Here is a 57,671-nt window from a genome sequence, read left to right as displayed (position 1 = left end):
CAGATCTTTTACCTTAAAAATTAAAAAAACACCCACCTTTTATATTTACTTTTTTTATGAATTTCGGAAAGATATTTAAATTATTCTTAAAAATACCTATCTATTTATTTATCAAAAAGATAGAAAAAGTTCATAAATAATTCAAATTAAATCACAATATATTGATTAATTTTATTTAAATTCGCTTTGTCATTTTATCAGATTGATAAAGGTAATTCTAACATTTCAGAACCGTATTCATTGTATATTATCTTTTTGTAATATACCTAAAAACAAATCTCTTGTTTTTGAAATATTTTATTTTTTATTCCTATATTTGCTTAACATTTTTTTAACTATAACCATTTATAGTTAAAATTTATAAGATTGTACCGGCCATGTTTCTAAGAATAAGGAAACAATAAATATACTTTAATAGCATTTGAACAATTGATATTTTCATATTAAAAAATCATTATCAAATAGCGTTTATAATTGAAGATATATGATTGTTTTATTATTTTTATTTCCTCATAACAGAAAATTGTTATTTATATGAATAACATTAGTGTTTTGCTATGAGATATCATTAACTATTTCTATACCGTAAATGCTATGAAAAACTTGACCAAAATCAGGCTGATGCCCTTTGAAAAGTCGGATATAATTACTACAATCCAAAATCTATCAACAAACGATAGATTATTAAATAATTACCATAAAACAATACATATTGTTAACGATTTAACAAAAACAATTTTTACTATATCATAGCAAAAAGTAATGGTCTTAGCGAAAGACCTTGCATTCTGTTATGAAACTCTTGCTATCATTCAATAATTCAATTAACACGCCATGAAAAAATTAACCATTATTGGACTGACGCCTTTTGAAAAGCCGGACGTTAACCTTATATCCCGATTGCACCAGGCGGGTGCGTTCCCCGTACTAAGTTTAGGAAATGAGCTAATGAAAGCCCAGGAAGCGTTACATCAACTTGACGAGATAGACGTACCATCGTATGGTATTTATTTTTCTAACGACAATTTCACCACTCTGCAGATTCCGGAAAAAGTAAGATTTGCGATCCTTCCGTTCGGAATGTCCACACCATTCAATGTACCTGCTATTTATCAGGTAACCAGTTTGGAAGAGGCCAGACAAGCTGAAGAATCAGGGGCACAAGGAATCATTATCAAAGGAAATGAAGCCGGTGGATTAGTAGGCTATGAATCCACGTTTGTATTATTCCAGCGTGTGATCAAAGAAATCCAGAGGATTCCGGTGTGGATACAGGGAGGAATTGGTCTCCATACTGCCGCCGCATCAAAAGCTTTGGGAGCAACAGGAATTGTTCTGGACAGCCAATTGGCGTTGTTCCCGGAAAGTTCAGTTCCTAAGGATCTGAAAGAAGTATGCTCAAAACTGAATGGTACAGAAACTAAGGTGATTGCTAACCATCGTGTATTGGTAAGACCTAACTCACCTGCTTTACCTGAAAATGCAACCGCTGAAGATCTGAAACAACACTTTACAGGTTTCGACCTTAGTACATGCTATATCCCTATGGGACAAGATATTTCATTAGCAACGGATCTGTATGAAGACTTCAAAACACTGAAAAAACTTATTTTCGGTTTCAAAGAAGCCATCTATGGACACCTGAAACAAGCCAAAGCACTTAAAGTAATTGATAAACACAACTCTTTAGCACAGGAACTGGGCTTGAGTTATCCTATCGCCCAAGGCCCAATGACCCGTGTGAGTGATGTTCCTTCCTTTGCCAACGCAGTAGCAGATGCAGGAGCCTTACCTTTTGTTGCTTTATCCTTATTGAAAGGAGAGTCTGCAAAATCTTTGGTAATGGATACCAAAAAACTGGCTGGTGAAAAAACATGGGGTGTGGGAATTTTAGGATTTGCTCCACAGGAATTAAGAGATGAACAGACATCCTATATATTAGAAGCAAAACCTCCTGTAGTTTTGATAGCCGGAGGAAGACCTGCACAGGCTAAAGTATTTGAAAAAGCAGGAATTAAATCATTTTTACACGTTCCTTCCCCTGCCCTTCTGGATATTTTTCTGAAAGAAGGAGCTAAAAACTTCATTTTTGAAGGACGAGAGTGTGGAGGTCACGTAGGCCCCCTGTCCAGTACAGTTCTTTGGGAAAAACAAATTGAACGTATTTTAAAAGAAGATCATCCTGAAAACATCAGTGTCTTTTTTGCGGGAGGAATTCATAACGCTTTTTCAACGGCATTTGTTTCAATCATGGCTGCACCATTGGCTGCAAGAGGAGTAAAAATCGGGGTATTGATGGGCACAGCGTATCTGTATACCCACGAAGCTGTACAAACCGGAGCTATTCAGGAAGAATTCCAATCTCAGGCAATGCAGGCGAAGGATACCGTTTTACTGGAAACAGCTCCCGGACATGAAACCCGTTGTTTAAATACAGCTTTTGCCCACCATTTCAATACCGAAAAGGCAAAACTTCTTGCTGCCGGAATGGATAAAAAGCAGGTATGGGAACAACTTGAAAAATTGAATGTAGGCCGTTTACGTATTGCGGCTAAAGGTATAGAACGTCAGGGTGATAAATTGGTCAACATTCCTAAAGATGACCAACTGGACTTAGGAATGTATATGATCGGACAGGTAGCCACCATGCAGAATCGTGTGATCTCATTGGCTGCTCTTCATCAAAGTGTTGTAGATAATTACAAACATATTCAGGAGGCGGCATTACCGGAAGAACCCGTTTCTACGGAAAAACCGCTGGACATCGCTATCGTAGGAATGGAATGTATTTTCCCGGGAGCTAAAAACCTTGATGAATACTGGAGAAATATCATTTTAGGAAAAGACAGTGTTACCGAAGTACCGGATGAAAGATGGAATAAAGAACTTTATTATAAGCCGGATTCCAACGAACCGGATGTATCCCATTCCAAATGGGGAGGATTTATTCCTAAAATCGATTTCGATCCATTGGCATTTGGAATTCCGCCACAATCCCTTGCTGCTATTGAACCTACACAGTTGTTAACCTTATTGGTTGCCAAGCGTGCCATGGAAGATGCTGGATATGGAGAAAAACACATCAACAGAGAAAACATTTCTGTCATTATAGGTGCTGAAGGAGGTAATGACCTGGCCAACAGCTATAGTTTCAGAGGATATTATAAGCAGGTTTTCGGAGAACTTCATGAAGAAGTAAAAGAAGCCTTCCCACATACTACTGAAGATTCTTTCCCGGGTATTCTGGCAAATGTAATCGCAGGTAGGATTACGAACAGATTAGACCTTGGTGGAAGAAACTTTACGGTAGATGCAGCATGTGCTTCTTCTTTGGCAGCCATTGATCTGGCATGTCAGGAACTTGTATTAGGAAAATCTGATATGGTTCTTGCCGGAGGAGCAGATTTACACAATGGAATTAACGATTACCTGATGTTCTCGAGCACGCATGCCCTATCCAGAAAAGGAAGATGTGCTACATTTGATGATGACGCAGACGGTATTGCTCTTGGAGAAGGTATCGCTATCCTTGTTTTAAAAAGATACGAAGATGCTGTACGTGATGGTGACCGTATTTATTCAGTAATCAAAGGAGTTGGAGGATCCAGCGACGGAAAAGCCCTTGGATTGACTGCTCCTAGAAAAATAGGTCAGGTAAGAGCTCTGGAACGTGCTTATTCCCAGGCTGGGATCAGTCCTGCTTCTGTAGGCCTTGTAGAAGCGCATGGTACAGGAACGGTAGTAGGTGACAAAACTGAATTAAGTGCACTGACTAATTTATTCAGTCGCTCAGGAGCTTTACCAGGACAGACGCATTTAGGTTCCGTGAAAACACAGATCGGCCATACAAAATGTGCGGCAGGATTAGCAGGATTGATCAAGGCTTCCCTTGCAGTTTATCATGGTGTAAAGCCACCTACCCTTCATCTTCAGCAGCCAAATGCTTATTATAACGCAGAAACCAGTCCGTTTGCATTCCATGCTGAAAGTGGATTATGGGCAGAGAAAAACCGTTATGCAGGAATCAGTGCTTTCGGATTTGGGGGAACGAATTTCCATACCGTTATTGCGAACCATCCTAAACAGGACAATTCAATTGCCATGCAGTCGTGGCCTTCAGAATTGTTTGTCTTCCGCGGAGATACCTATGAAGAAGCGAAAGGACAGTCAAGCCAGGTTAAGGTATTATTAGAAATTAATGATGGTATTCCATTAAAAGATATTGCTTACAGTTTAAGCATCAGCTCAGAAAAACCAATCCAGTTCAGTATTGTCGCAGACACCGCTGAAGACCTGATGATGAAGCTTGAGTTAGTACTGCTAGGGATTGAGACAAAAGATACTTTCACCGTGAATAAAAAAGAAGGTAAAGTAGCATTCACCTTCCCGGGACAGGGCAGCCAGAGAATCAATATGGCTCGTGACTTATTTGTAGTTTTCCCGGCTATGCGTAAGATTATTGATGAATATCCTGAACTTGAAAAAGTAGTTTTCCCCTCTAAAACCTTTAACGAAGCTGATTTAAAACAACAGAAAGAAACCATTAAAGATACCCGTTTAGCACAACCGCTTTTAGGAATTGTAGACCTTGCATTGGCAAAATTCCTAGAATCATTAGGTATTATCCCTGATATGCTGGCAGGCCACAGCTATGGTGAAATTCCGGCTTTATGCTTTGCTGGAGTATTTGGAGAGGATAAACTGGTGGACCTAAGTGTTAAGAGAGCTCAATCTATCTTAGATTCAGTAGAAGGTGGAGATCCGGGTTCAATGTTGGCAGCAAGTGCTACTGCAGAACGTTTACAACCTATTATTGCTAAAGTTGAAGGATGCTATCCTGTGAATTTCAACGCTCCGACTCAATGTGTGATTGCTGGAAGTACGGAAGCTATCAATAAACTGCTGGAAGTGCTTAAACAGGAAGGTATTTCTGCTAAAAAACTGGAAGTTGCCTGTGCATTCCACAGTCCATTACTAGCGAAATCCAAAGGTTTATACGCTGAAGTCTTAAAAGGTGTTCCTTTCCAGGAAATGCAGATTCCTGTTTGGTCTAATACCACTGCAGAAGTATATCCAACGAATCCATCAGAAATAAAAGAAAGACTTACTGATCATCTGGTACAGCCTGTAAGATTTGTAGAACAGCTTCAGGCCATGTACAATGACGGTGCAAGAATATTCATCGAAGTAGGACCGGGAAAAGTACTTACCGGATTAACCAAATCCTGTCTTGAAAAAGATCAGCTCACCCTATATGTTGAAGACAACAGCCGTAATAAATTCAGCCATCTGCTTTGCATGCTGGCACAATATTTAGGAACAGGCAGAAGCTTTAACATTGATAAACTTTTTGACGGCAGAAGTGTTACGATTATTGATCTTAACCAACCTGAGCTTTACAAGAAAAGCCCTGCTATCTGGCGTGTTAACGGGCAAACTGCCCACCCAACTACCGGTAATCTGCCATCTAATGGTGCATTACCACTTATAAACCCAATTCCCATGAACAATTTTACTAATAATCCACAGGCACCCGGAACGGAAGCCCAGTCTACTGCTGAACGCATGTTGCAGGAATATTTGAACAGCATGAAATTAATGATACAGGCACAACGCGATGTGATGCTTTCCTTTATGGGACAGAATCCTCAGGCGTTCCCTGCTCCTGTATACCATTCACCAGCACCGGCTGCTGCACACCAACCTATATCTACGATTCCTGTTCAGCCAGTTCATCAGCAACCTGTAGCTGTAGCTCCTGTAAAACAAGCTCCGTCAAGAGATATTAAATCCCTATTACTACAGGTAGTAAGTGACAAAACAGGATACCCTCAGGAAATGCTGGGTATGGAAATGGACCTGGAAGCGGATTTAAGTATCGACTCTATCAAAAGAGTTGAGATCATCGGAACACTTCGTAACGAATTGGGAACTCTGGGCAACGGAAACACCAGCGAAGACACCGTTATGGAACAGCTGGCAGGCATAAAAACATTAAGCGGATTAGTTTCATGGCTTACTGAATTCTCAGGTGCTGAAACAACTGCTGCGACAGAAAAAAATGGATCTGCGGCCGAATCAGCGCCTTCAAAACCACAGGCTCAGCCGGCATTCTCACTGGAGGACCTTCAAAATGCCATTTTGAATATCGTGAGCGAAAAAACAGGATATCCAAAAGAAATGCTGGGGCTTGATCTTGATCTGGAAGCAGATTTAAGCATAGATTCCATCAAACGTATGGAAATCATCGGTGATCTTAAAACTAAGATCGGATTTGGTCAAAACCTTGAACAGGCTGATGATGTGATGGAAAAACTGGCAGCCATTAAAACCCTTCGTGGCCTGGCAAGCTGGATCAGCGAAATGAATGGGGAAACCAACGAAGCAGCTCCGGAAGCGAAAGAAGAAAATACTACAGAGCCAACTCAAAATGTATTGTCACGTCTTCGTTTTGACATCACTCCTACCGATGCTTCTAAAGTACAAAATACTGAAGTATTGCAGGGAAAACGTTTTGCCATTACACAGGATGACAGCAAACAAACTTCTGCGATCAAAGAAACTCTGGAAAAACATGGAGCTATCGTAGAAATAGTAGATACGGATAAAGATCTTTCAAATATCGACGGATTAATTATGTTAGACCTATTCTCTGCCGTTGATAAACCAAGTATTATCGATCATGTAGATCTGATCAAGAAACTGGATTTTGATAAAGCAAAATGGGTATATCTTATTTCTGATATTCCTGCACATATTCAGGAAATTACAGATGCAAGTATATTACGTCATCATCAGGGATATCCGGGACTTTTCAAAAGTTTAGCCAGAGAATTTGATAATACAACATGCAGACTCATCAGCCTGAGCACCCCTCAGGAAGTAGATCAGATTGCTGAAATTACATTGAAAGAGATCCTTACCAACGATAAACCTGCTGAAGTGATTTATAAAAATGATCAGAGACACCAGGTAGACATCATTCCTTCTCCATTATCCACGAGTTTACATGAGGCCCATATCCAGCTAGATCAAAAATCTGTGGTATTGGTATTGGGAGGCGCACAGGGAATCACTGCTGAATTGGTAAAACATATGTCTCAGGCTTATCCTTGCACCTATATTCTGGTAGGAAGATCGGCAGACCCGAGAAATGAGCTTTCGGCTAAAGACTTTGAGGGGATGAAAACCAAAGAAGAAATTAGAAGTTTCCTGATCAAGTCTGGTCAATTCACTTCTCCTGCAGAAATAGAAAAAGAAACGACGAAGATTTTCAAAAATAATCAGATCCTGCGTACTATCCGTGACATGGAAAACCTTGGAAATACCATCATTTACCAATCACTGGATCTTTGTGACGAAGAAGGTTTAAGCAATCTGATCAGCAGTATTTATGAGAAATACAACCGTCTGGATGGAGTCATCCACGGAGCAGGTCTTTTAGAAGATAAATTATTCAAACAAAAGACGACAAGCTCCTTCGGACGTGTATTTGATACCAAAGTAAAACCGCTTCGTGTATTGGCAGAACAGCTTCGTTCAGACTGTCAGTTTGTAGTATTATTCTCAAGTATTGCTTCCGTATACGGTAACAAAGGTCAGACAGATTATGCCGCAGCCAACAGTGTACTGGATGATTACGCTAATGCTTTAAACAAAAGGTTAAAAGGAAAAGTAATCTCTATCAACTGGGGACCATGGAAAGGTGCCGGAATGGTCTCTTCCACCCTGGAATCTGAGTACGAGCGCAGAGGTATTTCCATGATCCCATTGGATGAAGGAAAAGAAATCTTCCTTAACGAGATTAAATATGGAACGGAAAGCCAGGTGCTGATCATGTCAGGAAATAATTGGTAAAACACTGTATAAACAAAGTATGAAAAAAACAGATGTTGCTGTAATTGGTCTATCCTGTGTCTTTCCCGGGGCACAGGATGCCAACACTTTTTGGCAGAATATTGTCAATAAAGTTGATTCTACCGAACTCGCTCCGGCGGATCGGATAGATCCGGTTCATTTCAGTGATGCCACAAGTCCCGTTGACCGTTTTTACTGTCAGCGTGGAGGGTTTATCCCTGATTATACTTTCGATCCTACCGCATTTGGTATTTTGCCATTAGCCGTTGAAGGAACGGAACCTGATCATCTGCTTACCCTTGATCTGGTACAGAAAGCACTGGAAGATGCAGGTATATTTCAGAAAAACATTTCCCTTGATAAAACGGGAATCATCATTGGTAAAGGAAACTACACAGGCCCAGGTGCGACCCGAGCTATAGAAATTGTAAGAACCGGAGAACAGATTTCTTCATTGTTACAAGAGTTACTGCCTCACGTTTCTTCTTCCGATATTGAAAAGGTAAAGCATGCATTTCAGGAACGTAAAGGTCGTTTTGCAGCAGATACTGCGATGGGATTAATTCCCAATCTTGTTGCTTCACTTGTCGCCAACCGTTTCAATCTGGGAGGTGCTGCATTCACTGTAGATGCCGCTTGTGCCTCTGCTTTAATTGCTGTAGATCATGCAGTGCAGGAACTTCAGAGAGGCCGTTCCGATATCATGATCGCAGGAGGCGTACACACAGGACAGAATGCTGCCTTCTGGAGTATTTTTGCCCAGCTGGGAGCGATGTCACGTCAGCAGCAGATCAAACCTTTCAGTATGGATGCTGATGGTCTGTTAATCGGAGAAGGTTGTGGTTTCGTAGTCTTAAAAAGACTGGAAGATGCCGTTCGCGATCAGGATAAGATCTATGCGGTTATTAAAGGCGTTGGCGTAAGCAGTGATGGTACCGGAACCAGCGTAATGAGCCCGTCCGTAAAAGGTCAGCTGAAAGCGTTGGAACAGGCTTGGATCAATGCTGATTTAGATAAAAATAAAGTGGGATACCTTGAGGCTCACGGCACAGGAACACCGCTTGGAGATAAAACAGAACTTCAGACCTTGGCTCAATTCTTTGGAAAAGAAGAAGCTGCTCCGGCTGCAGGTATCGGATCTGTAAAGTCCAATATCGGACATGCCATGCCAGCTGCCGGAATTGCTGGATTAATTAAAACCTGTCTTGCCTTACATCACGATACTTTACCACCAACCCTATATTGCGAAAATCCGACTTCGGAGATGCAGAATACAAGGTTTGAACCGGTACAGGAAGCCAGAAACTGGTCAAAAACAGGACTACCAAAAGTAGCTGCGGTGAATGCTTTCGGATTCGGAGGAATCAATGCACACGTTGTTTTGGAAGGGTATGATATGCCTAAAAAAGATCAGGTATTGATCTTGGCCAGACCTACTCATGAAGAACTGCTATCTGCATTACAAAATAATGAAACAACTATCGGCGAAGGAGATTTCAGAGTTGCGATATTCGATCCAACTCCTGCCAGAATAGAAAAAGCCATAAAAATTGTTTCCAAAAATATCATCTGGAAAAACAAACAGGATATCTGGTACACTTCTACCCCATTATTAAAAGATGGAGGTAAAGTAGCCTTTGTATTCCCTGGATTAGATGGTCTGGCAAAAGGTGAGGTAGAAACGGTAAGCCGTTATTTCGGATTGTCAGCACCTATCGAAACAGAAGGTGAAGGGCTTCTAACCGATGCTTTAAACATTTTCAACAACTGCAGTATCCTTGATAATTCACTTAAAAAACTGGGAATTATTCCGGATATGAATGCAGGACACAGCTTAGGAGAATGGCTGGCCGGTTACTCTTCGGAATTAGCAGAAGCCAATTCTGTAAAAGCCTTAATTGATGTACTGAATCCTGAAACTTTTGAACTAAAAGATTCCAAGTTCATTGCCATAGGAGCCGGAATTGAGGTGATAAAACCTTTTATTGCTGAAATTTTAAACCTCTATGTTTCCAATGACAACTGCCCTAATCAGGTGATTCTTTGCGGAAGCAATGCAGCTCTGGATGAATTGGTTCCTCTGTTAAAAGCAAAACAGATCTTCCATCAGGTACTGCCGTTCCAGTCTGGATTCCACTCTCCTTTTATCGCTGATAAACTGGATGTGATCCTTGCGGGAATGGAAAAAGCACAGTTCCAGCAGACGAAAATTCCATTGTGGTCTGCTACTACCTTAGAACCTTATCCTGCAGATCAGGCAGCGATCAGAAAACTGAGTGCAGAGCATTTGGTAGAACCTGTTCGTTTCCGTGAACTGACAGACAAATTATACGAAGAAGGCGCAAGAGTCTTCATTCAGGTCGGTACAGGAGGACTGATCGGATTTATTGATGATACCTTGAAAGGAAAAGCATTCAGTACGATTGCTTCCAGCGTTCCAACCCGTTCTGCATTAGCTCAGTTACAGCGTGTAGTGGCTTCTTTATTTGTAGAAGGAAAAACGATTGCTCTTGACTTTCTGGAGATTCAGAATCATTCGAAAAAAGCTTCAGGAAAAGGCATTAAGCTGGAATTAGGCTCTCCTATTATCCGTAATTTTAAAGAAGTGAAAGCGTTGGCTCAGTCTTTTGACACGCCAAAACAATATACAGCAACAGCTTCGGCTATTGCCACAAAAAGCGGTCACCCGCTGGTACAGGCATTTCAGGACAACGTTGCGGATATGATCCGAATGCAGGAAGAAGTATTGACTTTATTCCAGAACCGTCCGGAAATCACCATCCAAAGACCTGCACCTGTAGTTCAGGCTGCTCCAAAACCCGTAAGAAGTACAAATTTTACAAAAGATTTATATGTAACGCTGGAAAGTCATCCTTACCTGATCGATCACAGCTTATTAAGACAGCCTAAAGGATGGGCTCATGTAGCAGATATGGAACCGGTAATCCCGATGACGATGATCTTTGAACAGCTTGCAGAAATTGCAGAAGCAGAAATCCCGGGAACATTGGTTCATAAAATCATGAATGTAAGTGTATTCCAATGGATGAACGTGGCCAAACCTTTCGAAAAAACCGTAAAAGGAGAATGGCGTTCACCGAATCATGCCTATCTTGACATTGAAAACTTTGCCAACGCAGAAGTAGTCTTAAAATCTGCTCCTGTTCCAACACCTAACTTCAATCTTTCCATCGGTAATCTTTTACCTATCGAAAGAACCCCTGAAGAAATCTACGACATGCACATGTTCCATGGAGACCAATATCAGGGAATTACAGAAGTTTCTGCCGTAGGAGATAAAGGAATCATTGGGAAGATAAAAGGAAACGGAGGTAAAGGATCATTACTTGACAATGCAGGACAGCTATTCGGGCTTTGGCTGCAGCTTACTTTGGTGAAAGACCGTATTGCATTCCCTGTAAAAATCAGAGATATTGAATTCTTCGGAGATATGCATGATCAGGAAGGTATTTTTGAATGTACCTGCATGCTGACTGAATTGAATGATGAATTCGCCATCGCAGATATCATCCTGAAAAGAGACGAAAAAATATGGTGCGCCATTACCGGCTGGCAAAACAGAAGACTGGAAATTGATGCCGCTTTATGGAATGTTTCCATGTCACCACTGCACAACAGACTTTCAGAAGAGATTGCTCCTGAAGTATTTTTCTTCCATCAGGCCTATACCAGAGTCGCTTCATGGGATTTTATCCTGAAAAGATATTTCAACCAAACGGAAAAACAGTATCACCAGCAGCTATTACCTAACAAAAAGAAAAACTGGATGGTAAGCCGTGTAGCGGTGAAAGATGCCGTAAGAAATCTTCTTCGCAAAGAAAAAAATCATGCCTGCTTCCCGATTACGTTTGAAATCCGTTCCGATGAAGTGGGGAAACCTTACCTTATCAGTGATTTTACAGATAACATCCATATTTCTCTGGCTCATAAAGGAAAAGAAGCTGTTGGGATCGCGAGATATGGAAAATCTGTAGGAATTGATATGGAACTGATGGAAGAACGCAGTTCAGGATTCTATGACATGGTATTTACCGACAAAGAATTAACCTTATTAAAAGACAGAGATCAGGCGGAGTGGACCACCCGTTTCTGGGTCGCCAAGGAAGCTTACGGAAAGTTTCTGGGAACAGGACTGAAAGGGAATCCTAAAGCCTTCGAAGTCGAAGAAATAAAAGATGATCACTTGTGGATCAACAACATTGAAATCAAAACTATTAAACATAAAAATTATATTATCGGATGGACACTGTAAACGCAACATTAAAAATGAACCACGAAGAACTTTTTACTTTATTAAAAGGTTTTATTACTGAAGTGATAGGTGCTGAATTTGTAGAAGAGATGGACATTACTCCTGAAAGTTCATTCACCAGAGATCTTGAGATGGACAGCATCGAGATTGTCTCTTTCTCTGAAAAGATCAAGGCGCATTTTGGCGATCAGATCGACTTTACAGGTTGGTTATCATCTATGGATCTTGACCAGCTTATTAATCTTGACCTTAGTATGATCATCAATTATATCTACGAATGCCAATAATCACTGTCAATAACAGACAAGTTCATATACAGGAACTCAACAAAGGAGCCGAACAAACCGTGGTACTCATCCACGGTATGTTCAGTAACCTGTCCATTTATTATTTTAATATTGCCCCAATTCTGGCAAAACATTTCCATGTGGTGATGTACGATCTGAAAAGCCACGGTATGAGTGAACGCTTTCTGGATGGGTACGACCTTGACAATATGTCATCCGATTTAATAGGTTTAATAGATCACCTTCAACTGGAAAAAGTACACCTTGTCGGCTATAGTTTCGGAGGCCTTATCGCTTTAAAAACAGCTTTAGAATACCCGGACCGCGTGAATCAGCTTGTAGTAATGGAAGCACCGGATCCTCAGGACGAAAAAGCCCGTAACATCATTGATGAATACAGCAAAGAGTTTCTTGAGCATTACGTGGCCAACTTTACAGACACCACCAAAGTACAGATGGGCAAAAGACAAATGGAGAAGAACCACCGTATGTATGAATTTTTGTTTAATCAGACCAGCATTAAAGCAGATATGATTAAGGAAAAACATTTCCTTGGTGAAGCCCGTTTTAATGAATTAACAGCTCCTGCGCTATTGCTTTATGGCGCTGATTCCAACTGCAGGCCTACCGGTGAGTGGCTTCAGTCTCAAATCAGCCAGTCTGAGCTTGAATTAATCCCGGGTGATCACAATATTCCTATCCAGGAACCTCAGCTTATCGCTGAAACGATTGCTCAATTTTTATCTAAAATCCTAACACAAAACCATGGCTAAATTTGCATTTATAGTTCCACCATTGACAGGACATGTCAACCCTACTTTAAGCATCGGTGCTACCCTGCTGGAAAGAGGACATGAAGTAGCCTGGATCAGCCTTGACCCGACTTTAGAGGCCAAACTTCCCGAAGGAGGAAAATTATTACTGATCCAGTACGATCAGACCGACGAAGAAAAAAAAGAAAGTGAACAATATCTCGATATTATCTCCAAAAAAGTAGTGTATGGTATAGACAGCGTTAAGTTCCTGTATGAAGAGGTTCTTATCCCGCTGAACAGACATTGCTACAATGGTATTGTTACTTTATTAAAAATAGAGCAGCCCGATTTGATTATCGGAGATCATCAGTTATTTGCAGCTCCGGTTGCAGCCAAAACTCTTGGTATTCCTTATGCCACTTCTGTTACCGCTCCGGCAGCCATCAAAATTATGAATGAGCTTCCAAAAGTACACGAATGGGAAGTGAATCAAATCATTGATCTGCAGAAAGAACTCGGTTTCCAGGAAGAACGTTCTCTGGCGACGTCTGACCTTCTGACTCTGGTTTTGACTTCCGGTTATTTCTTTGGGGAAATGGAGAATCTGCCGTCTCAATACCAGTTCACAGGTCCGGTTCTTACGGAAAGACGTGTTTCATGTGAATTCGACTGGGAGAGATTAAAAAGCAAAGACAATAAAAAGATCTTGGTAAGTATCGGAACTACCTTCGATCACGATCATAAAAAGGCATTTTTCCAAAAGGTAATTGATGCTTTTAAAGATGAAGATTTAACCGTTGTAGTCGTTTCTGATCCACAGCTTTTTGAGCAGTGGCCTTACAATTTTATGGTGTATCAACAAGTTCCGCAACTGGATCTGCTGCCTCATTTTGACGGCGTAGTTTGCCATGGCGGCCATAATACCGTTTCTGAAACATTATCCAACGGTATTCCTTTGGTCGTGATTCCGATTGCGTATGATCAGTCGCATGTTGCAGGACGTGTGGTGCGTACAGAAGCGGGTGAGCGCCTGAATTTTAACCGATTTAAAGCCAATCACCTGAGAGAAGCGGTACAACAGATTTTAAATACTCCAAGCTACCGTGAAGCAGCTCAGAAAGTAGGTCACTCTTTTGTGGAAGCAGGAGGAGCAGCTACAGCAGCTAACTTATTGGAACAAGCGATATCAAAGGCTTCAAAACCTGAAAAACCGTCTAAATTTTTATTTGTAGTTCCTCCGTTTTTCGGACATGTGAGCCCGACTCTGAGTGTAGGAGCAAGTCTGATTGCGCGCGGACATGAAGTAAAATGGTTTGGGATTACCCCTTTAGACAGTAAACATATTCCTGAAGGAGGTTCTTATTTCTACCCTGAAGAAGATCTTGTTCCGTATCAGGAAGAAATTGCCCGTATTTTGAAAAGACAGGATGACGGACCTGCATGCTCCGGACCTGAAGTAATGAAACTGGCACTGGAAGAAACCTATGTTCCTTTCGCTAAAATGATGATGCCGGGATTAACGAGACTGACAGAAAGCTGGATGCCGGATGTGATCGTGAACGACTGTATCACTTTCGGAGGGGCTCTTTTCGCTCATAAACATCATATTCCTTGTGTAACGACAACACCTGTTCCTCCGGATGTGATGGGAGACACGGAAAAAAGTGCCCCTAAAATCTGGGAATGGCAACAAAAACTGATCAAAGACCTTCAAAAAGAAGTGGGAATTCATGAGGAAGGTATTTACATCCATTCTCACAAACTCAATATGGTATTTACCTCTCAGGCTTTCGCCGGATTTGAAACCGTTCCGCCTCATATGAAATTTGTAGGCCCGGTAAAAGGACGTCCGAACGATGCTCCGTTTGACTGGGATAAACTGAATGCATCCACCACTCCAAAGATATTTGTGTCATTGGGAACACTGTTGGTAGATATCAGAAAAGCTTTCTTCGAAAAAATCATTGCTGCATTCAAAGACCAGCCGGTAACGGTAATTGCCGCTACTCCACCGGAAATTTTTGAAGAATGGCCGGACAACTTTATTGTGAACAGCTTCGTCCCTCAATCTGCAGTGATGCAGCAAATGGATATGGTGATCTGCCACGGTGGTTTCAACACCGTAAACGATACTTTCCGTAATGGTTTACCGATGTTGATCACTCCCATTGCATATGACCACTTCCATATTGCCAAACTGATTGAGCAGGCAGGCTGCGGAATCAGCATACGGTACAAAAGACTTCGTGTAGATGCCCTTCGTGAAACTGTTTTTGAATTATTGGAAAATCCAAAATACAGAACCGCTGCTCAGGAAGTCCGCAATACATTCACGCTTGCCGGAGGAAATGATAAAGCCGTAGAACTGTTAGAAAATTTTGTACACGAACATTCAATATTAGCTTCAGTTTAGCCTATGAATCAACCTATTAAAAGAAGATTGCTATTTGGAGAACGTATGTTATTGGGAGACGGCTCAGAACCCTTTAACGCAGTTATTCCGTTCAGACTGAGAGGTACCTTTACTTTAAAAGATATCCAGCAGGCTCTGGCACGAATCCAAAATAAACACCCATGGCTGAGAGCATTGATCAGCCATGATGAAAAAAATATTCCATGGTTTAATGTTCCTGAAAAACCTGTTTCTATTCCTGTAAGAATCGTCACCAGAAAAAGTGAAGATCAATGGCAGGAGGAATCCAGGAAAGAATGGAACACCACTTTTAATTACGAAAAATTTCCCCTGATCCGGTTTATCTGGATCAAAGGGGAAGACGTTTCTGACATGCTGTTTGCGTTCCACCATTGTCTTTGCGATGGTGGTTCCGCAATGGCCTTTTTAAAAGAATTTCTTATCGTTCTGGACAATCCGTCTGCCGATATCGGGATAGAAAATCCCATAATGGGAATTCAGGATGTGGTTCCTTCCCCTATTCTGAACAGCAGAAGACAGAAACTGAAAGCCAGATTTATCGGAAGACTGGCTGCTACTGCCATCAAATGGCTTCCGGTAAACAAAAAACCTGTTGAAAGACAGAATGACTATCTGATCCATGGAAAACTGGATGAGGAAACAAGTCAGCAAGTGATCGCTTATTGCAAATCGCAGGAAGTTACTGTCAATACATTTTTGAGTGTTGCATTGTTACATTCATTTAAAAAAGTAAGAGGTAAAAAATCTTTCAATAAAGTTTCCTGCCCGGTAGACATCCGACGTTTTGCCAAACAGATTAAAGCAGATCATATCTTCGCTTTCGGGCTGATGATTGTGATTTCCTTGGATGAAAAGCTAAGCTTCACAGAGAATCTCCGTGCCATGCAGAAATCTGTAGAACAAAAAGCCTCAAAACTGGATCCTTATATCACCATGATGGTGATGGAGTCCGGACATGATGCACTGAAAAGTTTCACAAGGCTTTTAAAGAACGGAAAATCTTCCAACGACTGTATGTTTTCTAATCTGGGACCACTTCAGATTCCTCATGAGTATAAAGAGTTTACAGTAGAGACCATCTTCAGTCCGTCAGTCATTGGTCCGCTGGGAAACACCACAACTCTGGTGGTTTCTACTTACCGTGGAAGGATGGATTTTTCAATCATGGGAAGCGAAGGTTATATACCTCATACTGAAGTAGTAGCAATCCGTGATGAAGTTATCAGAACAATTCAATCACAAATAAAACAGACTGCAGTATCATGATCAAAAGACCTTTAATGATGGTGGAAAGGATCATGTATGTAGATCCGGAAACACCTTTAAATTGTATTTATTCAGCAAGAATCAAGGGAGAAATTCCTGAAGAAAATTTTAAAACGGCTTTAATAAGAATCCAACAGAAGCATCCTATTCTGAGAACCAATATTGATCATAACAAAGGGCGCTACCCTTTTTTTATGGGACAAAGAGATATTGAACCTATTCCCCTTCGTATTGTGGAGCGTAAAACAGACGAAGATTGGTTTAAAGAATCTGAAAAAGGATGGTTTAAACTTTTTGAAACTCCCAAAAAACCACTTGCCGAAGTAGTATGGGTAAAAGGACAGGGTACTTCCGAAATCCTTTGGATTATGCCTCACTGTATATCCGATGGGACCACCGGTGTCACTTTACTACGTGAACTTCTAAGCTTACTGGACAATCCTTATGGTCCGTTAATTCCTTATGTTGCTTTTGAATCTGTTGATGACTTCCTGCCTTCGGATTTTAACATCGGAATAAAAAAATATAAGGCCGGTCTTTACCTTCTGTTTGCTAAAATATTCTTTTCCATACAGAAGAAAAGTAAAAAGAGAAATCAGGGAAAAAACTACGCCATTCATTGGAAAATGACTCCAAAGGACACCAAAATGATCACTGAAAAATGTAAAGCCAACGGAATTTCCGTGCATGCTTTACTTTGTTCTTCGGTGATGCAGGCGTTTCGTGATGTTCAGGGAGACCGCGCCAAAGGTAAGGTAATCAGTCCTGTAGATGTACGTCATTTTATCCCGGAAATTAAAGATGATCATTTGTTTGCTTTTGCCCCAACGGTAGAACTTTCCTTAAAAAAAGGCAGCCAGGATGTTCTGAGTAATGCCAAAGAGATCAAAAAGGATCTTATTGAGAAAATCAACAAGCTGGAAGCCCGTGAACTCCTTTGGATGGGTGAACATATGCATCCTGTTGTGGAACGTATGATCAACATGCTGAAGTCCAGCGAAGGCGGGCATGATATAACCTTATCCAATATGGGAAAGATCAATATCCCGAATGATTATAAAAATTTCAATCTGGAAACAGTTTTTAGTCCTACCGTGGCTTTCCCATGGCTGAATTCTAATACGTTAGTCACCAGTACATACAACCAACAGATGGACTTCACTTTCATGTCCAATGAAAATTTTCTTCCCAAAGAGGAAGCTCATCTGATAAAAGATAAAGCCATTGAGCTTTTGACCACCTCTCTATGAAATTTAAAATAAAGCCTCCGAAGCCCAAACCAATAAAGAAAACCACCCTCAAACGCTTTCTCATTAAGCGTACAATTTACTATGTCCTTCCGAATGTATTTTTTAATTTCATTATTGCCTATGCCAGTTTCAAGGAATTAGGCTACACGCATTTTTTCTCCGGGACCCAAAACCTGGCCCGTCTTACCCTGCCAATGGCCATTTTTCTTCCGGTGGTGCTTACCATTGATATCATCAAAAGAGTAACGGATGCCGCCAGCCAGGAAGCCATAGAGTTTACGGTAGATGAACAGTTGAATATTAAAAAACTTATGACCAGGCTTAGCATTGTACATGGTTTGATTACAGGACTATTGGTATTATCCTTACTCTTTATAGGACAGTATAATTTCTCAAAAGATTATAAACTGGATGCAACAGCAATGGCAGTCGTGGTGGGAACATTGGCAGGAATTCTGTCAGTGATTTTTGTATATCTGCCGGTTTGGAGGTTGAGAAGATGGATGTGCAAAGTGACATCAGTATCTGCAGAGACAAACCCTTGATTTTCGGACAAAAACAGCTATACCACTGTATATCATTTAATTAAAACAAAAAAAAAGGATAACGATACCCGGATGATCATAAGGTCACCGGGTATTTTTACGTACAGACTGACTTAATTTTTTTCTTTAAAACCAGATATTTGGTAAATTTTTTATATTTATATGAAAAATTTGCAAGAATTTTTCTTGGACAGAATGACTAACAATGTATGTACAGAATAACGGATCAGTTAAAGAATATAGGATTCAGTATCAATCGTTTAGATTATCTTATCAACAGAAATAACAACAAAAGAGAATTCAACACCTTAGAATATTTTTGTATTTATATCATTCTGGAAGATATCCAGTTAACGATAGACAATGTTCCCTACCCGCTAAAAGGGGGAAATATTGCCTTTGTTGGCCCCCAAAAGAAAATCGTTTTTGGGGAAACCAAAAGATCGGATGTTTATTCCATTGCTTTTTCATCCAGTTTTTATGAAAGATCAACCAAAGACAGCCTTTTTATCAATTCGCAGCTTTTTTATAATTATAATTCTGAAATATTCATCGCTCCATTCTTCAATGTGGAACAGATGAGGGTGATATTCCTGGAACGTATGGAAAGTTTCCGGAAAAAGGACGAAAGCTTATATATAGCTGCTGCCCATAATGCCATAGAAAGACTGATGCTGGATGCCCTTTTACATATTCCCACCGAAGAAATCAAAAAGGACATCAAATTTGACTATATGTACTATGTCAACCGGTTCAAAATTCTGCTGCAAAGAGATTACAAAAAGGCAAAGAAAGTAGCTTATTATGCGGAAGAACTTAATATCTCCTCAAGGAAACTCACTGAGATGACAGAGTATGTACTGGGCAAAACAGCTAAACACATCATCATTGAAAAACTCATTACTGAATGCAGAAAAGCCCTGAATTTTTCAAATTCCACGATCTCTGAAATATCTTATGATCTGGGTTTCAGCAATGAAGGAAATTTTACCAATTTTATTAAAAAACATACCGGAAAAAATCCCTCAGAAATGAAATAATTTGTATATTTACATAAGTAACCTTTTGGGGAAAAATACAGGTTATATGCTTGCAAAGTACATAATATTCATTTTGTTCTATTTTGCTATTACAAAATCATTTGCCCAGGCAGCAGACGGTTTAAGGCTTAACGTAAGGCTTTATCCGGTACAGATGCTTGCTATAGGCTCAGGATTTTCGGACGATGGAAACGAGTCTTCCTTCCGGGAGGTTCAGTCTGTAACCATCTCAAGTCCGACAGGGTTTCAGCTGAATGCAAAGTATGATGAATATCGAAGTACAATCGGTAATTCCGAAAGCAACAGAGAAAAGTTTGAAGAATATCCTCTTATTAACCATTCTAAAGGAGTGGTTCAGGAGCAATATCCTATCCAACATGAGATTGAAAATGCTATGGAAAATTTAAGCGTTAACAAAAGTGACGACGAAAATTTTTTAATATTAACTCTAATTTCTCAGTAAAAAATAAAGCAAGGCCTAAAAAAATAACTATGCATCGAATAACAATCTTGCAATTTATTCATTCCCTATATATTAAGTAAAATTAATGTTTAAGATTAATTAAGCATTCTTTTTACTTTATGGTGATTTTATCAGCATTTAAATGATACTTTTTATGTAATTATTCATAAAAAGTACTGATCAGTGCGCGCCTGTTTCTTCGTAAAAATTCACAAATAATAAGTATCTTTTCACAAAGGTCCTGATGTTCTTTGTATTTACCTTTGCATCCGCAATTTTAAAAACAAATAATACAAAAAACATCCTTAACCTTATGAAAAATTTGATCTTAGCTTCTTTTGCTATCCTGGGGTTCACAACATTACAAGCACAACAGAATGTAACCCTTAACGTGAGACTTAAACCTATTCAGACTCTTGTTGTTAACAACGCTCAAAAAATCGTTAACCTAGACTACGAAACCAAAGATGACTATGCCAACGGGGTATCTTCTCTTAACGCAGATCACTTAAGCATTTACAGCACAGGAGGATTCCAGGTAAAAGTAAAAGGTGGTAACGATGTACTACAGCAGGGAGGTAAAAACATCCAGGCTAACACGATCCAGATTATTGCAAGCGCAGGCTCGGACGCTGTAAACGGTGCCCAATATGCTCAGAATGTACATTTATCATCTAGCGAAACTACTTTGTTAACTTCTTCTACCGGAGGTGTAGACAAAAAAATCAATATTGAATATAAAGGTGCAGGAAATAATACTTACCTGGATAACTATATCGCGGGACAAGGCCCAACAGTATATACTACTGAACTTACGTATACCATTATTTCTCAATAATAGATATCATTTTGTAATGATAAAGTGTTGTACCTACCACAGCACTTTATCAACATTTAAAAACTAATCTCCGTCATGAGCAGACTTTCTCTTCTCCTTTTCAGTCTTCTTTTCCTACTATCTTTTCACGGATATGCACAAACAGGAGTTTCGGTTTCACCGCCAAGACTGTACTTTGAGTCGGGAAACGGAAACAGCAATACCCAGACAATAACGGTAACGAATGTAAGTGCCAAAAATTCTCTGGACCTGGCTGTAAGTTTAGGAGATTGGGAATATGACGGCAAAGGTGAGAATGTAACGTATCCTGCCAATACCCTTCCCACGTCCTGCGCAAGTTGGGTTTCGGTCAAAAAAGAAGATAATTACTTTACGCTGGCTCCGGGAGAAAAAAAAGATATTGAGGTTACCATTACGGTTCCTAATGCACTTTCAGACCAACTGGCTGCCCATACGGCTGTTTTATATGTAAGCCAGATGAATCCGGTAGATGATGTGGATCATAAAGGCGCCAATATCAAGGTAAGCATACGCTCAGGAATCAAATTATTCCACAAGCTGCCTGCCGCCAAAACGAAAAAACTTGAAATCCAGAATCTGGTATACGGAAAAACAACCAATACAGTCAACCTCTTTTTTGAAAATCAGGGCGATATATGGGGCGACGGAAAAATTTACACTGACTTTGTGAATACCCAAACCGGAAAAAAAGTATCACTGGATCCGGTTATCTTTTATTCCATGCCCGGAAACAAAAGAGAGATGAATATCCCTCTTCCGGCAAGCCTTGAAAAAGGAAAGTACACCGCTTCTGTAATGATTGATTATGGAGACAACAACAATCTGGAATTGGGAGAATTAAGTTTCAGCTATGAATAGTAAAAAACTCTTCTGTTTCTTTCTGTTGATTTCCCTGAGCTGCTTCTCACAGGTCAATTACAATTCCTGGATAAACAGCTATTTACAGATTAATTCCTACAGCGGAAATACCAATCCCGATGCTTATACCTTTACCCTGGCTGGTAACGGCGCGTTTAATATTCCTTACTGGAAAATATCCATGAAGCTGAAGCAGCCTATCACTTCTACGGACGGAAATTATACAATGCCTGCCAACAAAATATCCTTTCAGCCGGGTTCCACTTCAGGACAGGCTTATCCGGGACCTGTGCCCACCATTCCTCAGATCGGAATGCCGTTAAATACTTTTCTTCAGGCCAACCAGGAAGTCTTTTTAATTCCACAGTCCAATGCAGCACTGTACAATCAGCCGCCACAGCCCAACGGCTATTATAACCTGCAGGTAAAATACAGCCTGACCGTTATGGGAGGATCCTATCTTGGAAGCTACCCTTCCTGGACCCGATTTAATGTTCCGGTTCAGTTTACAGCGTATGACCAGTACAACAATATTATCGGCAGGGCTGATCATAATTTCCAGATTCACATCGGAACGCTCAGCGGAACTCCGACCGATGTACCCGAAATGTCGCTTCAATTTTCCACAAAAGCAGTCAACGGATCACTGGAATTCAAAAGCATGTCGGATTATATCAACGGAGTAAGTGTCACCTATTCCAATGGACTGATTGTAAAAAGCAATACCAATTACCAGATCAAATTACGTTCTCTTCAGGGGCAGTTCAGCTCTCCAGCCGGAAACTACATTGCTTTAGGAACCGTAAAAATGAATCTCATCCCCGTTTCTGGAAACAATGGGAATGTATATCCTATCCTGCTGAGTGCTTCTCCCCAGCTTATTGCGACTGGAGGCTCCACCGGAAATTCAAGCTTATATTACGATATCCGATATTCCACCAAAGCCAATGATGAAAGACTGATTAATGCCAAATCGGAAGAATATTCCACCACTCTTCAATACGAGATTATCCCCCAATAACCATGCTTCAAGACCTGTTCAAAAAAATTTTTTTCATTTTTTTGATTTCGTTTCAGATATGGATTCCGGCGCAAAGCAGTTCCGGGATAAGTCTTGATATCCGTAATGAATCCAGAACAGATAAAACAGGCATTCTGGATCTGATCATTGTCCTTGACAATCAAAGCACAAATGATTTCAAAGGAAAAATAAACATTACCATTCCTCAAGGTTTCAGGAATATTTCGGGCAACAGTCTTCAGGTCGAAATGAAATCCGGTGAACATCTTTTCATTCCGGTAAAAATTGTAGTCAGTAATAATGCCGTTTCGGGTGAATCCCGTATGGGTTTCCGTCTTTCTGACCAGCAGAATAAAACAATGGCGGAAAAAGAAATACCTTACACCGTTACTGAAAACAATGCCATGCGCATCACGGCAGAAACTCCTCTGATTTATGTGAATAAGGCTACCGATTCGGTAGAAGTAAGGGCAAGGGTTTCCAATCTTGGAAACAGAAAGCAGCATGTAACGGTTGTCTTTAAAATTCCAGAAGCTGAGCAGGGAAATCCTTTTATAGAGAAAACAGGAAGTATTGGCGTGCAGAAAGATTCAGTCTTTGTGTTCCGTTTTCTGCCTTCCAGAATCAGATCCCGCAGCACTCAGATTTCCGTCAATATCGCAGGTTTCAGAGAGCCGGACAGAGAAATATTCGGTAATACCAGTGTTTCTGTCCAGAATGTTTCTTCAGTGCAACGTTATGAGGATATGGAATCCACTGCATTTTCCAATTTTACCAAAAACACCATTACGGCAAGTTACAGACATGCCGGGGAAAACCTGGACATGTATCAATTGGTAGGTTCCGGAGGTTTCAACCTTCCTTCAGGCTATATTTTCATCCGGGGAAATATCTATACCATGAAGAACCAGAGCGATCCCATTGTAAACAATACCTATCTGACCTATCACAGGGAAAACAGTGAATTCAACATCGGAAACATCAATAAATTACTGGAACTTTCTCTATTCGGAAGAGGGCTGGAATATTCCTACACTTCTCCGGATAAAGACAAAAAAATTGAAGCAGGTTTCGTAGACCAGACCTACAGCCTGATCGAAAGAAATTCTTTTCTGAAATATGGTTATGGATTTTACACCAGAGGAACCCTGGGAGCTCAAAACGCTTCCCGTAATATCTCAGGAACGTATATTTTCAGGGACGATCCTTATGAAAAAGCCAGACATCATGTAGCCGGAACAGACCTTCAGTATGCTTTCGGCAAAGACTGGAGAACCAACACCAAAATGTATGGCGGACTGAGTTTCTACGAAAACAACCAGCCCTCCAAGCCTTCTTTAGCTTTGGAATCCCAATATTCCGGAATGATCAAAAAGGTCAATCTGAACGGAAATTATTTCTACAGCACAGATTATTATCCCGGAAACAGAAGGGGAATTTTGCAGATTCAGCAGAATTTCTCTACCATGATTTTCAAAGACCATAATGTGTATGCCAACATTACGGCTTCCCATTTTTCACCCAAGTTCTACTTTTACGACAACACCCTGAATTCGAGCAATCTAAGACTGGATACAGGAATCAACTTCCCTAAAAAAGGGAATTTCGGGATGGGACTTGGCTACCAGTATCAGGAAGAAAATTCCAATTCTTATAATACTTTCTTCAATGCCCAGCCTTATGAGAACACAAAACAGCTAAAAGCCCAGCGTTTTACGGAATACCTTACCTGGCTGAGCCCTGATAAGCAACACTCCTCCATCTTAAGCATGGAGACAGGATTGGTTCAATATCCGGATAACGACAAACAACAGTTTCAGATGAAAGCAAGCGGAACTTACAGCTACAAATGGCTTACCGTGAACGGGATCTATCAGCATGGAAGTTATTTCCTTTCCGAATATGCTTTTTCAAAAATGATGAACCAGAGCACTCCTTACAAAAAGCTTTCCCTTTCTGCTTTTGTGAATAAAAATTTCTTCAACCGTCAGCTGAATGTCACTTCAGGTGTTTCTTATACGGATGATGTTCTGTACGGAAAATCGCCTTCCGGTTTTATGAACCTGAAGTATTCAAGGGAAAAGTACGCCCTGTACCTGAACTCTTCCTACTTCAGCTATACTGCAGGAAGCTTCACCAATAATCTGTTGACCGTGGAAGCCGGTGTGACCGTCAACCTTAGAAACAGCACCCTTGATCCGGGTAAAAAAGGTGATATCAAAGCGTTTGTTTATTATGACCTGAACGAAAATAATATCTATGATGAAGGCGATAAAGAAGCGGCAGGCTATCTCATTATGCTTAACAATATTTCATTTAAAACCGATCCGTCAGGTTCTATCAGCTACCGTTCTATCCCTTACGGAAAGTATGCCCTGAAACAGGTGATCCAGCAAGGCTGGTATTATGATGAAACCGAATTTATCGTAGACAAGCACCACTACTCTTTTGAGATCCCTCTTCATCAAAACGGAACGACCCAGGGAAAAATAACCTATGATTTTGACACCAAAACAGCAGTAGATTTCACACCCAAAGTCGGAGGTATTCTCTTCAATATTTACCGCAATGAACAGTTAGTACATCATATCATCACCGATGACAACGGTGAATTTGCCTCCTTCCTACCCTCCGGAAATTACAGGATTGAGCTGAACAAAAACTCTCTGCCATCCAATACCTATTGCGAACGCTCTACTGATACTTTTAAAGTGGAAGCCGGGAAAATAGTACAACTGGAGCCCTTTGTAATTAAGGTAAGGGAAAAGGTGATTAGGGTGAAGAAGTTTGGAAGTTAAATACTGATATATCTTACCGATTGAAGAGGTTAGTTCGTCGGAAGATATCAACTTTCTCATAGATAAAAAATATCTCAAATAAAATCAGTTAACTAACATCTAAAACAATGGATTTTGTTCTAGTAAATGGGTTAATTACAAAAAAATTATATATTTGTAAACAACCATTAAAAACTAAAACCATGTTGACAAATAGATCTCATACAACTACTGTATAAATTTACTTAAATCTTTAACTCAATATTTGATATTACAAAATATAGAAAATTTTATTAATTACTTACGGTTTTCCGTAATGATTATAGAATAAAACTGTATAATATTGTTACCAATAATTGATATGTTATAATCTTACTTATATTTAAGTGAATATAAACCTATTAACTATCATTTTAAGTAATTTTTATTTTGTATATTTTTGCAATTACTAATAATTTCAAAATAGTAAATTAAATTAATGTCCGATAAAAAAATTAAAGCTGTTGATTTCTTCTGCTCCGGGGGTGGAATGAGTTGTGGTATGCAACAAGCAGGAATTGAAATAATAGCAGGAATTGATCATGATATTTCTTGTAAAGAAACTTATGAAGCCAATATTAAAGGTGCAACATTTATTCATAAAGATGTTTTTAAATTGGAAGAAGAATATCTTGAAAACACCCTAAAGCTTAATAAAAATGATGATAATTTACTACTTATAGGTTGTAGCCCATGCCAGTTCTGGAGTATTATCAATACTGATAAGAAAAAATCAAAAGAATCTAAGGACTTATTAAAAGAATTCCGACGATTTGTTGAATATTTCAATCCGGGATATGTTGTTGTAGAAAACGTGCCTGGTGTTCTTAGAAAAAAAAGGGCCAGTGGCTTGGAAAGCTTTATAAAATGGTTAAAATTAAATGGTTACAAAGTTCATTTTAATGTACATGAAGTAAGTGAATATGGAGTTCCTCAATATAGAAAAAGATTTACATTAATAGCTAATAGAATAACTGAAGTTGAGATAGTTCCAATTGCTCTGAATAGCAAAAAAGTTACAGTAAGAGATGTACTCGGTACACATAATGGATTCCCAGAAGTATTGCATGGAAATAAAGATACATCTGAATTCTTGCATACAGTAGCAAGACTTGAAGAAATAAATTTAAAAAGATTGGCAATAACACCAAAAGATGGTGGGGATAGATTAGGATATGTTTTTGATAAAGAATTAGCTCCTGCTTGTCATTATGGAAAACTTGACGGATTTAGAGATATTTATGGACGTATGTGGTGGGATCGCCCCTCACCCACTATAACTACAAAATTTTATAGTATGTCAAACGGAAGATTTGTACATCCTGAGGAAGACCGCGCTATATCCTTGCGTGAAGGCGCCGTATTACAGTCATTCCCGAAAAATTATAAATTTAAAGGTACTAGTGTTGCTGGTATAGCAAGGATGATAGGTAATGCCGTTCCCCCTAAATATGCATCGGCAATTGGTCACGCAATAATTCAAAATCACAAAAATGCAGTTTAGAACTAAGGCAAGAGCTGTTGACTTATTAGGAAGGGGTCAGATTGCTGATTTACCAACCGCCATAACAGAACTATGGAAAAATGGTTATGATGCTTACGCTGATAATCTTAATGCAGAATTATTTAAAATCGGTTTCGATGAATTAGAAAATAATTATTTCATAATCTCAGATGATGGAAAAGGTATGTCTAATTCTGATATTCTCGATAAATGGCTAGTTTTAGGAACCGATTCTAAATCCAGAGCAGAGACAGATATTGAATCTGAAGAAACTCTTTGGAAGAAACCTCGTATTAAAGCAGGAGAAAAAGGGATTGGAAGATTATCTATTGCTTATCTAGGTAATCCTATGTTAATGCTCACAAAGAAGATAGGTTACCCATTACAGGCTGTATATTTTGATTGGAGACTTCTAGAAAATTATAATTTATTTTTGGATGATATTATCATTCCGATTGAATCAATTGATGATTTAAATACAATTGATACAGCCTTTACAAAGTTGAAAACATCATTTCTAAAAAACTTTGATAAAGAAAAAGATTCTGATAATAAATATATTTGGGAAGATAAACAAATTGAATTAAAATCTGAAATTATCTCAGATACAAAAAATACTAGATTAGAGGAACCGATACTTAAAAGACTTAAATCATTTTATGATAATGAAGATAGCCATGGGACAATATTTCTTACATTTAACCCTATAGATCAAATCATTGATTTATCTGATAAAGATGAAGATGGTCTTGAAGATCGTAAATTTGTAATTTCCAGTTTAACAGGCTTTACAAATCCATTTAAAGATTTGGATTTCAAAATAAATAATACTTTCTTTATTAATGTTAAAGAAGAAACTTTTAATTTATTAAATTCAAGAGGCAACTTTTTTACCAAATCTGATTTTGAATTAGCTGATGTATTAATTAAAGGTGAATTTGATGGCTATGGGAGTTTTCAAGGCCAAATTAAGATATATGACGAAATAATTGACTATAATTATACAAATCCACGGCAAAAGGATAAAAGGCGATTTTACGGAAGAATACCAATTGAGTTAGGATACTCACAAGGGGAAGAAAAATCATCAACATTAACCGAAAACCAATTTAATTCGTTAAAAACTAAAGTTAACGAATATGGAGGGCTATATATATTCAGAGATAATTTTAGAGTACTACCCTATGGTAGAGAAAATGCGGACTTTTTAGGTTTCGAAGAAAGGCGTTCCAAAAGAGCTGGTACTGCTTATTTTTCATATCGAAGAATGTATGGCTATTTAGATATAACTAGAGAACGTAATGAAAATCTTAAGGATAAATCCAGCCGTGAAGGTTTAATTAATAATGCTCAATATCGAGCATTTACAAGTGATGCCATTAATTTCTTTGTAACATTAGCACAAGATTATTTTGCAACAGAAGCAAAGCAATCTATTTTTTTAGATAAGAAAAAAGAATTAAATGATCAACATGAAGCTCTAAAAGCAGACAAAGCAAGAGAAAAAGCTGATAAGGTTGCTTTTACAAGATCCCTTAATGAATACCCCAAAAGACTAGAAGAACATCAAAGTAAATATGAAAATTTACTTTTTGAGTTAAGTGAAAAATTAGAAAGTTTAAATGTTACTTATTCAGATGTAGAAAAAATATTAGATGAGCTTCAAGTAATGGATATAGAATTCAAAAATTTAATTCCCAAAACCCCAAAAAGATATAAACCTACTGAGGCACAGAAAGACAGGCTATACAAATTTGAAAATCGTTTAAATGATTATATTGAACTAGTACAACCAAAAAGAGAAGAGTTGAACAGAAAGGCTCAAGATAAACTAGAGATCAGAGATTTAAAGATTGATTTTACAAAAAAATATAATAGCTATATATCTTCATTAGAAAAAGTACTGAATTACAATAGACGAGAACTAGAAGAAAAATGTTCTTCATTACAGAAAGACTATCGAGAAAGAGCCAAACGTTTCGTTACAACTCTTTCTGAGGAAAAAGAACAAATTATTGCTGATATTATTTCTAAAGAACAAATTAGAGATTATACATACAAAGTTGAAATTCAATACAACACACTGTTTAATGAAGCACAAAAAACCTTATTCCCATTAGTCGAACATATTAAACGTTTATCCTTTGATATCGATGAGGAACTAATACAAGGAGCATATAAGGCTCAATATGATCAAATGCGCTATCAATGGGAACAAACTAGAGAAACAGCTCAATTGGGAATTGCTGTAGAAATTATAGATCATGAATTCAATCAGTTATACGCAAAAATAAATAATCAATTAGATATATTAAGTAATATTGATATAATAAATTCAGTTAAAGAGTTTGGTTTCCTAGAAAAAAACTTTAAACAACTAGAAGATAAATATGCTTTATTATCTCCATTATATAGGATATCTGGATCTTTAATTAAAGAGATTTATTGCAGTTCTGTTTATAACTATTTACTTCAGTTTTTTGAAAATCAAATCAAAGAATATAATATAATTTTTGAGGTCTCTGATGATTTTAAAAAACATATAGTTTTTATTAAGGAACCAATAATTCATACTGTATTTATAAATATTATAAATAATGCAATTTATTGGATGCGAAATAAAGAGTTACGTATAATAAAGCTTGATTATTTATCCGAGACTAATGAAATAATAATTGCAAACTCTGGCGAAAAAATGCTGGATTCCCGACTTGATAAAATTTTCGAATTATTTTATTCTCAGCGACCTAACGGAAGAGGTATTGGTCTTTACCTATCAAAACAAAGTTTAAATGAATCAGGATTAGATATTTACGCAACAAACGATAAAAAATATAACTCTTTAAACGGAGCTTGCTTCGTTATTAACTCAATAACCATAGAGAATGTACAGTCAAACAGCATTTAATATATTAAATTCATCAATCAATTCAGCCGTTTTTATTGATGAAAAAGCAAAAGATTTTTTTTCAGCAACTTCAATTGATAGCGATATAGTAGAAGAAAAACTTTCTGTTGATTTATTTAAAACTTTTAAAGAAAATGGGAAGAGTCTAGCTGTTCACAAATTTGAGGTTTCAAATCTTAAAGATAATAATACTTTAGATTATTTATTTAAAGGAAAAGACCTTATTCTATTAGATTGGGAATTAGCTGGACTATCGGGGCAAGACTACTCTTTAAATTTACTTAATAGAGCTATTAGTGCTCCATATATTAATTTTTGTTGTATTTACTCTAGCTCAAAACAGTTTGATGAAATCCCACTTTTTTTAGATGCTTATTTCTCAGGATTAAATAAACAAGATTTTGAAACGATAAGGGATACTTTTGAAACTTTAGAACCTCATGAAATATTAAGCTTTTGGAATAATACTACTAAAAGCTACGAAGATTTTTTTGAAGAAAATTTAATAGAGATAGATAAGTTTCCTATTCAAAGAATGCAGAATAGACCTCCGGATTTACTTTTACGTTATATTTACATTTCTCTTAATATTGAAAGATATATTATACCTTATGAATCTTTGAATGAGCACGAAGTATTAAATGTGGGAGACGGGTCTTTTATGATTAATAATACTTTTGTCTTAACTTTAAAAAAAGAATTTGAAACAGATTCAGATTATAAAAAATTACTAAAAAGGATTTCAGATATAATCATAAAAAATAAAGGAAGCTTTTTTCAATTATTAGGATTGGAAATGCAAGCTATTTTTAATTCAAATGAACGATTTATTGATGAGACTATTTTAAAATCTTCAACTGAAGCTCTTTTTCAATTTAGGAATCACATTAAAAATGATAAAACATTTGGTATTATTATTAAGAAGCTATTATTAGAACAAGCAACTTTAAAATTAAGAACTGCTAAACTTGAACTTTTAAATTCAGAATTTTTAGATTTCAAGAGCAATGAATTAAAAGATAAAGTACCTAATAATGAAGATCTATTTCAATTAAATGTTTTTTATAATTCCGTCTCTGTAAAAAGCTTACATCAAAATGATATTCCCAATTTGAATTTTGGAGACGTTTTTAAAGGACTGGGAGATGATTATTATTTATGTATTACAGCATTATGTGATTGCTATGATCCATCAAAAATAGGAAATAATTATTTTTTTGTGAAAGGAAAAGAATTTCCTGATATAGAAATGGCTCTTATGCTGGGAGATACCGCCTTTATTAGTTTTCTACCTAATAATAAAGCTATTTTCTGGGGGCATCCAGATAATCCAATGCTAAAAAGTTCTAAAGAATATAACTTCGATGAAAATACCGAAAATATTAATGTTTTGAAAGATCAAATAAAGACATTAAACAAGAAAATTGAAACATTAGATAAAAATATTAATAAATTATCTAAATTTTTATACAAACCATATTATGTAAAACCAAAAAGCTATTTTGTAGAAAACAATAAAATGGTTGATAATAAAATTAGAATGTGGGAATTAACCAATTTTAAAGGTAACGAAGATTTATTAGATCTTGATGTTTACTATGTAACGACATTAAGAAACGATTATACTCAAAGAATAGCAAATCATGCTTTTTCACACCCTGCGAGAGTTGGAGTCGATTTTGTAAAAATTAAGTAAAAGCACTTAATAAAATAAGCACCTGTTTAAAAAAATATGATAGAAATTCAAGATATTAAAACCAATAATAACAATGATATTGTAAACTTATTGTTAGATGAGGAACAACCTTTTGATATTTATTTTCCAAAATATACAATTCTTTTTTCAAGTACTAATGAAGACATTGCTTATGATTATGCAAGGTTAGCGTATGTTGGCTATAAATTAAACCTACTATCAGATAATATTAATTATGATGTGGTTCACCCTCATGATCACAGTAGTATTTCTTTTGAAATAACTACAAAAAATATAGACTCATTAGCAAGTTTACTATTAGAGCTTTCTTATTTATACGAGAACGATGACGAAAGTGATTTAGAATATAATTTCTGGGATGATGTTTTCCAATATATATATGAAGTAGAAAATAATATTAGTCCACCAACATGTCCAGAGTTTATTGAAATTTATCATGAATTTGTAAATAAAAATACACAAGAAGATTAATGTCTGACATCTTTTCATCTGAAAAACGTTCTGAAATCATGTCCAAGATTTCTGGAAAAGAAACAAAGCCGGAAATCTTGGTAAGAAAATATTTATTTGCTAATGGATTTAGATTTAGAAAAAATGATAAACGTTTTCCAGGAAAACCTGATATTGTTCTTCCAAAATATAAAACTATTGTTTTTATAAACGGATGTTTTTGGCATGGGCATAAGAACTGTAAAAAAGCCAAACTACCCGAAACTAGGAAAGAATTTTGGGAAAATAAGATAAATAGCAATATTATACGGGACCAACAAAATACTGATTATTTGGAATCAATAGGATGGTCAGTAATAGTAATATGGCAATGTAGGTTAGGAAAAGACAAAGAGCATACATTGTCAAATTTGGTTGATGAAATTCATGATAACAGGCCATTATAATCAGCTTCATTACTAATAAAAAAGGTTCGACATTTCTGTTGAACCTTTTTCTATATCTTAAGTTACCCTTTCTCAATCAACCTCTCCAGCCTCCCCATCATCTCATCCTTCTCCTTCAGCATCCTTTCATAAAGCTCAATCTTTTCTTCATTTAATTTTTTGATTTCTTCTAATGCTTCCAACCATTTTTCAGAAGTATTAATCGTAGGATTTATCTGAAATACTTGACCTGTGGCATTATCATTAACAGTGGTCACTGTATTAGCTATAATATTCACCGCCTGCTCCTCATCAAAATTCTGAAACGCTTCCACTGGAATTTTCAATACTTCGGAAATTCTTTTCAGTAAAGGGTCTTCAATAATTTCTTTCTGTTCCAGCAGAGAAATTTTCTTCTGGTTCCAGTCGTCCCCAAGGTCAAGAGCCAATGCTTCCTGCTTGATGCCCAGCATTTCTCTGAATCGTTTTACATTGCGTCCCTGATGTATTGTATGTTCCATGATAAATCAACATTTATGAGGTTTAAATATAGAAAAATATTTATAAAAATGCCCCCTAAAAAACAGCATAATTACAATCTCTGTTCTTCATGCTGATACTGTGAAACGAGCCTTCTCTCCTATTTCGCCATTTCCGTTTTTATACCCTCTTTTTTTCATCAAAAAGTTAGAAAAAACAAACGCTGTTATCTGGTTTTCACTTTCTGACGAACATGCGTTAAAAATCTTACAATCCCCTGTTTTTCTATGCCTGGCACTCGCTATATTTGATCCTACAAACCAAAAAAACACAATATTATGGCACTAGACAATTTAATCAGTGTAAGCTTTTCAACAAGTGATCTGGAAACTATTGATAAAGCAATTCAGGACATCCAGTCTGTACTGTTGGGAAAAACCATCAACCTTACTCCGGATCAGCGACAGCAATATGGAAGAATTGCCGAACAGAACAAACTTTTCGTCAATAAAGCCAAAATCTACATGGAACAATATGCCCAATATGTTCCTAACTTCCTGGATAAAGCAGAATTCGATAAAGATTATATCGCCAGAGAACAGATCGAACAAAGACTGCAACAGCTGGATTCTTTAACTGAACAGCTTTCAGACACCAAAGTATTGCTGGATCACGATAACTATCATAACGCCATCAGTTTCTACCGAAGTATTAGATACCTTTCCGAGGAGAATGTACCGGGGACCAATGTTATTTATGATGATATGAAGCAGTTTTTTGTGACGGCACAAACTCCTCAGCAAACTCAGGTTCCTCCGTCCTCAGCAGATCCTGATACATCTTCTAAGTAAAATAGTGTTACATTCAATACATCCTCTCTCAACATGAGCACGTGAAAAACGTGCTTTTTTTGTGATGATCCATCTGCTTATTTTTGGTTGGAAATCGCAAAGACGCAAGTTCTTATTATAGGGCCGCTGTTTAAGGCGCAAAGATTTTATCTCCGATAAAATTGCTATAACCCAATATACTTACCTGCTGAAAATCTTTGATTTTCTTGCGCCTTACAAAACATATCAATATTGAAAACTTTGCGACCCTGCGTTTAAAACAAAATAATAAGCCATTGCATCTGAAGAAACAGAATATTTTAAAATGCAAAGGTTTTATTGATTCGAATTGATGATTGGAGGAAGCAAAGGAATGGTGGCTGTACCACTGATGAAGCCAGACGAATAGTGCTCATGATTCTTACAATAGTATTTTACTCCTCTTGCCTCCTTCCTAACACCCTCCAGGTAGTACAGCAACCCTCTCTACCTCTTTGGACAACGGTCTCTACCCTCCTATATAAGCAGGTGGAGCCCCTTATCCAAGTCCGTCTACCCCCTTACCCAAGGGGGTATAGCCCCTTCATGAAGGGGGGTGGAGACCGTTCATGAAGTCCCTCCAGAGGCTTGGTGAAGGGGCTAGAGGGACTTCCGAAGGGTCTATGGGTACTTCTGAGCAATATTTATAGTGACTTTTAAGATAATTTACGCTTTCCCGTAAGCAGAAGCTGGAGATTTTCGTTATTATTGCCAAGAAGAGTAAAAACAGATTAACTAATACATCATGAACGATTATATTTCTTTTTTCCGGGAGATCCAGGCCCGCTCTAAGTTTGAGATGGAATATGAAAAAAGACATTCTAACAAATTAGCTTCTAAATTCAATGCTATGAAGTTCCTGAACTGGAACGAAAATAAAGTCTCCGAAATAATAGCATTTTTTCTGGATCCAAATGAAGACCATGGCCAGGGAGATATTTATTTGAAATTGTTCAAAGAAGAATTAGGATTGTATTTCCCTTATGATACTCAGAAAAAAGTTCAGGTTATTTTAGAAGATTCAACCTTTGAAAACAGACGAGTAGACATTGTCCTAAGGAACCAGGACCAATCAAGTGTTCTGGGAATTGAAAATAAAATTTATCCCTGGACAAAAGATCAGGAAAATCAGGTTGAAGATTACTTAAAATACTTACAGTATATCAGTAATAATCATTATCAGCTGCTCTATTTAACCCCAAAATCAAAGGAATTAACAGAGTACAGTGGTGGAAAAGAGATTGAAAGACTGATAGAAACAGGAAAACTCTATTTAATCAACTACGAAGAGCATATCATACCTTTATTAAAAGAATTTATAAAAAATACAGAAAATGAAAGAGTACGTTGTTTTCTGGTAGATTTTGAAAGTCAACTTATTGAAAATTATATGGGAAAAGAAAATTTAGACCTGGGTTCACTAAATCATTTTATCACTGAAACTGAAGAAAATATAGAAACGGCTTTTAAAGTATCCAATACTTTAAATTCGATTAAACAGGAAATGAAAAATCTTGTTGATCAGCAAATGTATCAACTTGTAGATGAGCTAACCGAAGAATTAAAAATGCGGATCATATATAATGAACAGTTTCATCATTTTGAAATTCCTGTCTTTAAAAACTTTTTCATAAAATTCAATTATGAAGAAGGTGGAGTTATTTATGGTTTGGTAAAAACACCTCAATATATGGATTCACACTACGATAAAGTATACCTGAATGATCTTAGAAATTATTTAGGCGTAAAATTCAGAACTTCACATTGGTGGCCTTTATTTTTCTTACAATATCACAACATAGAACATGATGCTGCATTCTGGATTGATGTTAAAAATGGTACATTTAAAGAATTTATGAAGAGTTTTATTATTACTGTTTTACAGTCACCTAATGAATTAAAACAGGATCTATAGTGTATATGAATTATTTCATGTGCCATATACTCAATAAATCTGTGTTTCCTCATGAGTAAAACTAAAGATTTTCTTATTATTGCTATCGAATATTTCCAAAAATTAAACATTCTAAATCAAAGCGTAATTCCTTTTATTCTGAATAATAATTAAAAAAGAACAAAATTTCAAAAAACCATGATTTCAAAACAAAAAACACAATACATTCAAAAAATATGGGATAATTATGTCGCTAATTAAAAAGTGCATGATACCAAAGGGAATGAGCTTCCTAATATTGACGAGGAAAGGCTCGCTGCAATTGTTGAATTAAAAAAATTCATCAATGACTTTCATTCGGATAAAATTAATATTTATCAATTTAAGACCAATGTAGATAGTTTTAATAAAAGAAATAATTTGTGGGGATTTACTGCAACAAAAGGACAAATGTTTTTCAATCAATTAGTGAAGAATAGCGAATCCAATATCAAGGACTTAACCAAACTAATCCAAGAAACCATTGCCGAGCCTAAAAACCTGGAAGAAAGTTTTACTAAAATTGCTGCTTTAGAAAAATATAGCCAAAATATTTATTCAAAAGCAAAAGATAAAAGAAGGGCTCCTAATCCTGGTTCAGTATCTTATTTTCTGTCTTATTTCTGGCAAGTTCAAGATTATGAGAAGTGGCCCATTTTGTATACATCATTAATAAATTCTTATAGAGAGCTTGAACTTTGGAATGAAACGGAGAGCCAGGTTGAAGCATATAAATATTTTTACTTATTAAATGAAGAAATAAAAAAGTTTTTAGGCTCTTACTCCGGGAAGGATATAAACAACTGGTCAGCGGAGCATGCTTTCTGGAACTTTAAAGGGAATCCTAATAAACAGTCTCCTGCTAAGTTGAAAAAAGAAGAAGTCGAAATTTTAGAAGTTGAGGAGGAAAAGACCATTACAGTCAGTACCTCTTTCGAACTGACAGACTATCTGATTCCAAAAGTGGCTAAACTTATTGAACTGGGAAATGACAAAGAAAAATCATCTTCTTCAAAGGGAAGTGCTTATGAAAAACTAGTTTGCGAAATTTTTAAGCAACTGGATTTTGAAGTGAATATATTAGGACAGGGCTCAGGACGCAATCCTGATGCCATTATTAAACACAGTGATGATGATACTGCATTTCTGATAGATGCCAAAGCATATTCAAACGGCTATGCTCTTGGGCTTGATGACAGAGCTATCAAAGAGTATATTGATAAGATTATCCCAAGCTTACAAAAGGAACGATATAAAAAATTTGGATTTATTATTGTCAGTAATTCATTCAAATCAAATTTGGATAGTTTCATTAATGAAATTACCTGGAATACAGATGTTAGAAGATTTATATTGCTAACTTCTGAGGCTCTATTATATTTACTAGCGTATAAAACAAAAAATAGAATTTCAACTTCTTCAATCATTGAAACTTTAATTAGTCTGGGAAATCCAATTGAGGCTAAAGACATCATTGGAAAGTTAGATGATGTTTAATCTTTTAATTGATCATTTTCTTACCTAAGCTGCTCCGGATTTAAGTCTTTTAAAAGATTGATTGGAATATAAATTTTATAATCAAAAAATTTAGATTCCTACGGAATGACTAGGTGGGTGTTTCTTTGTGAGTGCAGAACCACTTACTTGCTCCAGACAAAATACAAACTATTCGCTTAGACTATCCACAACGTTTGTCATTCCGTAGGAATCCAGGCACAAAAAGCTTGTGATAATGAATGAGGATAAAATAAGAGTTTAGATTCCTGCGGAATGACTAGGTGGGTGCTTCTAAGTGCGTGCATACTCTCTTATTTGCTCTATACATAATACAAACTATTCGCTTAGCCTATCCACAACGTTTGTCATCCCATAGGAATCCAGGCACAAAAAGCTTGTGATAATGAATGAGGATAAAATAAGAGTTTAGATTCCTGCGGAATGACAAGGTGGGTGTTTTTGTGTGCGTGCATAGCCACTTACTTGCTCCAGACATAATACAAACTATTCACTTAGCTTATCCACACTGTTTGTCATTCCGTAGGAATCCAGACGCAGAAAGCTTTCTGATAATTAGTGATGATAAAATAACAGTGACATCCTGCCGAATGACAAGCCGTGGAATAAAAACAAGTAAATCCAATTGAAAAACCAGTGGTACTATATTTTTTGTACCTTTTGTAAAACAAATACACAAATGACTGCGTTTTCAAAAGGAAGATATACCTACTATATCTATATTCTTACCAATAAAAACAGAAGAGTTCTTTATACAGGTGTTACAGGCAACCTACACAGGAGATTGTATCAACACAAAACGAAGCTAAATCCAGGCAGTTTCACTGCAAGATATAATCTTGAGTTTCTAGTTTATTATGAAAAATATGATTGGATTCACCATGCCATTCAAAGAGAAAAGGAAATCAAAAACTGGTCAAGAAATAAGAAACTTGAACTGATAAGGAGCACAAATCCTAATTTAGAATTTTTGAATTACCTGTTTGAAAACTGGATTTGATACGGATATTTTATATGAATTACAAAATTGGATATCGTCAGATTAATAATGTAGAAAGTTCATAGAGAATGTTTTAATTCGGAGGATAAAATAAGAGTCGATATTCCTGCAGAATGACAAGGTGGGTGTTTCTATGTGCACGCATAGCCACTTACTTGATCCAGACATAATACAAACTATTCACTCAGACTATCCACCACGTTTGTCATTCCGGAGGAATCCAGGCATAGAAGCATTCTGATGATAATGAGGATAAACCAACAGTGTAGATTCCTGCGGATTGAAAAAATGGGCGCTTATTGGTGTGTACGTGAATAGTTACTTGCTTCAACATACTACAACCTATTCACCTAGCCTATCCGCAACGTTTGTCATTCCGTAGGAATCAAGGCACAGAAAGCTTTCTGATGATAAATGAGGATAAACTATTGTTTAGATTCCTGCGGAATGACGAGGTGGGCTTATTGGTGTGTGTTTGTTTATGTGTTTAGCTGTTTATGTGTTTTTTGTGTGCATAGTGAACGGATGAAGGAGTGCGTCAAGATACTTATTGCACAGTTGTTTTAACCAACTCCTACGCCCTTCATAATACTTTAACACCCTTTATAGCCTCTCCCCCGATAAATTTTCGTTCTTTTGCAAAAAGTTTTAATTTTTACCTAACCGCATGTCTAAGTTTGATGAAATCCGGTATTTCAATGATCAGGAAGTGAATGAGAGATTACAGAGCATCGCCCGTGATCCCATGATGAAAGCCTTTATGAATTTTACTTTTCCTGATACAGATGAGCAGGTTTGGCTGGAACAGTTTAAGAATGTTCATTCCATCAGTGATTTTCAGCATCAGTTTGTTGCCTTTGCCGTTCGCCAGATCCTTGCAAAAAGTTCTGACGGTTTAACGACTTATGGCTTTGATAAGCTGGACAAAAACACCTCTTACCTTTTCATCTCGAACCACAGGGATATCGTTCTGGATACTTCACTGCTTAATCTGGTATTGCTGGAAGGGGGTTATGTAATGACAGCTTCTGCCATTGGTGATAATCTTGTACGTAAGAATTTCTTAAATGTACTGGCCAAGTTGAACCGTAACTTCCTGGTACAAAGAGGACTGCCGCTTCGTGAACAGTTGACAAGTTCACAGACGATGTCTGAGTATATTAAAGAGCTGCTCCTTCAGGAAAACCGCTCTGTATGGATTGCCCAGCGTGAAGGCCGTACCAAAAATGGTAACGATTCTACCCAGCAGGGTGTTTTGAAAATGCTTGCCATGGCAGCCGGAGACCAATCATTGACAGATTATTTTAAAACATTAAAGATTGTTCCTATCTCTATCTCTTATGAGTATGATCCTACAGATTCCTTAAAAATGCCTCAGCTACTGGCACAACACAGAGATGAGGAATACATTAAAGGGAAAAATGAAGATTTTACCAACATTATCAGCGGAATTCTGGGTCAAAAGAAACGTATTCACCTTCATGCCGGTGATGTTCTGGATAAAGAACTGGATGAAATAGCAGCCAGCATTGATAATAAAAACAAACAACTGCAGGCCATTGCACAGGTAATTGACCGTTCTATCATCAGTAATTATAAGCTTTGGCCAACCAAGTATATCGCTTACGATCTGCTTCATAACACGAATACATATGCTTCCGAATATACGGAACAGGAAAAACAGTTATTTGTCCGCAGACTTGAAATGCGCATAGATCCTTCAGATCCTGTTTCCAGAGAGTATTTCTTAGCAATGTATGCCAATCCTTTGGTGAATAAACTGAAGGTTGAAGAAGAGTATAAAAACTAGTTTAGGATACTATAAAGATAAAAAACCACTGTTCTTGAGCAGTGGTTTTGTTGTATTCTTTCAGATTTTTATTTGGATTTTGACATGGAATCTACTTCTATGATTGCCTCTGCAAATGCTTTTGGAGCTTCCTGTGGCAAATTGTGACCAATTCCGCCCGTTAAAGTATGATGTGCATATTGACCTGTATATTTTGAAGCATAACTTTCCGGTGCAGGAAATGCTGCTCCGTTGGCATCGCCTTCCAGGGTAACTGTTGGGACCGAAATGGACGGAGATTTTGCCAGCCTGGCTTCAAGCGCATCGTATTGTTTTTCTCCTTTTGCTAATCCCAGACGCCAGCGGTAATTGTGGATCACAATATCTACATGATCAGGGTTATCGAATGCTTTGGCAGAACGCTCGTAGATCTGGTCATCAAAAGTCCATTTTGGAGAAGCCGTTTTCCATATCAGTTTATTAAAGGCTAAAGTATTGGCTTTATACCCCTTATACCCTCTTTCTGTTGAAAAATAATACTGATACCACCATAACAACTCGGCATTCGGAGGCAAGGGTTTTTCATTGGCCTTTGGACTTCCAATCAAATAGCCGCTTACCGCTACCAGTCCGGTGCATCGTTCAGGCCACAGTGCAGCCATGATATCTGCGGTTCTTGCACCCCAGTCGAAACCGCCAATGATGGCCTTATCGATTTTCAGGGCATCCATAAAGGCAATGATATCCAATGCAACAGCACTCTGCTGACCGTTGCGTTTTGTATCCGGTGAGATAAAGGTAGTGGTTCCATAGCCTCTTAAATAAGGGACTAAGACACGGTATCCTTTTTCAGCAAGTATAGCGGAGGATTCTTCAAAACTATGGATATCATAAGGCCATCCATGAAGAAGAACAACAGGTTTTCCATTGGCAGGGCCTACTTCTGCATATCCAACGTTCAGCAGTCCGGCTCTGATGTTCTTTGTATTCTGAAACGCGGAGGTAACGGATGTTTCCAGGTCTTTTTCTCCCTTGGTATACGTCTGTGCTTTTAAAGACAAAAATCCCATTCCCGTCAAAATAAACAGGGATAAAATGGATTGTATTCTTTTACTCAAGTTCAATGTAGTATTCATAATAGTGATGTTTTGTGATGGTAAAATTATGGCAAAGCAGAGATCGGAATAAGAACAAATACTTTGAACAGGTCATATTAAACGTTGAATACTGATTTTCGGGCGGTAAACAAGACAGCTTCTCTACTCTTCTTCATTGTTTTAATTTTAAAAGAAAGAATTTCCGGGGTATAAAAAAGTACCACATCTTGTAAAAACATCATGATAATCATTCTATTAAAAGTAAAATTGTTTATATTTAATTAGATATATGCAAAAAAATTTCATGTTGTAAAAGGCAGGATAATTGCAATAATCTACAAAATCACACAAAATAAGACTTATGAATATACAGTTAGACCCACAATCTAAGACTGAAAAGAATGCTGTTGATCATTTCCGTTCAGATGTTTTGAACGGACTTCAAAATACTCCTAAAAAATTATCTTCAAAGTATTTTTACGATAAGATAGGTGATCATCTTTTTCAGCAAATCATGGCCATGCCTTCCTATTATCTGACCCGGTGTGAACTGGATATCTTCAAAAATAAAACAGATGAACTTATTGATCTGCTTATTCCCGGAAACGAACCTTTCGACCTGATTGAATTAGGGGCAGGAGACGCCATGAAATCGACCTACTTACTTGAACAGCTGATCAGGAAAGGGATTGACTTTACTTACATGCCGATTGATATCTCAGGAAATATCCTTTCGATACTCCACAAAAAACTAAGCAATCAGCTTCCTGAACTGAAAATAGTCTGTCTGGAAGGGGATTATTTTGAAATGCTTCAAAAAGCCGCTTCCTTATCGGACCGGAGAAAAGTTGTTTTATTTTTAGGAAGCAATATCGGGAATATGACTCCTGAAGAGGCTGAAGACTTCTGTCTGCATCTGAATAGCAATCTATCCCCAAAAGATCGTGTATTGGTAGGATTTGACCTCAAGAAAAATCCGCACATCATTCTGGAGGCTTATAATGACAAAGAAGGAATTACCGCTTCTTTTAACCTTAATCTTCTGACCCGTATCAACAATGAACTGGGTGGTGATTTCGATGTGAAACAATTTCAGCATTACCAGACTTATGATCCTGTTACCGGAGCCTGCAGAAGTTTTCTGATCAGCCTTATCAGCCAGGATGTTATGATTGACAATACAAAGATTTCTTTTGAAGAAAACGAACTTATCGATATGGAAATTTCACAGAAATTTTCTCCTGAAAACATCAGGGAATTGGGCGAGAAATCAGGTTTTACCATCACAGGAGAAATCAAAGATGCTAAAAAATGGTTTTTAGACAGCATCTGGCAGGTAAAATAAAAAGAGATGATACACACAGCCAATCTGCAAAAGTGAAAAAATAAAACATCCTTATTTCATAGAATTGTAATCATTAAAAACTAAAAGACATGACACCAGAGATCATCGCAAAAGATATTACCAAAAAGTATCGGAACATCCGCAGACGTTCTGAAGAAATCTGTGCTCCGCTGGAAATCGAAGATTATGTAGTACAGCCGATTGTAGATGTAAGCCCTCCTAAGTGGCATCTTGGTCATACCACCTGGTTTTTTGAGACTTTCATCCTTACCCCGCATTTTCCGGATTACAAGGTTTTTGATCCACAGTATAATTTTGTTTTCAACAGCTACTATGAAACTATCGGAGCAAGGGTGATCCGGACCGACCGCGGAAACCTCAGCCGTCCTTCTGTTTCAGAGGTGTATCAATATCGAAAATATGTAGATGAGCATATGGAAGCTTTTCTTGAAAGCTCATTTCTGACAGAAGCTCTTGAACCGCTGTTGGAACTGGGGCTTAACCATGAGCAGCAACACCAGGAATTATTAGTGACTGACATTAAATATATTTTAGGGCACAATCCGCTTTTCCCGGCGTATACAAAAGAAGAAAAACCCGGAAAAAACAACTCCGGAGATCTGGAAATGCTCAGGTTTCCTGAAGGAGTCTATGAAATTGGATATAAAGGAGATGGATTTTGCTTTGATAATGAATTAGGAAGGCATAAAGTATATCTTACAGATTTTAAAATTGCCAGCCGGCTTGTCACCAATAGTGAATATTTAGAATTTATGAAAGCAGGCGGATATGAAGATTTCAGACACTGGCATGCTGAAGGATGGGATTGGGTGAAACAGAATGCTGCAAAATCTCCGCTGTACTGGCATTATATCGAAAATAAATGGATGTATTATACCCTCAATGGCTTACAGGAAATAGACCCTGACGCCCCATTGTGCCATATCAATTTCTATGAAGCGTCTGCTTTTGCCTCCTGGAAAGGAATGCGTCTGCCTACTGAAGAAGAATGGGAAACAGCTTCCGTTTATTTTGACTGGGGAACACGCTGGGAATGGACGAATTCTGCTTATCTGCCCTACCCTCATTTTAAGAAAGAAGCAGGAGCTGTAGGGGAATATAACGGAAAATTCATGATCAATCAAATGGTCTTAAGAGGAGCTTCGGAAGCTACTCCTCCGGGACACAGCAGAAATACATACCGCAATTTTTTTCAGCCTAATTTAAAATGGCAGTTCACAGGAATCAGACTTGCCCAGTAATTTTTTGCCGATGATTACAATAGAATCAATTTCAAAAAGTTTTAACGGAAAAAAGGCAGTAGATCAAATTTCTTTTCAGGCATTTGATCAGGAGATTCTTGTTCTTTTAGGAACCAGCGGATGTGGGAAAACAACCACGCTTAAGATGATCAACCGTCTCATAGAATCAGATTCCGGAAATATTTTCATAGATGGCAAAAATATCCGTGATCAGAAGGCTGAGGAACTGAGAATGGGAATTGGTTTTGTCATGCAGCATTCGGGGTTATTTCCCCATTATACGATTCAGCAGAATATTGCAGTAGTTCCTGAGCTATTGAAATGGGACAAAAAGAAGACGAAAAGGAAAACGGATGAGCTTTTGGCCAAACTCCATCTTTCTGAAGAGGTACTTTCCCGGTTTCCCCACGAGTTGAGCGGCGGACAACAGCAGCGGGTAGGTATTGCAAGAGCATTGATTGCAGATAATCCTGTTTTGCTTATGGACGAACCTTTCGGAGCGCTTGATACGATTACCAAGGCTGATATTCATTCAGAATTTAAATCGCTGGAAGAACTTAAAAGTAAAACTATCATACTGGTTACTCATGATGTACAGGAAGCCTTTGAGCTGGGTCACCGGATATGTCTGATGGATCAGGGAAAAATTATACAGACCGGTACTCCCAGAGAAATGCTTTACCACCCTGAAAATGACTTTGTGCGTGATTTTTTCACCAAAAACCGTCTTTTATTAGAGTATAAAGTAACATCGTTACATCACATCAGCCCGTTTCTTATACCAGAAAATGTATACTACAGACCCAACGGTACGGGTAGTAAAAGTGTATGGGATATTTTACAGCAATTGAGTTCGGATCACCAAAACGCTGAAGTGTATGAAGAAGTGGTTAGAGCGTTTAATCAGTATAGAAAATCACAGATGGTATGACGCAGCAGCAGAGTCTTTGGCAATTTATTGCGGAACAGCACGAAAAATTAACCACCCAGATCATTCAGCATCTTGGGCTTACCTTTTTGTCTCTGCTTTTGGCTATCATTGTGGGAGTGCCATTAGGAATACTGATTTCCAGAAAAAAGAAGCTTTCCAGTCCGGTGCTGGGCATCGCCGGAATTTTACAGACTATTCCGAGTATTGCCTTGCTGGGATTTATGATTCCTGTTTTAGGCATTGGTCCGAAGCCCGCCATTGCTGCTTTATTGATCTATGCCCTTCTTCCCATTATCCGGAATACCTATACCGGAATTACGGGTGTAGATCCAGCTGTGATTGAGGCTGCGAAGGCCATGGGAATGAACAGAAACCAGCTTCTTTTTAAAGTAAAGCTTCCCTTGGCCATGCCGGTTATTATAGCAGGTATCAGGACTGCTGCTGTTATTAATGTTGGAGTGGCTACTCTGGCCTCTTTTGTGGCAGCAGGAGGTTTGGGAGAGTTTATCTTCGGGGGAATTTCGCTCAACAATACGAATATGATTCTGGCTGGAGCCATTCCGGCGGCATTATTAGCTGTTTTTCTGGATCAGATTATTGCCATGATCCAGAAATCGGGTTATCGGTTCTTTCAAAAACTAAAATATATTCTTCCTGTTATCCTTATTATTCTGGGAATAGGATATGTTCTGATTTTTTGGTCACACCGTACGATTAAAGCGGGTTTTACACCGGAATTTATGGGGAGACAGGATGGTGATATCGGGCTTCGCTCAGTCTATGGACTCAATGTAAATCCTCTTGTGGTAAGTGATGCGATTATGTATAAGGCTGCTTATGAGAATGAACTGGATCTGATCAGCGGATATTCTACAGACGGCAGAATCAAAGCGTATGATCTGTATGTACTGGATGATGATAAAAAAATATTTCCTCCTTATTATGCGGCTCCCATTATCAAGACCAAAACGCTGAAAAAATTTCCGGAGCTGGAGAGAACCTTAAATCTATTGGCAGGAAAGTTCACAGATTCCATTATGACAGACCTGAATTACAGAGCTGATCATCTCCATGAAACCCCGGAAAAGATTGCAAAGGAATTTCTCATCAGAAATAATCTGTATAAAAGTCCTGGAAAAAGAAATTCCGGAACAGTCAGAATTGGTTCAAAAATCTTTGGTGAGCAATATATTCTCGCAGAAATGTATACTATGCTTATTGAAGGGTATACAGATTATAAAGTGGAAACGAAAACGGGTTTAGGGGGAACAAAAATATGTTTTGATGCGTTAATGAATGATGCCATAGACTTTTATCCTGAATATACGGGAACAGGGCTTCTGGTGCTTTTAAAACCTTCCACAGAGACCATCAGCAATGTGTCCAAAAGTCCTGAGACAACCTATGAATATGTGAATACCGAGTTTGAAAAACAATATGGGATTCAATGGCTGAAACCGTTAGGATTTAATAATGCTTATGCTCTGATGATGCGAAGAAAGCAGGCTGAAGATCTTCATATCAAAAATATATCTGATCTTACCCATTATTTTGATCAATAGTCTTTGAAATCCATCAGTTTTTTTAAAAACCCTATCTTCGTATCTGAAAAAATTGACAAAATGAAAAAAATACTATTGCTGGCTTCGGTTGTATTGGTTCTCCAATCATGTGTGGTAAGAACGGCTACAAAAGTAGTATCAGGTGCAGTAAGCTTAAGTTATAAAGCGGTAAAAGGTACAGTAAACGGGATTAGCTGGGCCGTAAGCAAGGCTAAGGGAAAGATAGATGAAGACCGTCTGGATGGTACCTGGAAAGTAGTAGGTGTTTACCGTGGTTCTTTTGAAGATTTTTCAAAAGATCAGAATCCGGACGGAACATTTACTTCGGAATGTACGGAAGGTTTTGATCAGATTGTTTTCAAGGCTAAAAAGTCTAAATTCAAGCCCGTACACTGCAGTACACAGGATGAAGATTGGGTAAAATATTCTATGGAATTTGGAAAAAATCCTTCAACGAAAGAAAAGGAGAATTATATAGAGTATAATTCCAACAATTATATATCTGTGATTGATGTGACTAATAAAACTATGGTTCTGGAAGGCAATCTCATGCCTAAATTAGGTTTTTCCGGAGCAAAATTATATCTCCTTGAAAAGGTAAAATAAATTCAGATTTATATAAAAATAATCCCTGCTCTTTTGAACGCAGGGATTTTCTGTTTATTTATAGGCTACAATTGCATATGCAGAACAGGATATTCTTTACCTTCTCCATCCTGTTCGGATCTCTTCAGTATATTGAATCCCATATGTCTGTAAAAACCAACAGCCTGGCTATTTTGCTCATTTACATCCACTTTGGTTACCTGTAAATGAGATATTGCATATTCAATTAATTTTTTTCCTATTCCGGTACTTCGGTAGTTATTGTCTACAAACAACATTTCAAGGTTTCCTTCCGCAACACCTGCAAACCCAACTAAAATACCTTCTTGTTCAAACCCTGAAAGGGTGACATGCGGGAAATAGCCAGGAAGCTGTTTTTTATAATATGCAAAGTCTTCTTCTTTAAGAAAATCATGGGTATTCCTCACTGCGCTCTCCCAGATCTCAATCAAACGTGGATAATCTGTTACCGTAATTTCTCTGATCATAATTGTAAATTTAGATCACAAAGGTCAGAACTTATTCATCTAAAATACTGAACCCAGGTTAAAAAATGCGTTTACGAATTCTGCTCAGCGCTTGTGGTGTGATCCCCAGATAAGAGGCTATGTCTTTTAGGGGGATATAATTTAAAGTGACACCATATTCATCAATCATCCGGAGGTAATACTGCTCGGGGGAATACTTAATCAGGTCAATATTTCTATTCAGTATTTTATTAAGTAATATAGCTGTTAAGTCATCAAAAACTGTCTTTAATCTGGGAATAGCAGAATATAATTCGGCGGCCTTCTTCTTGTCTATCCTGTAGATAACGCTGTCTACGATGGTCTGTACATTAAAAGCGGATTTTTCCTGTAATGTAAAGGATATATTTGACAATGAAAAAGTTCCTTTCTTACAAAACCAAAACGTTTGTTCATCTCCTTTGTGATTAATTATCCAGCAACGCAATAAGCCTTCAAAAACAAAATAACTGTACTTTTCTGTTTCCCCTTCTTTAATCAGAAATGTATTTTTCCTGACTGAGATCTGTTCAAAATATTGATCAAATAACTTAGATTCTTCCGAACTAAAGGTATTGGGGTCTACATCAAACTCTTCAAGTAATTTTTCTAAAAGCATACTATAGAAATTATTTATATATCCGGTATTTCTAATCTTTCAAAGATACACAATGATTATTGCGATAATATCTTTATCACTGATATAATCATTTAGTTTCTATCTTAATAATTTTTCGTCCCTGCTCTCCTAAGTAATGAAGTACAAGCTTTTCATACACCCTATAACCATCATCCACATTGGTAAAAATTACAATTCCTTTTCCTGAATCGGGCAATATAATGGCGATACATCTTGTTCCCTGATCTGCTCCGCCATGAGATAATGCATATTCACCATTTCCAAGATCATAAACCTCAAAACCTAATCCGAAATATTTATTTTCTTTAACCTTTACCTGCTTTTTGATCATTTCCTGAAAAACATCCGGTTTCAGATTTTTCCCTTTCATAATGCTGACCATAAAATTTCCGTAATCTTCTACCGTTGTATGGAGATCATCGGCAGCATTGGCTGTAGTACTTTTTTCGATGGGGTAAGCTTCCCCTTTTTCATTATATCCTGTTACAAATCTTGCTTCGTCAGTATTTTTACCCCAAATGTAACTGGTATCCTTCATTTTGAGAGGCTGGAAGATGAGTTCCTGTGCTAACTTCTCCAACGTTTTCCCAAATTTCTTTTCCAGTGCTTTCCGAAGGTATTCAAAACCTTCTCCTGAGTATTGGTATCTGGTGCCGGGATCAAACTGAAAATTCAGCTTTTTATCTGCATTCATCCATCTCCAGTTCGGGAAACCTGTCTGGTGGCTCAGGATCATTCTGGTCGTTAATTTTGTATGCCGTGGATCATTAGAAATATCGGGATCTATCCAGTAAGTATCAAGAGGTTCGTCCAGTTTCCACTTGCCTGAACTTATCAGGCGTAAGGCTACCATAGCTGTAACAGGTTTGGTGAGTGATGCTACATTAAATAAGGCGTTATGAGGTGCTGGAATCCCTTTCCTGATCCCGCCAAAAACTTTTACCTGCTGTAATTTTCCATCTTCGATAATTCCTAATCCCAGCGTTGGAATATTGTTTTCTTTCAGCCAGCTTTTCATCGACTGATCGTTATCAAACATGGTTTCACTATCGGTAGTCTGCTTCGGATGGTGATTAAAGCTCAATGAATTTTTAAGCTTCCACTCATCATTTTCCAGTATCCATAAATGGGTAAATTTTGCTTCCCCTACTAGTTTCTCCGCCTGGCTCCCCATCTTTTCATAAAACAGATGATCTCCATTCTGAATGGCAGCATAGATCTTCCCGTCTTTATACATAGGATAAACTTCTGTGCTTTTATCAACCAGTACTCTTTTGAGCTGATAAGTTTCCGGGGATTTGCACAATCCGTTTTTAAAATCAATGATAAAATTTTTCCTGTCTTCGAAACCTCCTTTGTCGTGGTAAAATTCAAAACTACCGCTCAACAGATTTTCCATCTGCTTGATGTTGCAGGTATTGTAGCCTATAGAAAAAAACAGGCTGTCTTTCGACATAATGGTTTTATAAAGGGGATCTGTTTTTTCTATCTGTGCCTGCATGACACTCATGAACAGCATTAAAAAAGGAAGGGTGAACCTTGAAAACTTTGTCATTGTTATTTTTTGACAAAGATTCAATTTCCTTTTGTTTTTCTGCTAAAAATGAACCCGACAAAAACCCGACAAAGTCATGACAGGCTTTATATCATACTGAATTTCAGTCTGAAATAGAGTTTTTTATTCTTATCTATTTCGGCTGCATTTCTAAGGATGATAAATACATTGGAAAGCACAATCAGGATCATCAGGATCAGGGTAAACTGTTTTCCGAACTTTAAAAAGATGCCAAGCATGAAGGTAATAGGCGCCATCACTGTCCAAATCATCTGAACTGAAATAATCTGTCTGGCCAGGCTGTTTCTCTGCTTCATACTATGCATGAGAATAAGCGGAACGAAAATGTTCAGTGGTGGTAAAAGGGTAAAGATGAGTGAGGAAAGATTAATGATTTTAATGTATGAATAATTGATTGGAGCGTCCTCTTCTTTTGCTTCTATTTCAACCTCATCTGTTTCTGAAATTGCTGCCGGCTGATCCTGCTGCAATTCAATCTCTTCTATTTCCAGAGCCTGAGCCAGTGATCTTAACGTATGTCCCTTCGGCTCTGTTCCGGATTCAATCCTTTGAATGGTTCTTACGGAAATCTTGGATTGTTCTGACAGCTCTTCCTGGGTCAGATTTTTTTGTTCTCTTATGGCTTTTAGCTTGGACATCGTTGGGGATATTCTGAAAAAAATGTTTTGGCTAATTTACAGTTTTCCTTATTAAAATTTTTTCTTACTTCTGCTGATATTTAAATTATTAATCATATAAAAAATAAGTGTATTTTTATTTAAAAATAACTTTCTATTTTTCAGTTATTTACAAACACTAACACCACATCAGTTTATGGAAAATACACTATCCAAATCCGAAATCAGGAAGAATATTGCTACTTATCTGATTCTTACTCTGCTTTTCTGTCTTCCAGTCTATTATATGTGTATCCGTACAGGAAAACTTGGCGGCGGAATGATCTCTTATGCAACAATTGTCATGTGGTGTCCTGCTATTGCTGCATTTCTTACCTGCCGTATCCGGAATATCCCCATTTCTTCTCTGGGATGGAAATGGGGACTTACAAAATACCACATCATGGCGTACTGCATCCCCCTTCTTTACAGCTTGGTTCCTTACCTCATCATCTGGATCAGTGGAGCTGGCGGTTTTTACAATCGTGAATTTGTCGCGGAAATTGGCAAAGGAATGGGCTGGAATCTTCCAGATGGTCTCACGATCATTCTGTATGTTATTTTGATGAGCAGTTTTGGCATGGTACGTTCAGTAGGCTCTGCATTAGGTGAAGAAATAGGCTGGCGTGGTCTTTTAACTCCTCAGCTGGCCAAAATGAATTCTTATACTGCTACTTCTCTTTGGATGGGTGTAATCTGGTCGATCTACCATTATCCTCTCCTGCTTTTTTCCAATTATAATACAGGCGGACCTAAATGGCTGGCTCTTCTATGTTTTACGGTTATGATATTTGCAGCTTGTTTCATCTTTACATGGTTAAGATTAAAATCCGGGAGTTTATGGACAGGTGTTATTTTACATGCCAGTCATAATCTTTTTATACAGTCTATTTTTACTCCTCTAACTGCAGATACGGGAAACACGAATTATTATATTGATGAGTTTGGTATTGCGCTGCCTATTGCAACGGCTGTTGTGGCTTATTTCTTCTGGAGGAAGAGGAAAGAACTGGAGCATGATCATCCACTTTCAGCAACCTCCTGATTAAAAAGACAGCCTTTTATTGAAAGGGCTGTCTTTTTCATATATTATTAATTTTGAAAAATCTATTCCGGAGCAATTACTTCAATAAGCCGTATTCTGCTGAGCAGATCTTGAAATATTTCCTGGGTATCTCTGCTCTCACCTAACGAAATACTTAATCCCTCTCCTTCCTTATCTTCATTTTTAAGGCCAATTCTACCTGCTTTTTGGCCTTCACTGTTACTTATTTCTTCAAACGGTATTTCGTTATCTTCAAACCATGATTTAATTTTTGCTACCGCCGAATTACTATTCTTTGATGTTCTTTGTAAAACTAACTGGTCCGGCTTTCCAAAGAATCCTTTAGCATTCTTATTCAATACAAACTGCACGAGAAATTTAAACTGATGCTTATCAGGTCTCGCATACCATCTGGCCTGGCTGTATCCGCCCAAATGATGACGAACGGGTATCTCATTCGGGATATTATCGTTGGCAAATACCTTTGTATTCATTATTTCATGATGGAAAGTAAGATCAGTTTTAATATTTCCACCTTCTGTCCTATATTTTTCAGCCCATTCACTTATTCCTTTAAACTCTGTTTCTCCCATTGTTCTGTAGAATGTCATCGTATGGAGATCAGGACTGCCTTCTGTTCCGTTTCTCAATAAACCAAGTCTTTGCCTCATAAATTCTTTACTTTTACTTCCGTTATCCCATCTTCTTTCATGAAATTTTTTGATAAAAAACAATTGCTGCAGATCCCGATATACAGAAGATGTAACAACCTGGGTATTCATAATGATATTAACTTCATGCCTTTCCTTTTCGCTGACATCCCCATACTTTTCTTTTCTTTCATTTTCATACTTGTCACTTTCCCACTGATCATGGTTGAATTTATAGTCTTCTTCAGATAGATAGTCTGCGTTATAAATGTCAAGTACCTGAATGATATCTTTTATATCTCCTCCCATCAGCTCCAAGGTTTCCAGCATCTTTCTTTCGTTTTCCCTGCTGTTTATAAAGTAGGTATTGAAGACCTCCTGCACAGTCATTGCTTTTATCTTTCCGTTTTTCAGCCTGATTCCTATCTTAGCTTTGTTATTTGTTCCTTTTGCACTGAAAAACAAATTGTTGTATTTTCCTATAATGCTCATAATCGTTTTATTTAAGGTTATTTATTTGATTTCTGAAATTTTTCTCTATTCTGACTTCCAGAGTTTTTATCCATATTAATAACACAAATTTCTGCGGAAACATTCTGACTCGTTAAAGGGGAAAAACCCATTTTCAGAAACTAGGGGTTTACCCTTATTTACAGGTAATGTATTTGTGTATTTCATTCATTAATTTCTTAGATATCATAAAGAGTCATGATTAAAATTTCACTCATAGGAGAATTCCCTTATTTTTTAAAATTCCGTTTTTTCCCTTAATGAAGATTTATTTTATTTAATGAAATTTGTATCAGACAAAAGAGATCAACAATCTCATAGTCAATATTTAAATCAAAAAAAATAGTAACCCATTAAAACCAGAATATGGCAGAAACAGTAAACACCCAGACTACAGATGCAGTAACGCAGACTAACGTTACGGTACTTGGTGAGTCTCCCGCACAGGCTATGAGTATGCTTTACCAGATGGCCACGCATGCCAGTGGAATTTCCATTCAGAATTCTGTGACAAACCAGCAGAACTTGAACCAGCTCAACCCTGCGATTGTTGCAGATGCCATTAAAATTTTAAAAGGATAATTTAAAACCTTACCATCATGAGTGAAAACAACAGTGAAACCCAACAATCCCAGGCAGCCAATGCTACCACTCCGGCGGAGAAAGCTGTAGTATTTGTGAACAGTGAGGTATTGGCTCCGCCTAAAGCTTCTCCAATGACCGGAGTAACCAAAGTAATGATAGAACAGTCTACAGGAATGATGGTTCAGGATTTACAGTCATTCTTAAAAGGATTTGAGCAGGTAGGTTTAATTGCATTGAGCAGATTGGCTAATAATTTATTGACCTACGGAACGACTTTCGGGCCGGCTCCGGGCAATAAAGAGACCTCTGTTCAGATGGCTGAAAATATTCAAGGCCAGGATGCAGGAAAAGGCAATGAAATGATGAAAGACTTATTCAAAATGGTAAGTGATTATGCTGAAGTAAAGGCAAAAATTTCCAATACTATTTACAATGTCAATGCGCTTCCTGTCTCAGAAGCCCTTCCTTCTCCCCCATCTTACACGGAAGTTTCCTCTGAGGCTGAAGATCCTGAAAAAAAAAACGAGTAGATCCGGTTCCGGAAGAAGTCTCATCAGAAAAAGAGAGTATGAGAAAAAGCTCTATTACGGCTGATCATGGGGGAAAATTAGTATTAAAGTCAGTTAAACTGACACAGCCACTCGTAAAACCAGAGATTAAAGAAGCGGTAATTTCTTCTATAGAAACGGAAGTTAATCCCAGGAAAAAAACAATAATAGCCCAACTCATTGAAAAAATTAAAATAAATAAGAGATGAATTACTCCTCAGCAACCAAACCTGCCAAAATTTTAAACCTGGAAAGTTTAAATGATTTGAATGAAAGACTTTATCTGACCAGAAGCAATGATATTCTTTATCTGAATCCCAAAAGTACAGATATAAAAAAGAGCGATCATTCGGAACGTTGTGTATTTAATCTTCAGACCTCGGACATTAATATTCAGCCTTCCATAAGACTCGTCAGCTGTATCAACAGATTAGGGAAAAGGTACAATCATTTTCAGTGTTTTGTAGTAGAACCTAAAGATCAATCAACGGGGATAGCTCTGATCATGGTCAAACTGGATGATCCAAAAGCCTTTTACTGTAATGTGAGAATTTTACCTCTCAGCACTTTAAGTGAAGTAGCTTCTCCGGAAATTGACTCAAAGCTTCTTACCATCAATCTTGAAAAATCAAAATGTATACTCAAAACCGATATTACGATTACACCGTCTAATACAGGGGAAGCACAGTATGCGGTACATGATGTGGATGTGTCAGCTATTTCGGAACTGGTAAGCCAGAATGAAATCATAGAATTAAAAAGAGAACTGGAATTCCAGGCTTCCAAATTGATTGCCCACTATTTTCAGGAAATCCTGAGTATTATAGTAAACGAAACAACTCCAAATAACGGTACACCACCCGTGATTCCGGATGATTATGTCCTGACTCTTCCTTCCAACCAGCTTAAAGAAATGTTGTCGGCCAGTGCCATCTCAGCATGTATCGCTCTGGAGATTACCGGATATAATGTAGTGAAAGAAATCAACCGGGACTGGAGATCTGCTGCTGCATTTATTAATTATCTGCTGTAAAAAACAGATGTTCTAATCTCATAAAAATATAAAGTATGCGCAGAAAAATCAGTAAGAAATCTCCTGCTCCCAGACCACCGGTGCCTGTGACAGAACCTGAAATGGTAGAAAAAGAAATCATGCCTTTTGTTTTAAGACATGAAGACGAAATCATTACTTATATCAAGGAGAAAGCCATCAAAGAGACCATGAAGTCCCTGGCTCCTCTTCTTGAAAAACTGGAAGAAGCCGTAAAACAGCATGAAGCAGCTCCTGTTCCTGTGGCCAGTTCACCACCGCCTGATACTCCTGTAATGAATTATGAAGAACAGCTGAAAAAACTGCAGGAAGCCTCAACAGCAAAAATAAAGGAGAAAGAACTTAAAATAATGGAGCGAATGAATAAGCTGAATACAAGATTGGGTAATATCAAACCTTAGAACCAACAAAACGAATTAATATGAACGAAATTGATACAATCGTAACCGGAATGTCTACCGCAGTACCTCAGGCTATTTCTGCACAGGTAAGCGCACATTCCACCGGACAGATGCAAATCAATTCTGCATTGAACCAGCAAAGGAATGCCATAACCGGCATCAGCCATTATGTAATGGGATTAAAAAAAATGAGTCCAAAAAATATAAAGCTCAAGCAAATGGAAGCCATTAAAAGAGATCGTTTTTAATGCAGCTATCTAAAAACTACGGATGCGGTTTATTTCCCTGCAAAGATGAAATCCGGTGCCTTCAACATATATACAATCAGGTCAACATTTATTTTTGCACCGCCTTTCAGATGCTGTCAATGTACAAAAGCAATCATTCAGAATCCGTCTTTAGCCCAAAGGAATCCGGCATTGCCAGTATACCCGCAGCAGGAATTTATTTTTGAGACAGATATTAAAAATAAAGACCGCATCCTTTTACAAAAAAAATATGCTTTAAACTCGCACAGGTTTTACAGATAGGGTTTCAACCATTGTATTCAGAGCCACCCTTCAGATCCAGTTTATTCATAACCTGTTAATACCAATGCTTTTGAAATATGTTCATCTGCAGGATCTGTGGTGAGTTTAAAACTCCAACATAAAACTAGTTTACCTCAATAATTTATTAACCGAGATCCGATCTCAAAAAAAAACAATTACCATTATGCCAGTTAATGAACAAATCACAGACGCAGTAACACAATCGAACGTAAAAGTAGTAGGAGAATCTCCTGCAATGGCACTAGCCAACGTGTATCAATCTGCAGCCCATTCTACAGGAATCATGTTTGAAAATGCGGTAAATACGCAAAATCAGCAGAACATTTTAGGCCAGGCAGCGACCACTCAGGGAATCCTGCAGATCTATAGCCTGGATACTGTAGCTGACGCAGTTTCTATTGCGAAGATCCTTAAGCCTTAATTTTTAAGCTATTTGATCCAAGTAATGACCTCAACCGGAAAGCCCGGTTGTTTTTAACCTAATAAACCTTACTCATTATGCCAGTTAATGAACAAATCACAGACGCGGTAACGCAGTCTAACGTAAAAGTAGTAGCAGAATCTCCCGCAATGGCGTTAAGTAATGTGTATCAATCTGCTGCACATTCTACAGGAATTATGTTTGAAAATGCAACAAACGCTCAAAATCAACATAATATTGTTACCCAGGCAGCCACTACTCAGGGTGTGACTCAAATCTACAGCAAAGACACCATCGCTGATGCTCTTTCTATTGCTAAAATTCTTAAACCTTAAACCAATTCTGCAGACCGCAGAATACATTAACCCGCCGGAAAACCCGGTAATTTTAACCCAAATAAACAATAATCATTATGCCAGTAAACGAAAAAATCACAGACGCAGTAACGCAATCCAACGTAAAAGTAGTAGCAGAATCTCCTGCAATGGCTCTAAGCAACGTGTATCAATCTGCAGCACATTCCACAGGAATCATGTTTGAAAATGCAATCAACACTCAAAACCAGCAGAATATTGTTACCCAGGCAGCGACTACACAGGGAGTAACTCAAATTTACAGTCTGGATACGATAGCCGATGCGGTTTCTATTGCTAAAATCCTTACTCCGTAATCACTTTTTACGAAACTATTATAATCAATTATCCGAACAGCCGGAAACTCCGGTTGTTTTTTAAACCAAAATAAACAATAATCATTATGCCAGTAAACGAACAAATCACAGACGCGGTAACGCAATCCAACGTAAAAGTAGTAGCAGAATCTCCTGCAATGGCGATGGCCAACGTATATCAATCAGCGGCCCATTCTACAGGAATCCTGTTTGAAAATGCAGTGAATACTCAAAATCAGCAAAACATTGTTACGCAAGCAGCAACGACACAAGGTATTGCTCAGATCTACAGCCTGGATACTGTGGCAGATGCAGTTTCAATCGCTAAAATCCTTAATCCTTAATTGGTTTTTGCGAATAGCTTAAATACCATTACCGTAACAACCGGAAATTCCGGTTGTTTTTAACCCAAATAAACAATAATCATTATGCCAGTAAACGAACAAATCACAGACGCGGTAACGCAATCCAACGTAAAAGTAGTAGGAGAATCTCCAGCAATGGCTCTTGCCAACGTATATCAATCTGCTGCCCATTCTACAGGAATTATGTTTGAAAATGCAGTGAATGCACAAAACCAACAGAACATCTTAGGTCAGGCAGCCACTACACAGGGTGTTATCCAGATCTACAGCCTGGATACTGTGGCAGATGCAGTGTCTATTGCTAAAATTTTACATCCTAAATTATAGTGTTTTTAGATTTCTTGTTATCAGGGAGTACATTAATGTGCTCCCTGATTCT

48 protein-coding genes are annotated in these 57,671 nt (G+C 37.7%); 41 read left to right on the top strand and 7 right to left on the bottom strand.

Translation table 11 applies throughout. From position 1 onward, the window contains the following. Positions 1 to 834 precede the first annotated feature (834 nt). The 19 genes from A1704_RS14990 to A1704_RS14900 all read left to right on the top strand — a co-directional run bounded on the left by A1704_RS14990 (position 835) and on the right by A1704_RS14900 (position 32,749). Complete coding sequence (locus A1704_RS14990) at positions 835 to 7,857, top strand: type I polyketide synthase (RefSeq protein WP_062674722.1); 7,023 nt, start codon at positions 835 to 837, stop codon at positions 7,855 to 7,857. Positions 7,858 to 7,876: 19 nt separating this feature from the next. Beyond that, on the top strand, positions 7,877 to 12,130 hold the full coding sequence (locus tag A1704_RS14985; RefSeq protein WP_062674720.1) for a type I polyketide synthase: 4,254 nt from the start codon (positions 7,877 to 7,879) through the stop codon (positions 12,128 to 12,130). After that, complete coding sequence (locus A1704_RS14980) at positions 12,118 to 12,417, top strand: acyl carrier protein (RefSeq protein WP_034696900.1); 300 nt, start codon at positions 12,118 to 12,120, stop codon at positions 12,415 to 12,417. Before A1704_RS14985 ends, A1704_RS14980 begins: the two co-directional genes overlap by 13 nt. After that, a complete protein-coding gene (locus A1704_RS14975; protein WP_062674718.1) occupies positions 12,408 to 13,190 on the top strand; it encodes an alpha/beta fold hydrolase in 783 nt (260 codons plus the stop codon). The genes A1704_RS14980 and A1704_RS14975 overlap by 10 nt, the downstream gene beginning before the upstream one ends. Further along, entirely contained in the window at positions 13,183 to 15,585 is a 2,403-nt protein-coding gene (locus tag A1704_RS14970; RefSeq protein ID WP_062674716.1) for a glycosyltransferase, read from the top strand. Before A1704_RS14975 ends, A1704_RS14970 begins: the two co-directional genes overlap by 8 nt. A gap of 3 nt (positions 15,586 to 15,588) precedes the next feature. Next, on the top strand, positions 15,589 to 16,872 hold the full coding sequence (locus A1704_RS14965) for a condensation domain-containing protein (RefSeq protein WP_062674714.1): 1,284 nt from the start codon (positions 15,589 to 15,591) through the stop codon (positions 16,870 to 16,872). Continuing rightward, complete coding sequence (locus A1704_RS14960; RefSeq protein ID WP_062674712.1) at positions 16,869 to 18,122, top strand: phthiocerol/phthiodiolone dimycocerosyl transferase family protein; 1,254 nt, start codon at positions 16,869 to 16,871, stop codon at positions 18,120 to 18,122. Before A1704_RS14965 ends, A1704_RS14960 begins: the two co-directional genes overlap by 4 nt. After that, complete coding sequence (locus A1704_RS14955) at positions 18,119 to 18,667, top strand: hypothetical protein (RefSeq protein WP_062674710.1); 549 nt, start codon at positions 18,119 to 18,121, stop codon at positions 18,665 to 18,667. The genes A1704_RS14960 and A1704_RS14955 overlap by 4 nt, the downstream gene beginning before the upstream one ends. A gap of 209 nt (positions 18,668 to 18,876) precedes the next feature. Beyond that, positions 18,877 to 19,707, top strand: coding sequence for a helix-turn-helix domain-containing protein (locus tag A1704_RS14950; RefSeq protein ID WP_062674708.1), 831 nt, complete (start codon positions 18,877 to 18,879; stop codon positions 19,705 to 19,707). 46 nt (positions 19,708 to 19,753) lie between these two features. Beyond that, positions 19,754 to 20,170 carry a hypothetical protein gene (locus A1704_RS14945; RefSeq protein WP_131797518.1) on the top strand — a complete coding sequence of 139 codons (417 nt, stop codon included), beginning with the start codon at positions 19,754 to 19,756 and terminating at the stop codon, positions 20,168 to 20,170. A 313-nt stretch (positions 20,171 to 20,483) separates the two neighbouring features. Further along, on the top strand, positions 20,484 to 21,008 hold the full coding sequence (locus tag A1704_RS14940) for a hypothetical protein (protein WP_131797517.1): 525 nt from the start codon (positions 20,484 to 20,486) through the stop codon (positions 21,006 to 21,008). A gap of 75 nt (positions 21,009 to 21,083) precedes the next feature. Further along, positions 21,084 to 21,887, top strand: coding sequence for a fimbrial biogenesis chaperone (locus A1704_RS14935; protein ID WP_062674702.1), 804 nt, complete (start codon positions 21,084 to 21,086; stop codon positions 21,885 to 21,887). After that, the gene (locus A1704_RS14930) at positions 21,880 to 22,908 is read left to right on the top strand and encodes a hypothetical protein (RefSeq protein WP_062674701.1); all 1,029 of its coding nucleotides are present in this window, start codon (positions 21,880 to 21,882) and stop codon (positions 22,906 to 22,908) included. Before A1704_RS14935 ends, A1704_RS14930 begins: the two co-directional genes overlap by 8 nt. 41 nt (positions 22,909 to 22,949) lie before the next feature. After that, positions 22,950 to 25,706: a hypothetical protein gene (locus A1704_RS14925; protein WP_131797516.1), complete on the top strand. Its 2,757-nt coding sequence runs from the start codon at positions 22,950 to 22,952 to the stop codon at positions 25,704 to 25,706. A gap of 457 nt (positions 25,707 to 26,163) precedes the next feature. Continuing rightward, entirely contained in the window at positions 26,164 to 27,228 is a 1,065-nt protein-coding gene (locus tag A1704_RS14920) for a DNA cytosine methyltransferase (protein ID WP_062674697.1), read from the top strand. After that, positions 27,218 to 30,136: an ATP-binding protein gene (locus A1704_RS14915; RefSeq protein ID WP_062674695.1), complete on the top strand. Its 2,919-nt coding sequence runs from the start codon at positions 27,218 to 27,220 to the stop codon at positions 30,134 to 30,136. Before A1704_RS14920 ends, A1704_RS14915 begins: the two co-directional genes overlap by 11 nt. Beyond that, positions 30,114 to 31,832 (top strand): response regulator receiver domain, encoded by a 1,719-nt coding sequence (locus A1704_RS14910; protein ID WP_062674694.1) that lies wholly within the window; start codon positions 30,114 to 30,116, stop codon positions 31,830 to 31,832. The genes A1704_RS14915 and A1704_RS14910 overlap by 23 nt, the downstream gene beginning before the upstream one ends. A 36-nt stretch (positions 31,833 to 31,868) precedes the next feature. Next, positions 31,869 to 32,324: a hypothetical protein gene (locus A1704_RS14905; protein WP_062674692.1), complete on the top strand. Its 456-nt coding sequence runs from the start codon at positions 31,869 to 31,871 to the stop codon at positions 32,322 to 32,324. Beyond that, the gene (locus tag A1704_RS14900; protein ID WP_062674690.1) at positions 32,324 to 32,749 is read left to right on the top strand and encodes a very short patch repair endonuclease; all 426 of its coding nucleotides are present in this window, start codon (positions 32,324 to 32,326) and stop codon (positions 32,747 to 32,749) included. The genes A1704_RS14905 and A1704_RS14900 overlap by 1 nt, the downstream gene beginning before the upstream one ends. 62 nt (positions 32,750 to 32,811) lie before the next feature. Here the strand turns inward: A1704_RS14900 and A1704_RS14895 are convergent, their stop codons facing one another. Then, complete coding sequence (locus A1704_RS14895; RefSeq protein WP_062674688.1) at positions 32,812 to 33,249, bottom strand: helix-turn-helix domain-containing protein; 438 nt, start codon at positions 33,247 to 33,249, stop codon at positions 32,812 to 32,814. Positions 33,250 to 33,546: 297 nt separating this feature from the next. Here A1704_RS14895 and A1704_RS14890 point away from each other — a divergent pair, with 297 nt between their 5' ends. The 5 genes from A1704_RS14890 to A1704_RS14870 all read left to right on the top strand — a co-directional run bounded on the left by A1704_RS14890 (position 33,547) and on the right by A1704_RS14870 (position 40,335). Next, positions 33,547 to 34,059, top strand: a complete 513-nt coding sequence (locus A1704_RS14890; protein WP_062674686.1) for a hypothetical protein — start codon at positions 33,547 to 33,549, stop codon at positions 34,057 to 34,059. Positions 34,060 to 34,822: 763 nt separating this feature from the next. Next, on the top strand, positions 34,823 to 35,992 hold the full coding sequence (locus A1704_RS14885) for a PDDEXK-like family protein (protein ID WP_062674684.1): 1,170 nt from the start codon (positions 34,823 to 34,825) through the stop codon (positions 35,990 to 35,992). A gap of 243 nt (positions 35,993 to 36,235) precedes the next feature. Next, entirely contained in the window at positions 36,236 to 37,507 is a 1,272-nt protein-coding gene (locus A1704_RS24510) for a restriction endonuclease FokI C-terminal domain-containing protein (RefSeq protein ID WP_062674682.1), read from the top strand. Between the two features lie 697 nt (positions 37,508 to 38,204). Then, positions 38,205 to 38,525 carry a GIY-YIG nuclease family protein gene (locus A1704_RS14875; protein WP_062674680.1) on the top strand — a complete coding sequence of 107 codons (321 nt, stop codon included), beginning with the start codon at positions 38,205 to 38,207 and terminating at the stop codon, positions 38,523 to 38,525. A 667-nt stretch (positions 38,526 to 39,192) separates the two neighbouring features. Then, positions 39,193 to 40,335: a 1-acyl-sn-glycerol-3-phosphate acyltransferase gene (locus A1704_RS14870; RefSeq protein ID WP_062674678.1), complete on the top strand. Its 1,143-nt coding sequence runs from the start codon at positions 39,193 to 39,195 to the stop codon at positions 40,333 to 40,335. Between the two features lie 68 nt (positions 40,336 to 40,403). Here the strand turns inward: A1704_RS14870 and A1704_RS14865 are convergent, their stop codons facing one another. Continuing rightward, the gene (locus A1704_RS14865; RefSeq protein WP_062674676.1) at positions 40,404 to 41,450 is read right to left on the bottom strand and encodes an alpha/beta fold hydrolase; all 1,047 of its coding nucleotides are present in this window, start codon (positions 41,448 to 41,450) and stop codon (positions 40,404 to 40,406) included. 322 nt (positions 41,451 to 41,772) lie between these two features. Here A1704_RS14865 and A1704_RS14860 point away from each other — a divergent pair, with 322 nt between their 5' ends. The 5 genes from A1704_RS14860 (at position 41,773) to A1704_RS14840 (ending at position 47,117) form a co-directional block, all read left to right on the top strand. Next, positions 41,773 to 42,756 carry an L-histidine N(alpha)-methyltransferase gene (locus A1704_RS14860; protein ID WP_062674675.1) on the top strand — a complete coding sequence of 328 codons (984 nt, stop codon included), beginning with the start codon at positions 41,773 to 41,775 and terminating at the stop codon, positions 42,754 to 42,756. 89 nt (positions 42,757 to 42,845) lie between these two features. Continuing rightward, positions 42,846 to 44,018, top strand: a complete 1,173-nt coding sequence (gene egtB, locus A1704_RS14855) for an ergothioneine biosynthesis protein EgtB (protein WP_062674673.1) — start codon at positions 42,846 to 42,848, stop codon at positions 44,016 to 44,018. Positions 44,019 to 44,028: 10 nt separating this feature from the next. After that, complete coding sequence (locus A1704_RS14850; protein WP_062674671.1) at positions 44,029 to 44,949, top strand: ATP-binding cassette domain-containing protein; 921 nt, start codon at positions 44,029 to 44,031, stop codon at positions 44,947 to 44,949. Next, positions 44,946 to 46,511, top strand: a complete 1,566-nt coding sequence (locus A1704_RS14845; RefSeq protein WP_062674669.1) for an ABC transporter permease/substrate-binding protein — start codon at positions 44,946 to 44,948, stop codon at positions 46,509 to 46,511. The genes A1704_RS14850 and A1704_RS14845 overlap by 4 nt, the downstream gene beginning before the upstream one ends. Positions 46,512 to 46,571: 60 nt before the next feature. Next, positions 46,572 to 47,117 carry a hypothetical protein gene (locus A1704_RS14840; protein ID WP_062674813.1) on the top strand — a complete coding sequence of 182 codons (546 nt, stop codon included), beginning with the start codon at positions 46,572 to 46,574 and terminating at the stop codon, positions 47,115 to 47,117. 65 nt (positions 47,118 to 47,182) lie between these two features. Here A1704_RS14840 and A1704_RS14835 read toward each other — a convergent pair whose 3' ends face one another. The 4 genes from A1704_RS14835 to A1704_RS14820 all read right to left on the bottom strand — a co-directional run bounded on the left by A1704_RS14835 (position 47,183) and on the right by A1704_RS14820 (position 50,477). After that, positions 47,183 to 47,605 (bottom strand): GNAT family N-acetyltransferase, encoded by a 423-nt coding sequence (locus A1704_RS14835; protein WP_062674667.1) that lies wholly within the window; start codon positions 47,603 to 47,605, stop codon positions 47,183 to 47,185. A 58-nt stretch (positions 47,606 to 47,663) separates the two neighbouring features. After that, a complete protein-coding gene (locus A1704_RS14830) occupies positions 47,664 to 48,242 on the bottom strand; it encodes a Crp/Fnr family transcriptional regulator (RefSeq protein ID WP_062674665.1) in 579 nt (192 codons plus the stop codon). Positions 48,243 to 48,330: 88 nt separating this feature from the next. Then, positions 48,331 to 49,818 (bottom strand): serine hydrolase, encoded by a 1,488-nt coding sequence (locus A1704_RS14825; protein WP_062674663.1) that lies wholly within the window; start codon positions 49,816 to 49,818, stop codon positions 48,331 to 48,333. Between the two features lie 86 nt (positions 49,819 to 49,904). After that, positions 49,905 to 50,477 (bottom strand): helix-turn-helix domain-containing protein, encoded by a 573-nt coding sequence (locus tag A1704_RS14820; protein WP_062674661.1) that lies wholly within the window; start codon positions 50,475 to 50,477, stop codon positions 49,905 to 49,907. A gap of 175 nt (positions 50,478 to 50,652) precedes the next feature. Between A1704_RS14820 and A1704_RS14815 the strand changes: the two genes are divergently transcribed. Continuing rightward, positions 50,653 to 51,540 carry a CPBP family intramembrane glutamic endopeptidase gene (locus tag A1704_RS14815; RefSeq protein ID WP_062674660.1) on the top strand — a complete coding sequence of 296 codons (888 nt, stop codon included), beginning with the start codon at positions 50,653 to 50,655 and terminating at the stop codon, positions 51,538 to 51,540. A 62-nt stretch (positions 51,541 to 51,602) separates the two neighbouring features. Here the strand turns inward: A1704_RS14815 and A1704_RS14810 are convergent, their stop codons facing one another. Beyond that, complete coding sequence (locus tag A1704_RS14810) at positions 51,603 to 52,682, bottom strand: hypothetical protein (protein WP_062674654.1); 1,080 nt, start codon at positions 52,680 to 52,682, stop codon at positions 51,603 to 51,605. 384 nt (positions 52,683 to 53,066) lie between these two features. Here A1704_RS14810 and A1704_RS14805 point away from each other — a divergent pair, with 384 nt between their 5' ends. From A1704_RS14805 to A1704_RS14750, 11 genes are all read left to right on the top strand, one after another. Further along, positions 53,067 to 53,282, top strand: a complete 216-nt coding sequence (locus A1704_RS14805) for a RebB family R body protein (RefSeq protein ID WP_034697211.1) — start codon at positions 53,067 to 53,069, stop codon at positions 53,280 to 53,282. A gap of 17 nt (positions 53,283 to 53,299) precedes the next feature. Then, complete coding sequence (locus A1704_RS14800) at positions 53,300 to 53,815, top strand: hypothetical protein (RefSeq protein WP_062674653.1); 516 nt, start codon at positions 53,300 to 53,302, stop codon at positions 53,813 to 53,815. A 38-nt stretch (positions 53,816 to 53,853) separates the two neighbouring features. Next, entirely contained in the window at positions 53,854 to 54,042 is a 189-nt protein-coding gene (locus A1704_RS14795) for a hypothetical protein (protein WP_062674651.1), read from the top strand. Further along, positions 54,039 to 54,866: a hypothetical protein gene (locus A1704_RS14790; protein ID WP_062674649.1), complete on the top strand. Its 828-nt coding sequence runs from the start codon at positions 54,039 to 54,041 to the stop codon at positions 54,864 to 54,866. The genes A1704_RS14795 and A1704_RS14790 overlap by 4 nt, the downstream gene beginning before the upstream one ends. A 35-nt stretch (positions 54,867 to 54,901) precedes the next feature. Next, positions 54,902 to 55,285: a hypothetical protein gene (locus A1704_RS14785; protein ID WP_062674647.1), complete on the top strand. Its 384-nt coding sequence runs from the start codon at positions 54,902 to 54,904 to the stop codon at positions 55,283 to 55,285. 20 nt (positions 55,286 to 55,305) lie between these two features. After that, positions 55,306 to 55,533, top strand: a complete 228-nt coding sequence (locus tag A1704_RS14780; protein ID WP_062674645.1) for a RebB family R body protein — start codon at positions 55,306 to 55,308, stop codon at positions 55,531 to 55,533. A 466-nt stretch (positions 55,534 to 55,999) separates the two neighbouring features. Next, entirely contained in the window at positions 56,000 to 56,257 is a 258-nt protein-coding gene (locus A1704_RS14770) for a RebB family R body protein (protein WP_034697220.1), read from the top strand. Positions 56,258 to 56,334: 77 nt separating this feature from the next. Further along, positions 56,335 to 56,592 (top strand): RebB family R body protein, encoded by a 258-nt coding sequence (locus A1704_RS14765; RefSeq protein WP_034697223.1) that lies wholly within the window; start codon positions 56,335 to 56,337, stop codon positions 56,590 to 56,592. Positions 56,593 to 56,669: 77 nt separating this feature from the next. Continuing rightward, the gene (locus A1704_RS14760; RefSeq protein ID WP_034697225.1) at positions 56,670 to 56,927 is read left to right on the top strand and encodes a RebB family R body protein; all 258 of its coding nucleotides are present in this window, start codon (positions 56,670 to 56,672) and stop codon (positions 56,925 to 56,927) included. 86 nt (positions 56,928 to 57,013) lie between these two features. After that, positions 57,014 to 57,271 (top strand): RebB family R body protein, encoded by a 258-nt coding sequence (locus A1704_RS14755; protein ID WP_034697227.1) that lies wholly within the window; start codon positions 57,014 to 57,016, stop codon positions 57,269 to 57,271. A gap of 84 nt (positions 57,272 to 57,355) precedes the next feature. After that, entirely contained in the window at positions 57,356 to 57,619 is a 264-nt protein-coding gene (locus A1704_RS14750) for a RebB family R body protein (RefSeq protein WP_034697228.1), read from the top strand. Positions 57,620 to 57,671 lie beyond the last annotated feature (52 nt).

It is taken from the genome of Chryseobacterium cucumeris, assembly GCF_001593385.1.
In the GTDB taxonomy this organism is placed as follows: Bacteria; Bacteroidota; Bacteroidia; order Flavobacteriales; family Weeksellaceae; genus Chryseobacterium; species Chryseobacterium cucumeris.
Note: the sequence above shows the minus strand (reverse complement) of the source record. Positions and strands in the feature narration are given on the sequence as shown.

Bases quoted from the DNA above. Each gene is read 5' to 3' on its own strand.
- A1704_RS14885 (WP_062674684.1), top strand. From the start codon at position 34,823: ATGAACGATTATATTTCTTTTTTCCGGGAGATCCAGGCCCGCTCTAAG.
- A1704_RS14990 (WP_062674722.1), top strand. From the start codon at position 835: ATGAAAAAATTAACCATTATTGGACTGACGCCTTTTGAAAAGCCGGAC.
- A1704_RS14950 (WP_062674708.1), top strand. From the start codon at position 18,877: ATGTACAGAATAACGGATCAGTTAAAGAATATAGGATTCAGTATCAAT.
- A1704_RS14770 (WP_034697220.1), top strand. From the start codon at position 56,000: ATGCCAGTTAATGAACAAATCACAGACGCAGTAACACAATCGAACGTA.
- A1704_RS14900 (WP_062674690.1), top strand. From the start codon at position 32,324: ATGTCTGACATCTTTTCATCTGAAAAACGTTCTGAAATCATGTCCAAG.
- A1704_RS14750 (WP_034697228.1), top strand. From the start codon at position 57,356: ATGCCAGTAAACGAACAAATCACAGACGCGGTAACGCAATCCAACGTA.
- A1704_RS14870 (WP_062674678.1), top strand. From the start codon at position 39,193: ATGTCTAAGTTTGATGAAATCCGGTATTTCAATGATCAGGAAGTGAAT.
- A1704_RS14980 (WP_034696900.1), top strand. From the start codon at position 12,118: ATGGACACTGTAAACGCAACATTAAAAATGAACCACGAAGAACTTTTT.
- A1704_RS14790 (WP_062674649.1), top strand. From the start codon at position 54,039: ATGAATTACTCCTCAGCAACCAAACCTGCCAAAATTTTAAACCTGGAA.
- A1704_RS14920 (WP_062674697.1), top strand. From the start codon at position 26,164: ATGTCCGATAAAAAAATTAAAGCTGTTGATTTCTTCTGCTCCGGGGGT.
- A1704_RS14965 (WP_062674714.1), top strand. From the start codon at position 15,589: ATGAATCAACCTATTAAAAGAAGATTGCTATTTGGAGAACGTATGTTA.
- A1704_RS14970 (WP_062674716.1), top strand. From the start codon at position 13,183: ATGGCTAAATTTGCATTTATAGTTCCACCATTGACAGGACATGTCAAC.
- A1704_RS14850 (WP_062674671.1), top strand. From the start codon at position 44,029: ATGATTACAATAGAATCAATTTCAAAAAGTTTTAACGGAAAAAAGGCA.
- A1704_RS14840 (WP_062674813.1), top strand. From the start codon at position 46,572: ATGAAAAAAATACTATTGCTGGCTTCGGTTGTATTGGTTCTCCAATCA.
- A1704_RS14905 (WP_062674692.1), top strand. From the start codon at position 31,869: ATGATAGAAATTCAAGATATTAAAACCAATAATAACAATGATATTGTA.
- A1704_RS14805 (WP_034697211.1), top strand. From the start codon at position 53,067: ATGGCAGAAACAGTAAACACCCAGACTACAGATGCAGTAACGCAGACT.
- A1704_RS14910 (WP_062674694.1), top strand. From the start codon at position 30,114: ATGTACAGTCAAACAGCATTTAATATATTAAATTCATCAATCAATTCA.
- A1704_RS14975 (WP_062674718.1), top strand. From the start codon at position 12,408: ATGCCAATAATCACTGTCAATAACAGACAAGTTCATATACAGGAACTC.
- A1704_RS14845 (WP_062674669.1), top strand. From the start codon at position 44,946: ATGACGCAGCAGCAGAGTCTTTGGCAATTTATTGCGGAACAGCACGAA.
- A1704_RS14935 (WP_062674702.1), top strand. From the start codon at position 21,084: ATGAGCAGACTTTCTCTTCTCCTTTTCAGTCTTCTTTTCCTACTATCT.
- A1704_RS14785 (WP_062674647.1), top strand. From the start codon at position 54,902: ATGCGCAGAAAAATCAGTAAGAAATCTCCTGCTCCCAGACCACCGGTG.
- A1704_RS14830 (WP_062674665.1), bottom strand. From the start codon at position 48,242: ATGCTTTTAGAAAAATTACTTGAAGAGTTTGATGTAGACCCCAATACC.
- A1704_RS14760 (WP_034697225.1), top strand. From the start codon at position 56,670: ATGCCAGTAAACGAAAAAATCACAGACGCAGTAACGCAATCCAACGTA.
- A1704_RS14865 (WP_062674676.1), bottom strand. From the start codon at position 41,450: ATGAATACTACATTGAACTTGAGTAAAAGAATACAATCCATTTTATCC.
- A1704_RS14960 (WP_062674712.1), top strand. From the start codon at position 16,869: ATGATCAAAAGACCTTTAATGATGGTGGAAAGGATCATGTATGTAGAT.
- A1704_RS14815 (WP_062674660.1), top strand. From the start codon at position 50,653: ATGGAAAATACACTATCCAAATCCGAAATCAGGAAGAATATTGCTACT.
- A1704_RS14890 (WP_062674686.1), top strand. From the start codon at position 33,547: ATGGCACTAGACAATTTAATCAGTGTAAGCTTTTCAACAAGTGATCTG.
- A1704_RS14940 (WP_131797517.1), top strand. From the start codon at position 20,484: ATGAAAAATTTGATCTTAGCTTCTTTTGCTATCCTGGGGTTCACAACA.
- A1704_RS14825 (WP_062674663.1), bottom strand. From the start codon at position 49,818: ATGACAAAGTTTTCAAGGTTCACCCTTCCTTTTTTAATGCTGTTCATG.
- A1704_RS14930 (WP_062674701.1), top strand. From the start codon at position 21,880: ATGAATAGTAAAAAACTCTTCTGTTTCTTTCTGTTGATTTCCCTGAGC.
- A1704_RS14755 (WP_034697227.1), top strand. From the start codon at position 57,014: ATGCCAGTAAACGAACAAATCACAGACGCGGTAACGCAATCCAACGTA.
- A1704_RS14820 (WP_062674661.1), bottom strand. From the start codon at position 50,477: ATGTCCAAGCTAAAAGCCATAAGAGAACAAAAAAATCTGACCCAGGAA.
- A1704_RS14765 (WP_034697223.1), top strand. From the start codon at position 56,335: ATGCCAGTTAATGAACAAATCACAGACGCGGTAACGCAGTCTAACGTA.
- A1704_RS14915 (WP_062674695.1), top strand. From the start codon at position 27,218: ATGCAGTTTAGAACTAAGGCAAGAGCTGTTGACTTATTAGGAAGGGGT.
- A1704_RS14780 (WP_062674645.1), top strand. From the start codon at position 55,306: ATGAACGAAATTGATACAATCGTAACCGGAATGTCTACCGCAGTACCT.
- A1704_RS14860 (WP_062674675.1), top strand. From the start codon at position 41,773: ATGAATATACAGTTAGACCCACAATCTAAGACTGAAAAGAATGCTGTT.
- A1704_RS14895 (WP_062674688.1), bottom strand. From the start codon at position 33,249: ATGGAACATACAATACATCAGGGACGCAATGTAAAACGATTCAGAGAA.
- A1704_RS14835 (WP_062674667.1), bottom strand. From the start codon at position 47,605: ATGATCAGAGAAATTACGGTAACAGATTATCCACGTTTGATTGAGATC.
- A1704_RS14985 (WP_062674720.1), top strand. From the start codon at position 7,877: ATGAAAAAAACAGATGTTGCTGTAATTGGTCTATCCTGTGTCTTTCCC.
- A1704_RS14955 (WP_062674710.1), top strand. From the start codon at position 18,119: ATGAAATTTAAAATAAAGCCTCCGAAGCCCAAACCAATAAAGAAAACC.
- A1704_RS14810 (WP_062674654.1), bottom strand. From the start codon at position 52,682: ATGAGCATTATAGGAAAATACAACAATTTGTTTTTCAGTGCAAAAGGA.
- A1704_RS14795 (WP_062674651.1), top strand. From the start codon at position 53,854: ATGAGAAAAAGCTCTATTACGGCTGATCATGGGGGAAAATTAGTATTA.
- A1704_RS14945 (WP_131797518.1), top strand. From the start codon at position 19,754: ATGCTTGCAAAGTACATAATATTCATTTTGTTCTATTTTGCTATTACA.
- A1704_RS14800 (WP_062674653.1), top strand. From the start codon at position 53,300: ATGAGTGAAAACAACAGTGAAACCCAACAATCCCAGGCAGCCAATGCT.
- egtB (WP_062674673.1), top strand. From the start codon at position 42,846: ATGACACCAGAGATCATCGCAAAAGATATTACCAAAAAGTATCGGAAC.
- A1704_RS14875 (WP_062674680.1), top strand. From the start codon at position 38,205: ATGACTGCGTTTTCAAAAGGAAGATATACCTACTATATCTATATTCTT.